This window comes from Undibacterium sp. Xuan67W (assembly GCF_049340165.1).
Taxonomy (GTDB): domain Bacteria; phylum Pseudomonadota; class Gammaproteobacteria; order Burkholderiales; family Burkholderiaceae_D; genus Undibacterium.
In genome coordinates this window covers 1-57,671 of the sequence record NZ_JBMPPN010000023.1, presented here as the reverse complement: position 1 = coordinate 57,671, position 57,671 = coordinate 1, and the positions used below count along the sequence as shown (strand labels likewise).

Genomic DNA, 57,671 nt, shown 5'->3' with positions numbered 1-57,671 from the left:
TGTAGTAACCGCGTCTCTCGGGGCCAGCCAGCTCGCCAAAATAGTTGTAATAGCCATGTGCCGATGGCATGCCGTAATCATGATTGCCGGGTGATGGCAGAGTGCGTGCTTTAAAACGTCCCCAGGTCGGGTCATAACATTGGCTGAACTCTTCGGGTTTGCCGACCGGATAGGTATTATCGCCCAGCGTCAGAGCGACGGCTTTAGGGTCATTTGCCAGACCGGCTTCGACCAGTTCGGCAGTTTTTTCAGCCATGCTTTCGGTATAAGGTTTTTTACGGCAATCGGCGATGTCGCCTGCGACATACACGGTGACGGACTTTGCTACTTGCGGTTTGGTTTTAGACGCCTGCCCGGGCTCAGATGCCAGCGCTAATGGTGTCGTCAATATCGCAGAGCATGCGATTAGCGCAGCGATAGAGGAATACAGTCTGCGCCGGAGCGCGGGAATACAGAGTCTTAACATGGAATGGTGAGTGAGTGGAGATGACACTTGCTGGAGCGGTATTTTAACCGCTTCCAGCATGTTCTATCTGACTTAGGTATGTCCTGAGATGGAGGTATCAGACAACTACAGTTTGGTATGCCTCAGGCGCAAGGCATTTGCAATGACAGAGACCGAGCTCAGGCTCATCGCCGCACTGCCTATCATGGGGCTTAATACAATCCCGAACCACGGATACAGCACGCCGGCAGCGACAGGTACACCGATGAAGTTATACGCAAACGCAAAGAATAAATTTTGCCGGATATTTTTCATCGTGTTCTGACTGAGTAGTCGCGCCTTCACGATGCCGCGCAGATCTCCTTTGACCAGGATTACTTGTGCACTGTTGATCGCGATATCGGTACCATTGCCCATCGCGATGCCAACGTCAGCTTGTGCCAAAGCGGGAGCGTCGTTGATTCCGTCTCCCGCCATGGCGACAATGCGCCCCTGTGCTTGCAGTTGCTGTACAAATTGGTGCTTGTCTGCCGGTAGTACACCTGCGTGGACTTCGTTTAAGCCAAGTTGGGTAGCTACTGCTTTCGCGGTAATTGCGTTATCGCCGGTCAGCACGATCACGCGCAGACTGGAACTTTGTAATTCCTGTATGGCTTGCAGGCTGGTCGTCTTAATGCTGTCGGCTACGCTGATCAGACCCGCAAGCTGTTGATCTATAGCGAGGAACATCACCGTATGTCCCAGCGCTTGCAACTCTCCGCAGCGTTTGTCCAGCTCGCTTGTCTGAATCTGATGATCCTGCATCAGTTGCTGGTTACCGAATAAAATTGTTTTGCCCTCCGAAAGGGCACTTACTCCCTTACCAGTCACCGAGGTAAAATTGGTAATCGGTGTACTGACGACTTGGTGTTGTTCGGCATACGTCAAAATAGCGCGGGCAAGCGGATGTTCGCTGGATTTTTCTATGGCACTGGCGAAACCGATGATTTGTTGTTCGGTGTAACCATGCGCGCAGACGATTTGTTGTAAGGCGGGCTTGCCCTCAGTCAGCGTGCCGGTTTTGTCAATGAGCAGCGTGTCGACTTTTTCTAACTGCTCCAATGCCTGGGCGTCTTTAATCAGGATTCCTTCAGTCGCGCCGCGACCTATACCGACAGTCACCGAAATCGGTGTTGCCAGACCTAGCGCGCATGGGCAGGCAATGATCAGAACCGAGACCCCCGCCATCAGCGCATTTGCCAGTGTCGGTGTCGGGCCAACGAGTGCCCAGACGACAAAAGCTAATACAGCGATCGCGATCACGCCGGGTACAAAATAGCCTGATACTTTATCTGCCAGGCTTTGTATCGGTGCGCGAGAGCGGCCTGCGTCATTCACAAGCTGGATGATTTTTGACAACAAGGTGTCGCGACCAATGCGTTCTGCGCGCATGCTAAAGCTGCCTTGCTGATTGATCGTACCAGCACTGACGTGGTCATCAATTTGTTTGGAGACGGGCAAGGCTTCGCCGGTGATCATGGATTCATCAACATTCGAGCGCCCATCGATGATCACGCCATCCACCGGAATATGCGCACCAGGCTTGACGCGTAAAAGATCCTTGAGCTGCACCTGATCAAGGGGAATCTCACTATCCTTACCTTGTGCATCAATCCGGATGGCAGTTGCCGGTGTTAGTGCGAGCAAGGATTTCAGCGCTGCATTAGTACGTGAACGCGCGCGTAATTCGAGTACCTGGCCAAGCAGGACCAGCGTAATAATGACGGCCGATGCTTCAAAATATAATGGCGCCATTCCGTTCATGAGGAATGCAGAGGGCAGACTGCCAGGGAGGAGCAGGGCAACGAGGCTAAACAGGTATGCGGTCGCTGTGCCGACACCAATCAGACTGAACATATTCAGGTGTCGTGTTTTAAACGACGCTAACGCGCGCTCAAAGAACGGCATCCCAGCCCACAGCACGACAGGCGTCGCCAAGGCAAACTGCAGCCAGTTAAATAGCGTCATGCCAAGGCGATCATGCAGCCGTATGCCCGGCACCATATCGCCCATGCTAATCAGTAAAAGTGGCACACTGAGCGCAACGCTGATTTTAAAGCGCCGCGTCATATCATCAAGCTCACTGGTATCCTCTTCCGCGCTGGCCTCCATCGGCTCCAGAGCCATACCGCATTTAGGGCAAGTGCCAGGGCCGATTTGCTGAATTTCTAGATGCATAGGGCAGGTGTAGATGGTATCTTTCGCCGCGGATTTTGGTGCCGTACGTGACGCGGGATTTAGCCATTGTCGCGGATCTTTACGGAATTTTTCCAGACAGCCTGCGCAGCAGAAATAATATGTTTGTCCGTCGAGATCGAGTTGATGCGGACTACTCTCATCCACCTGCATCCCGCAGACCGGATCAAGCTGCTTGCCCTTGCCAGAGCTTCCACCACGGCAGCATGAACCCGCAGATTCTGTCGTCATCTTGGCATCGCTTGCAGGAGTGCCTGAGTCCGCTGCTGCCTCCCTCATGACTTTAGGCGTAATGAGTTTCTTTGCTTTGACATAATTCTCTGGCGCTGCCTGGAATTTCTCGACACAGGAATGACTACAAAAATAATAGGCAATCCCTTGATAGCGAGCCGTCTTGTCCGGATTCTTTGTGACCTGCATACCGCAGACCGGATCGGTATAGTTTTTTTCTGTGATTGTTGTTGCACTTGCCGTCGTGTCGACTTTGAATGATGGTGTGCTACAGCAGGATTCCTCGGCAGACGCGTGCTGGTGATCATGTGGCTTAGTTTGATTCATCGCAAATACTCCAATAGCTATTTCAATTTATGATAGACGCTGTACTCAGGAACGGAGTCAAGGACTATATGAAAAATAATGCGCAGACGACTTACACCATAGGGCAACTGGCGCGTGCGGCGAATGTCGGTGTAGAGACCATACGCTATTACCAGCGTCGGGCTTTGTTACCTGTCCCACATACCGATACTGGTTTTCGGTCCTATCCGGTGGCATTGGCTGAACGAATCCGTTTTATTAAGCGGGCACAGGAATTAGGATTTTCTTTAGATGAAATTGCGCATTTATTGCTATTAGAAGATAGCAACGACAGAAGCGCCATACGCGACATCGCCAGCGAACGGCTAGAGCAGGTACGGGCCAAACTCCATGACTTGCATAAGATGGAACATATGCTGTCACAGCTGATAAATCAATGTGCAAGCAGTTCCGCGCAGGCCAAATGCCCGATTATCGGCGCGCTGACGACGCAAGCAATCTAAGGTTTTGTTATCGGCCTGGACCGTCCGCAGCAGGTGTCCACGGAGACGAACGAACACCGTCCGGACAATCTTCTTTTGTCGTTGAAAAAGAAAATTCCCTTGTAAATCAAAGGTTTGTATTTTTATTTCACACTGGCACGCTTAGTGCTAAATGATCACTATTCTTACCAGGGATAGTGCCATGAATATTGCAACCGCGACTCGCTCGAGTTACCACACTCACCAGGCTAACCAGGCTCAACGGCTTCCGTTGGTCAAGCGGATAATCGTGATCATCAAAACCTCGCTGACGGTTGTGTTGGGTATTCTCACCGCAGTGCTGATGAGCATAATTTTGCTGAGCTATCACAACAGTCAGGCAAGCGAAGATCAGATCGGTACCTTGCTGTGCCGTGTTGTACAAACGGTGAGTGTCAATCATGATTGTGAGCAATGTGAATGGAGCGGCACATGGGGCGCGAATATATTCAAGCTCAGTATCAACATCGAACTTGCTCAGCAATGCCGTTTCTTTTTGCATCTTGACAGCAGCCGGCTGGCACAGATCATCACGACGTCCAATCTGTCCGCGAACTCTGTTGCGGACACTGTGCGGACAGACCGGACACCGCGGACAGTGATCGTCAAAACTAAAAATCTCAGCAAATCAATGACTTAGTTGTGGCACGTTTCCTGCTGATCAATCATTAACTTTTACATACAATTCTCTATGATCCGTGATACCTCCGGCCAAGATGCCGTCATTGCCGCAACACCAGTCTGGCGCCGCAAAAAAGTTTATCTGATGACGGGGCTTGCTGTCGTGGTAATCGCATCTGTGCTGATTATAAGCGTCGCCTGGAGCGGCAGCAGCCAATCCGTCAGCGCTGCCCGTTTAAGTATTGCGACGGTCAGCAGAGGTAGTTTGGTCCGTGATGCAGCTGTCAATGGTCGTATGGTCGCCGCAAACAGTCCGACCCTGTATTCGACCGCGCCCAGCACGGTGACACTCAAAGTCAATGCTGGCGATAAAGTCAAAAAAGGAGAGATTGTCGCCGAACTCGAATCGCCGGATCTCAGCAATGAACTCAAGCGCGAGCAAGCCAGTTATGAACAGCTGGAAGCCGAAGTCGCGCGTCAGCACATCCTCGCCCGCAAGCAAAAATTACTGGCTCGCCGCGAAGCAGATCAGGCCGAGATTGAACGCATCTCCGCTGAGCGAACTTATCAGCGTATAGAAAACGCCGGCGTGATCGGTGTGGTTGCCAAGATTGATTTTTTAAAAGCGCAGGATGCATTGAAATCTGCACAAATCCGAGCCAAACATGCAGAGCAGGCAACCGGCCTGGAAAACGAAGACGTCGATCTTGCCTTGAAAACCAGGATCAGCCAATTGCAGCACCAACGACTCGTCCGCGACAACGCGCAACGCCGTGTCGATGATCTCAAACTACGTGCACCGGTAGATGGTGTGGTTGGCACGCTGTCGGTCGCCAACCGCAGCGTGGTTGCGGCGAACACGGCATTAATGACCCTGGTGGATTTATCGCAACTTGAGGTCGAGCTAGAAATACCTGAAAGCTATGTCACTGATCTGGGTTTGGGTATGACAATCGAAATGACGGTCAACGGGATAAAAGCGGTAGGTAAATTATCTGCAATGTCGCCAGAAGTTGTCAAAAATCAGGTGCTGGCAAGAGCCCGTTTTAGCGGCGAACAACCGGCTGGCTTACGACAAAGTCAGCGCGTCTCAGCTCGTTTGCTGATCGAAGAAAAACCAAACGTCCTGATCCTGCCACGTGGACCTTTTGTTGAGAGTGAAGGAGGACGTTTTGCCTATGTTGTGGAATCGGGAGTGGCCGTACGCAAACCGATCAAAATCGGAGCAACCAGTGTGACCGCCGTAGAGATTGCAGACGGTTTAAAAGTGGGCGACAAAGTTGTTATCTCTGGTACAGATACGTTCCAGAACGCTCTACGTATTTCAATCAATAATTAATCAATCACCATCGAGAGAATATCTATGTTACGCATGAATAATCTAAGCAAAGTGTATCGTACCCACCTGATAGAGACCCACGCCTTGCGTGGTTTTGAGATCCATGTCAAAGAAGGTGAGTTTGTGACCGTGACGGGACCATCTGGATCGGGTAAAACGACTTTTCTTAATATTGCAGGTTTGCTGGAGGAGTTTTCAGGCGGCGATTATTTTCTCGATGGCGTCAACGTCAAAGGCATGAACGATAACGACCGGTCGCGCTTGCGGAATGAAAAATTGGGATTCATTTTCCAGGGATTTAATCTGATTCCGGATCTGAACTTATTCGACAATGTCGACGTTCCTTTGCGCTATCGTGGCTTTAACGCAGCGGAGCGCAAGCGCAGGATAGAAGAAGCCTTAACACAGGTAGGGCTGGTATCGCGCATGAAGCATTATCCGGCCGAGTTGTCCGGTGGCCAGCAGCAACGGGTCGCGATTGCCCGCGCATTAGCCGGTAAACCCAAGTTGTTACTCGCGGATGAACCGACCGGTAATCTCGATACTCATATGGCACGCAGCGTGATGGAGTTACTCGAAGAGATCAATGCCGGTGGTACGACCATTCTGATGGTCACACATGATCCTGAACTGGCAGTAAGGGCGCAGCGTAATGTGCATATTATCGATGGACAGGTGAGTGATTTAATCCGTAAAACACCGTCCCTGCACGAGGCGACTCCTGATGCACATTCGCTTATCTCTGCCGCTGCCTGAGGACTCACTATGTTTGCTTATTATTTTTTACTCGGGCTACGTAGCCTGCGCCGCAACCCGGCGTTGACGTCCCTGATGATTCTGACTCTGGCGATAGGCGTTGCGGCCAGCATTTCCACACTGACGATTTTGCACGTGATGTCGGGTGATCCTATTCCGCACAAGAGCGATCGCTTATTTGCGCCTATTCTGGATAACGGCCCGAAGGAAGGTCATACGCCTGGTGATAACGTGAATGACCATCAACTGACGTATAAGGATGTGATTAATCTCCTCGCCAGTAAGCAGGGTGTGCGCAGAACAGGACTATATTCGATCTTAGCCAACGTCGAGCCAAGCCGCAAAGATTTGAATGTGATCGAGTTTGAAGGCCTGGCTGCGACCTCAGATATGTTTGCCATGTTTGACGTGCCTTTTAAGTTTGGACAGGGATGGCAGGTAAGTGAAGATGCTAGCGCCGCGGATGTCGTGGTTTTGAGTAACAAGACCGCCGATAAGTTGTTTGGCGCAGTCAATCCTGTCGGTCAGCGCATCCGCATGATGGGCGGTGATTACACTGTTGTTGGCGTCACTGAAAAATGGTTACCTCAGCCGCGATTTTATTATTACAACGGAAGTGATAGCGCATTCACTGACGAGGCAGAATTTATTATCCCGCTCAGTAATTCGATTCGCAGAGAGGCTACGCATGCGGGTGGCATGAGTTGCTCTTTCCCGTATGAGCCTGGCTGGCAGGGACGACTGGATTCTGAATGTACTTGGATGCATTTTTGGTTCGAATTGAAATCATCTGGGCAACGTGCGGAATTACAGAATTACCTCGATAGCTATGTCAGCGAGCAGCGCAAACTTGGTCGCTTTCAACGGCAGGAAAAAAATCGTCTGTTTAACGTGCGCGAATTTTTACAGGAAATGCAGGTCGTCGGTGACGACAGTCAACTCTCGGCGTGGCTGGCATTTGGCTTCCTGTTACTGTGCCTGGTCAATACAATAGGTCTGTTACTCGCCAAGTTTTCTGTGCGTGCCGGCGAGGTGGGTGTGCGCCGTGCACTGGGCGCATCACGTAGCGACATATTTAGCCAATTTTTGATCGAGACCAGCGTGGTCGGTTTGGTGGGGGCGGGGCTTGGCGTGATATTGGCGCTGGGGGCTTTACAACTCATTGCTCTGCAATCGAGGGCTTTGGCGATGGTGGCGCATATGGATCTTGCGATGTTGGGTCTGACCTTTTTGATGACGGTCACTGCGGCAATTCTAGCTGGCTTATTGCCGACATGGCGTGCTTGTCAGGTCACACCAGCGATGCAACTTAAATCGCAATAACTTGATCGCCCTAATCGTATCGCGATCATCGGATTGGACAAAAAATAATGAAAACACTTTTTGAAATGCGCCCCATTTTTTCGGCCTTATTACGCAATAAATTAGGACCATTTTTGGTGGCAACACAAGTTGCCTTAAGCCTCGCGATTCTGGTGAACGCCATCTATATTGTGAATCTGCGTTTAGATGCAGCTGCACGACCTAGTGGTGTCGCCAATGAGCTGGATGTGTTCAGAGTACATATTGGTAATCAGAAGTTAGGTGGGCATGAGGATCAGATGGCAATGCAAAAGCGAGAGGCCGCGACGATACGTGCGGTTCCCGGTGTCACATCGGTGGCGCGTACCAACTCGTTTCCCATCTCGTATGCTGGTAGCAATAGCAGTGTCTTTAATGATCGTAAACAGACGATCAAAACTGCCGACTCGGGTATTTACTTTACGGCAGATTCATTAGTCAAGACCTGGGGTTTGCAACTGATACAAGGGCAGGATTTTCAAGCGGGCGATTATATTGAGACAGATCCTAATACTAGCAAGGAATTTGTAAAAAAAGTGATAGTCAGCAAAGCCCTTGCGGAGAAATTGTTCCCCGATCAAACTAATTTCGTCGGCAAGGAATTTTTCTTTGGCTCGGGAGATGATGCGAAAGATGTCAGAATTATCGGTGTAGTAGAGACCTTGCAGACATCGAGTGGGCAAACAGAGCCAAGAGGTGCTTACACCACATTGATGCCCGCTCGCCTCTCGAATATCTCCTACGAAGGCTATGCCGTGCGGGCAGAGCCTGGTCAGCGCGACCGGGTAATGAAGGAGGTAGAAAACGCATTGCGCAGAGACTCGACGACGCCGATTAAAGTTACCATGAAGACGATGGAGAAGATGCGCATTGCGCGGTACCGCTCTGAAAAAGGTTTGGCGTGGATGTTGCTGACGGTGAGCGTGCTCCTGATGCTGGTGACTGCCAGCGGGATTGTCGGCATGAGTACTCTGTGGGTTGCGCAACGACGTAAGCAGATCGGTGTGCGTCGTGCCCTCGGTGCGCGCAAGGTGGATATTCTGCGTTACTTCATTACCGAAAATATCGTGATTACCAGTGGCGGAATTGTAGTCGGTATTGCACTCAGCATAGGATTGAATCAGATTCTGGTGAGTCAGTTTGAATTAAGTAAATTACCGCTTCCCTATTTATTCTTCGCACCATTTATTTTCTGGACTTTAGGATTGATTGCGACATTCGGACCAGCATCACGCGCTGCCGGTATTTCACCCGCCACAGCAACTCGCAGTGCTTAAAAAATCCATGAGCCTGATCGTATTTTTCGACTAGAATCCTTAGTTGAAAATCCGATCAGGCTCATGCTCTGTTACGCACTATTCATGCGCCTTTGCAAGGCATCAGGCTCAGAAGCCCCATGGGGATTGCGTCTTGGGCTAGGTCGTTGCAAGTTATTTTAAATAGTACTAAGAGCAGAGAATGTACGCTTCTTTTTTATCCTGTTAAATTTTTCAAGCCCACCTTCAACTGCGCACTAAAACCATGAAACTATGCCCACTGTACTGATCATTGACGATAATCCCTCCATTGCCATTGCGCTGGATGTGCTGCTGTCGCTGCATGATATTGCGACGATTAGTGCACAGTCGCCGGAGCAGGGCCTGGCAAAACTGGAGACGGCCTGCGTTGATCTGGTAATACAGGATATGAACTTCAGTACTGATACGACCTCGGGCGAAGAGGGAGTCGCCTTATTTCATCAGATCCGTCAGCGGCATGCGGATTTGCCAGTGATTTTGCTGACAGCCTGGACGCATCTGGATGTAGCAGTAGATTTGATTAAAGCCGGAGCAGCCGATTATCTGGCAAAGCCGTGGAACGATCAGCGCCTGATTGCGACGGTACAAAATTTGATCGAACTCGGGCAGGTGAATCGCGCTTTGCAGCAACGTGTGCAGCGTGAACGCAAACTGAAGCGCGAGCTGGAGCAAAAATATGATGTGCGTCAGCTGGTCTGGCAAGATCCTGCTACAGAGCGACTCCTGGAAATGGCATGTCAGGTTGCCCGCTCGGATGTGTCCGTTCTCATCACTGGACCGAACGGTGCCGGTAAGGAAAGAATTGCCGAAATTATTCAGGCAAATTCGCATGTCAAGGATGGGCCTTTTGTCGTTTTGAATTGCGGTGCCTTGCCTGCAGAATTGATTGAGGCCGAATTATTCGGTGCTGAGGCGGGGGCTTATACGGGAGCGGTCAAAGCACGCGAAGGCAAATTTGAAGCCGCTGACGGCGGTACTTTATTCCTTGATGAAATCGGTAACTTGCCGCTGGCTGGCCAGATGAAATTATTGCGCGTTCTGGAGACCGGACGTTTCGAGCGGCTGGGGTCAAATAAAGAACGTAGTGTCAAAGTCCGCGTCATCAGCGCGACCAACGCTGATCTGTCTGCGATGATCAGGAACGGGCAATTCCGTGAAGATCTGTTCTATCGCTTGAATGTGATTCAACTTAATCTGCCACCTTTGCAAGAACGGCCCGAGGATATTATTCCGCTGGCAGAACACTTCCTTGGTGAAGAGAAAAAACTGCACCTGAGTGCACGTGCGGCGTTATTGCAGCATTCCTGGCCAGGAAATGTGCGTGAGCTTAAAAATGTAATGCAAAGAGCTGCCTTGCTGGCAACGACCAGCGAAATCAAGGCCGGTGATTTGGGTTTGCCTGCGCAATCAGTACCGCGAGTCATCATCGAGGTCATCCTGGATCGCGACACGATCGAGCAGGCGCTGGATAAAGCGAATGGCGTGATCGCGCAGGCAGCGTCAGAGCTGGGACTGAGCCGTCAATCTCTGTATCGGCGCATGGACCGGCTGGGTATTAGCAAGTCCGGATAAACCAATGCCAACAGAAAAGACAGACGCAGCGGCTTCGGTATCAGCAACGACAGCCGCAACGACCAATAAACCTGCGGCGGCGGATAGATCATTCGCGATATCACTGGCTGCCCGTTTTAGCCTGGCGGCGTTCTTGCTGGTGCTGACAACGCTGGCTTTGTCGTACGGAATATCGCTGCTCTTTCCGTATGATCCGTTTAGTGTGGTGCTTGTGGTAGTGATGGTGATGTTGCCCTTGACGATTATCGTGATGCGCAGCCAGCTGCGTGCCATGCTGGCGTTGTTTCGGGCGCTTAGCGGCACGGTGATCAGTTATCAGGATGGTGATTATTCTTTTGGTCTGCATTGGGACAGACAAGACGAACTCGCCGCTCTGGTAGACGCGCATAATGCACTTGGCAATGTTTTGCGCGAGCAGCGCTTGAATTTGATTCAGCGTGAACTCCTGCTCGATACCATGGTGCAAAATACGCCGGTGGCGATGCTCCTGATTGCGGATCAGGGGCCGGTTGTGTTTGCCAATATCGCGGCACGCCAGTTGTTGTTTGAGGGTCGCAAAATCGAAGGGCATACGCTCAGCGATGTGCTCCGGCATTTGTCGCCTTCGTTACGTGAGGCGATTGACCGCGGCGGCGACGGTTTATTTACCGTCAGCAGCAAGAACCTGATTGACGGCAATCCCGATGAAGACGAAGAGGTGTATCACCTCGCGCGGCGCAATTTCAGCCTGAATGGCCGTAGTCATGAGCTGCTTTTGCTCAGGCATCTGACCACCGAATTACGCCGTCAGGAAGTACGAACCTGGAAAAAAGTTATCCGCGTGATCAGCCATGAGTTGAATAATTCACTGGCACCGGTCGCGTCGCTGGCGAACTCTGGCGGTGAATTGCTCAGGCGCGGACAGCTAGAGCGTTTGCCGGAAATTTTATCGACGATAGAAGAGCGTACCCGTCATCTGGAGAGCTTTATTCATGGTTATGCCAGTTTTGCAAAATTGCCGACACCACGAATCGAGGCGACAGCCTGGACTACATTTATCTCGCGTTTGCAATCGCAAATCGGTTTTCATCTGAGCGGTGATTTGCCAGAAGATACGGTGAGCTTTGATATCGCGCAGATGGAGCAGGCATTGTTGAATCTGTTAAAAAATGCGCATGAATCCGGGTCGGCAGCAGAGCATGTGAGCTTGTCCGTCAGGCGCATCCAGGGCGGTATACGCATTGATGTGATGGATCAAGGCAGCGGGATGAACGATGCCGTCATGGCGAATGCTCTGGTACCGTTTTACTCGACTAAACGTAGTGGCACAGGACTGGGGCTGGCGCTCGCAAGAGAAATTATCGAAGCGCACGGTGGCAGAATATTGATGCGGAACCGGCAGGAGGGCGGCGTCGTGGTGACGCTGGTATTGCCTGGCTAAAATGGCTCTTGTGATTGCTCTTGTGATTGCTCTTGTTGTGCGCCTGATCGCGCTGAAAACAGCGCTATATCATTTCGCTGATTTGATTAAAAATACGGGAGTATCTGCATAAATAGGGCATATTCCGCAGTTTTTATATGGGAATTAAAAAATACTTGGGGTGAGTATAGTAAATTATCATAAAAAAGGCAGAGGACGTAATCGTCTTCTGCCTTTGGTTTATTTACGGCATTGATCCGCAAACAGGTATGCTGGTATTACGCTGCTGCTTTTGATTCTTCCAGTGTTGGATAGTCGGTATAGCCTTTTGCCTCTCCGCCGTAGTATGTCGTGCGATCGCCTTCATTGAGCGATGCGCCTGCGGCGAAGCGGGCAACCAAGTCTGGGTTGGCGATGTAAGGACGACCAAACGCAACGGCATCTGCCAGACCGCTGGCGATCAGCGCTTCTGCTTCATCGGCGGTATAACCACCGCAGCAAATCAATGTGCCGGTGAACGCTGCGCGCAGTTGCTTGCGGAATTCTTCGGTCAATAAAGGGCCGCCTGCCCAGTCTGGTTCAGCGATATGCAAATAAGCAATGCCGCGTTGATTGAACGCTGCGGCGAGGTAGAGTGCCATTGCTTCAGCTTCAGTATCAGCAATACCATGCGCGACAAAATTTGGTGAGATACGCACGCCAACTCGATCCGCGCCGAGTTCGGCGATGGCGGCGTCAACGGCTTCCAGCGTCAGGCGGGCACGGTTTTCAATCGAGCCGCCGTAGATGTCGGTGCGTACATTGCTGTTTGTTGACATGAATTGTTGTAGCAGATAGCCGTTCGCGGCATGGACTTCGACTAGGTCGAAGCCGGCGTTTTTTGCGCGGATGCTTGCCAGACGATATTGCTCAACGATGCTGGGGATTTCTTCTAAGGCTAAAGCACGCGGCGTTTCTGTCGGAACGTTCGCCGGTGTGCCATCTTTTTGCACAACGAAGCATTGGCTATTCGCCGCGACGATGGCGGATGGTGCCACTGGCGCTGCGCCGTTTTCTTGTAGCAAAGAATGAGAAATACGACCAACATGCCAGAGTTGCAGAGAGATGCGGCCACCTTTTTCATGCACGGCATCCACAACTTGCTTCCAGCCAGCTTCTTGCGCATCAGTGTAAATACCCGGCGTCCAGGCATAGCCTTGACCCTGACGGGAAATCTGGCTCGCTTCGGTAACGATTAAACCGGCGGTTGCTCGCTGGGCATAGTATTCGACATTCAGTGCCCGCGGCACGTCGCCTGGCTGACCTGCGCGGGAGCGTGTCAGTGGTGCCATGACAACGCGATTAGTCAAATGGATGCTGCCGGTACGGACCGGAGAAAGTAGGTGCTTGAGCATGTTCGTCCTTTTAAAAATTAGACCAGTCGTCTAGTTGGTGATTCAAAAAAAGGGCAATCGCTTGCCCGTCTTGCAAAGTGCTGTCGCTTATAACTATTTAATCTGGTGGTTTCAACATCTGTTCTGTCTGTTTATACGCCAGATTCATGGCGGTCATGCTGTGACTGACCTTGGTCAGCAGAGAGGCACCTACCCACATACTGTATAAAGACTCGGCTAATTGATCGGGATCGATACTGGCAGCCAGGCTGCCATTCTGCTGAGCGACGCCTAGCGCATTGGCGATCTGTGTAGTAATGCCCGCCATACCCCGGCTCAGTGCGATACGCATAGGCTCGGATAAATCGGCCACTTCTGCTGCCAGTTTCACAGCCAGGCACATATTCTGACACTGACTGCTGGCCGCAACATTTCGCCAATGGCTGAAATAGGCGAACAAACGCTCACTGATGCTCAATGTCTCGTTAGTAAATAGTTGCTGAGTCCGCTGATGATAGGCCTCGAAGTAGCGTTCCAGCATGGCGACGCCAAAACCTTCTTTGGATTGAAAGTAGTGATAGAACGAGCCTTTTGGAACTTCTGCTTTGGTCAAAATCTCATTCAGACCAATTGCACTGAAACCGCGCCCCAATATCAGACCCTCGCCGATGGCGAGTATGCGTTCACGTGTGTCTTGATATTGATCTGGCTTATCCATGAGTGAATATTATTAGACCAGTCGTCTAGTGTCAAGTAAAAATATGTACTCATATATAGAGCTATATCCTGATCATCTTATCTTTACAGGCAATCAGAGAGCCACGGTTACAATTTCGGGACAAGTTGACCACAAGGTTCAGAGCTGTTCTGTGTGATAATATTAATTTCTTTATGGAAATTATAACGACTGGTCATGTGTGACACCCAAGTAAACAAGTTCGCTGATAATGTTTCGCTGGCTTTCACTTAACGAAAGCGCATTAGACCCGTCTGAACACGCCATCTGGAAAATAAGCGCTCTGCGCATTATTCTGGCGTCCGGGTTTTTGCTCGAAGCAATTGTCGCCATAGACAGCTCGCTGCAAGCGATCGCTGTCGGGGCATTTCACATCCTGTGGATTGTGGCGCTGTTCTATGCAGCTTTGGGTCTGGGATTATTTTATTCAGCTCGCAATGTCAGCGTGAGTGCCGGCATTCTAATTGCCACGGTGTATGGCGCCGCTTTTTCCATTATTGCATTTATCGATCAGTTTGAGATTGCCAAACTGGGCTACATTCTTATTTACACGACACCAATCATTGCCAGGTTGTTTTTCACAACCAGACTCGCTGTGGTTCTGATGACGCTGAATGTGCTGCCCTTCTTTTTCTTATTGCGTAATCAACCAATTTTCAATTTTATTGGCATCAACACGACGTTGCCTGATAGTCATACATATATACAGTCGTTGTTGTTTTTATTTTTTAATGTCTGTATTCCGCTGGCAGTATTCCGCGTGTTATATGCCTTGGACGCTTCCGCATGGCGTCACCGCAAAGCGACGACTGCACTTGAAACCAGTCATGACCAGTATCATGAAATTTTTCAAAATGCCGGCAGCGCACTGTTACTAACCGATGCACACGGCATCATTTTGCAAGCGAATAATCTCGCCAACAGTCTGCTCGGGAGAATGGTGTTGCCGAACGCCAAAGCAACGACGGATGCTGCGTTATTTGATTGGCTATCACTGGACAATAGCATTCGTCTCAAAGGTGGTAATCCCGAAGATGGCGCTAATCTGCGTATGTCGGCGTATCGCACACGGGATGGCAAACTCGTGGCGATGGAGAGTATTGCGCAGACCAAGAACGAACATTACATCGTCGCGCTGCGTGATGTGTCGAATCTTCACTCCATCCATCATGCTCTGGAGTTAAGTCAGGAACGTGAGAGTTACCTGAGCAATCACGACAAGCTCACTAGCTTGCCGGACCGCGACATGTTGCGTAAGCATCTCAAAGACGTTTTGGCCAAAGCTGATCAGGGTAAAGTCACCGCACTGGTGTCTTTTCGTTTGAATAGCATCCGCCATGCAAATCAAAAGTTGGGGATTTATGTCGGCGACATTTTGTTACGTCGCTTCGCCGAAGAACTGACGGCAGCATTGCCGCACAACAGTTTTTGTGCACGGCTGCGTAGCATCGTGTTCTCTTTTGTTGTCGATGATTTTTCGACGCCAGGTGAGATCATCAAGATGGTCGATCATGTACGTCATGCTTTGCCTAAAGAGATTGATATCGATGGCGAGAGTTTGCTGATTCAATTTTCTGCTGGGATTGCTCTGGTACGTCCGGGCGAGAGTGAGCCGGATGATCTTATACGTCGTAGCGAAGTCGCACTCGATACAGCAAGGCGCTCCAGTGATCCTGGTGCAACCCTGTTCGATGAAGAAGACGAAGCCGAAATACGGCGTAGTGTAGAAATCGAAATGGGCATCGTCAGCGGTCTCAAACAAAAAGAATTCAGGCTGGTATATCAGCCTAAAGTGACGCAGGACGGTTCTCTCGCCGGAGTGGAAGCATTGCTGCGCTGGCAATCGGCGAGCCTCGGTAATGTCAGTCCGGTGGAGTTTATTGAGATCGCCGAACGCGCTGGTCTGATCCGCGATATCAGCAACTTTGTGTTGAATACCGCATGCGCCCAAATTCGTAGCTGGCTGGATCAGTTTGGTTCCAGTCCGGTTGTCGCCGTGAATTTATCCGCATCCGATATGGCGCGCAATGACCTGCTGGCGCTAATCGATGGCATTTGTGTTGAGCATGCGGTGGAACCATCGTTTCTGGAATTTGAGATCACCGAAACCGGGTTGATCGAAAATGAAGTGCAGGCCATCCGCTACCTAGACCAACTCAAAGAACGCGGCTTCGGCATTGCAATTGATGATTTCGGTACTGGCTATTCCTCTTTATCCAAACTCAGCCATTTCCCGGCTCGCAGCGTCAAAATTGACCGTTCATTTGTCGCTCACATCGGGAATAATCAAAAGAGTGAAATGATCATCAAGGCGATCGTCTCACTCGCCGGAATTCTGTCCTGTAAGACTGTTGCTGAAGGCGTCGAGAATCTGGCACAAGAGTCCTTCCTCAGAGATATCGGTTGCGACTATTTTCAGGGCTACTTATATTATCGCCCTCTGGAAGTCGATGCCATGAGCCTGCTGATACAGAAAAATTCCGCCATTCTTGACGAAGTACTTGCCTCGTAACTGATCTGCGAATGTAGGTTTGCAACGCACTGACTCAGTCTGATCTTGCCTTACACATGGTTGGCGCTACTTCATGGATAGAGGCATATTCCTTCGTGAAATTTATTTTGCTTGATTCAACGAATTTTCCCTTGCTGGTATTTTGGGCGAATAAATTATTTTTTTGACAGAAACACCACAAAATCAGAGTAAAACACATTATTTGGATAATCTTGCTTCCAGATAATCTACAATGTTTTCTCCTCTAATTCGGTTAAAAAAAATGAACTCTCTTTTCAAGATCCTGACATGTTGTGCCATTCTTGCCGCAATGACCGGCTGCGCTTCGATTACCGGTGACAGAAGTCAGCAGGTAAGGATCGAAACCTATGACCAAAGTGGCAATCAAGTGCCGGGGGCAAGTTGTAAATTGGCGAATGATTACGGCCAGGTCAATGTTACTACGCCAGATTATGGAAACGTTCATCGTTCATCCGTTAATCTGAGAATTGAATGTGCGAAGCCTGGTTACGCCGATGCAAGTGCGATCGCAACCTCACGTGCCAATATGAATATGTACGGCAATATTATTATTGGCGGTGGTATCGGGGCATTGATTGACCATAGTAATGGTTCAGCTTATACCTATCCAAAATGGATGAATCTGGTCTTTGGGCAGAGCTTGAGTTTTGATCGTCGCAATGAAGTAGAGGGACAGCCAGTAGCGGCTTCGCAAATGAACGGACAACAATCAGGTCCAGCAGCTACGGCAAGTGCGTCTCAGGCAACGCCTGAAAAATCTGCACAAGCGCCAGCAACGACAACTGTCTCCGCCGCTACCCCGGTTATGCCAGTTGTCGCAACTCAGGCATCGGCATCTAGTACCTATAAAATCCAGACTATTGACTTCGTTACCGGTACATCATCGACGACTGTTGAAAGAATCGCGAAAGAGTATGGTTGCAACGGTGGCAAAGGTGCCGGTTTAATCACTCCGGCGGGGCCAGTGGAAATTTATCGTATGCAGTGTGAAAGCGGACAAACATTCCTCGCGAAATGTGAATTGCGTCAATGTAAAGCGATGTAATTGCTACCAAAAAATAAAAGCCGCCAGCATGAACACTGGCGGCTTTTTTATGATTTTCAGCATACGAAATTATGTTGTCTGACATGAAATAATAAGCTTGTTATTGATCGCATCGAGATGCCAGTTTACGTGTTTCGCTATGCCTGCCGTTCTATAAAGTGCCTTCTCCACAGCAGCGCTCATAACGCAATCAGCACACTATTGACGCATAAAGATTCCTCTTTAGTTCAGACAGACTAATGCCGGGGTAGCTTTTGTACTCCTGCCGAAAATAGTGTGATTCTTTGAGTGTCAATATCCACCAACATCTCCTTAGAGATGCTGCGGTTTAACATATCATTTGCATCCAATCTCACAACTCTAATCTGATTTTATCCAGCAGGAAAGAGACTTCCGTAATCCCATCGGGTCAATGTCTTTTTTCGATACAAATAAAACCGGAAATTCTCAACATTCTTTTTATTTTCACCTACACTAAAGTTGTCAGGTGCAGCAGAGCAACGATTCAGAATGGACGTTTTCTATGTTCTGCGGATGTGGAAATATCGTTTCCTTGCTCAGTCGCATAGTCGATCCATCGCTTTCAAAGGAGATCACAATGAAAATCTTTGACAACTACACAGCGCGTTATGAACGGACTCGTGAAGAAGAGTATTCGATGCAAGAGTTTTTAGAATTGTGTAAAAAAGAACCTCTTGCTTATGCCTCTGCTGCCGAACGCATGTTAGCTGCCATCGGAGAACCTGAGCTGATCGACTCACGACATGATTCCCGGCGTTCCCGGATCTTTTCAAATAAAGTCATTAAAATTTATCCGGCTTTCCGTGAGTTTTATGGCATGGAAGAAGTCATAGAACAAGTCGTTTCTTATTTTCGGCATGCGGCGCAAGGCCTTGAAGAGCGTAAGCAAATTCTTTATCTGCTGGGCCCGGTCGGTGGCGGTAAATCATCGATTGCCGAAAAACTAAAATATCTGATGGAGAAAATTCCTTTTTACTGCATCAAGGGTTCGCCGATTAACGAGTCTCCTCTGGGACTGTTTAATGAAGATGAAGACGGCACTATTCTTGAAGAAGACTTTGGTATTCCACGACGTTATTTACGGAATATTCCAAGCCCATGGGCAGTAAAAAGATTGCATGAATTTAACGGTGATATTAATCAATTCCGCATTGTCCGGCGCTATCCGTCGGTTTTGAAGCAGATCGCGATTTCTAAAACTGAACCAGGCGACGAAAATAACCAGGATATTTCTTCGCTCGTCGGTAAAGTCGATATCCGTAAGTTGGAGGACTATGCACAGGATGATCCTGATGCTTATAGCTATTCGGGGGGGCTTTGTCTCGCCAATCAAGGACTGATGGAATTTGTCGAGATGTTTAAGGCACCGATCAAAGTTCTGCATCCTTTATTGACCGCAACGCAGGAAGGGAATTTCAAAGGGACAGAAGGTTTTGGCGCGATTCCTTTTGAAGGCATTATTCTGGCGCACTCAAACGAATCGGAATGGAAGGCGTTTAAAAATAATAAAAATAACGAAGCCTTCCTCGACCGTATCTATATCGTCAAAGTACCTTATTGCCTGCGCGTTAGTGATGAGATAAAAATTTATGAAAAACTGGTCAGGACGTCGTCTCTTGATCAGGCGCCATGCGCTCCGGGAACTTTAAAAATGATGGCCCAATTCGCGGTGTTGTCGCGACTTAAAGAGCCTGAGAATTCCAGTATCTACAGCAAGATGCTGGTGTACGACGGTGAGAATCTGAAAGATACTGACCCGAAAGCCAAGTCGCGTCAGGAGTACACGGATTATGCAGGTGTGGACGAGGGGATGAACGGTTTATCCACACGTTTTGCATTCAAGATTCTGTCAAAAGTATTTAACTTTGACACGACGGAAGTGGCTGCGAATCCTGTACACCTGCTATATGTTCTGGAGCAGCAAATTGAGCGCGAACAGTTTGCGCCGGAAACTGAGCAGAAATATTTTTCTTACATCAAGGAATATCTTGCCCAGCGCTATGCAGAATTCATCGGTAAAGAAATCCAGACAGCTTATCTGGAAAGCTATTCGGAATACGGGCAAAATATTTTTGATCGCTATGTGACCTTCGCTGATTTCTGGATACAGGATCAGGAATTCCGTGATCCCGATACAGGCGAAAGTTTTGACCGTGACGCCTTGAATAACGAGTTAGAAAAAATAGAAAAACCAGCCGGCATCTCGAATCCTAAAGACTTCAGAAACGAGATTGTGAATTTCGTCCTGCGCGCCAGAGCGCAGAATGCGGGTAAAAACCCGGCCTGGACCAGTTATGAAAAACTACGCACGGTCATAGAGAAAAAAATGTTCTCCAACACGGAAGAGTTATTGCCTGTGATTTCGTTCAATGCCAAGGCAAGCGCCGACGATGCGAATAAGCATCAGGAGTTTGTGTCACGGATGGTGGCGAAGGGATATACCGCTAAACAGGTGCGTCTATTATGCGAATGGTATCTCCGTGTCCGAAAATCGTCCTGATGTCCGCCTCTTTCAGCAACAGGACATCTGGCGGAAAGGATAAATTTTCCTGACTGGTGTATTGAACCTCATTTTGCAGGAGACCATTTTGGTTCATCTGATTGATAGGCGTGTTCAAGGAAAAAATAAATCTGCTCCGAACCGCGAACGGTTTTTACGCCGCTACAAAGGACAGATTAAAGATGCCGTAGCCAGAGCAATTAAAGGACGGTCTATCACTGATTTTGAGAGCGGTGAGAACATCCGCATTCCCGTCAAGGATGTCAATGAACCGACATTTGGGCATGATCGTGGCGGTGTTTGGGAAACGGTTCAACCTGGAAATAAAGAATATCTGAAAGGTGATCAGGTTGCCCGGCCAAAAGGCGGCGCTGGGGCGGGTAAGGGGCAGGCCGGTAATAGCGATGAACTGAGTGAAGATGATTTCATTTTTCAGTTAAGTCGCGAAGAGTTCATGAATTATTTTTTTGAAGATCTGGAATTGCCGAATCTCGTCAAAACGCAACTCGCCTCTACTACTGATTTTAAAAGTCAACGCGCCGGGTATAAAACATCCGGTACCACATCGAGTTTGCATGTGTTGCGTTCGTTGCGTGGTGCGCTGGGAAGACGGATCGCCGTTGGCGGTAAGTCTGCGCGACGTCTGAAGCAAGCTGAGATGGAGATGGCGGAACTATTACGCAAATCGCCAGACCCGGATCATATGGATGAGCATATCGCCAGCTTAAAAAATGAAATTCACCACCTGCGCACACGGCTTCTGGCAATTCCCTTTATCGATCCTTTCGATCTCCGCTATAGCAATCGTGTCAAGGTGCCGAAGCCATCGACTCAGGCGGTGATGTTTTGTCTGCTGGATGTATCCGGTTCGATGGATGAAGCAAAAAAAGAAACCGCCAAGCGATTTTTCATTCTTTTATATTTATTCCTGACCAGAGCATATGAAAAAATTGATGTGATTTTTATTCGTCATCATACAGCGGCATCCGAGGTGGATGAGAATGAATTTTTCCATTCACGTGAATCGGGGGGCACGATCGTCTCATCGGCACTGAATTTGCTGACGCAGATCATACAGGAACGCTACCCTAGCGGGGACTGGAATGCCTATGTAGCGCAAGCATCTGACGGCGATAATTGGGATAACGATTCAGTGACGTGCCGTCAGTTATTAATCAACACGATTATGCCACTTGTCCAATATTATGCTTACGTAGAAATTACCGAAGGCGAGCCGCAAAATTTATGGCAAGAGTATACGCAAGTGCCGGAACATCATGCGCACTTTGCGATGCAAAAAATCCGGACGCCAGCCGATATCTATCCTGTATTCCGCGAACTGTTTAAAAAACAAACAAAGTGAGTATCGTGATGAATAGCCCGGTTACGACCTCCAGCAATCCATATCGATTACCAGAACAATCGGAATGGACATTTGAATTGATCGAACAGGCGCATGAGGAGATCCGTCGTGTCGCACAAAATTTCGGACTGGACACCTACCCGAATCAACTTGAGATCATTACGGCCGAGCAGATGATGGATGCTTATGCATCAGTCGGAATGCCGGTTTCGTATCATCACTGGTCGTTCGGCAAGCATTTTCTCTCGACTGAAAAAAGTTACCGGCGTGGGCAGATGGGACTAGCTTACGAGATTGTGATTAATTCCAATCCCTGCATCGCCTATCTGATGGAGGAAAATAGCCTGACCATGCAGGCACTGGTGATCGCACACGCTGCTTATGGCCATAATTCTTTTTTTAAAGGAAATTATTTATTCCGCACATGGACTGATGCTGACGCGATTATTGATTACATGGTTTTTGCACGTAATTATGTGACGGATTGTGAGCGACGTTATGGTATAGAAGCAGTAGAACTGCTGCTCGACTCTTGTCATGCCTTGCAAAATTATGGTGTGGATCGTTATAAGCGACCCGCTAAATTATCGCTGGCAGAAGAGCGTGAAAAACAAGAAGAACGTGAGCGCTATCTGCAATCGCAAGTGAATGATCTCTGGCGTACCTTGCCGCGTCGTGATGAAATGGTGGCTGATCAGGAAGTCGTGCGTTTCCCGACTGAACCCCAGGAAAATCTTCTGTATTTCATTGAAAAATATTCGCCTTTACTGGAACCATGGCAACGAGAAATCGTTCGTATTACACGGAAAATTTCTCAATATTTTTATCCACAGCGCCAGACTCAGGTCATGAATGAGGGTTGGGCGACCTTCTGGCATTACACGATTTTGCATCAGTTATTTGATGAGGGAATTGTTGGTGATGGTTTTATGATGGAGTTTTTGCAGAGCCATACGAATGTGGTGTACCAGCCGCCTGTGACCAGCCGTTACTTTAACGGCATTAATCCCTATGCTCTTGGGTTTGCGATGATGCGTGATGTTCGTCGTATTTGCGAACAGCCTGATGACGAGGATAGAAAATGGTTTCCCGATATTGCCGGTAGTGACTGGCAACAGACTTTGAATTTTGCGATGCGTAATTTCAAAGATGAGAGCTTCATTGCGCAATATTTGTCACCGAGACTGATACGTGAATTTCATTTTTTTTCTGTGCTTGATGATGATCATCAAGACAAACTCAGTATTTCTGCCATTCATGATGAGAGTGGCTATCAGTACCTGAGACAGCAGCTGGCAGGTCAATATAATCTTGGCAATCGTGAACCTAATATTCAGATTTGGTCTGTCGATATGCAGGGTGACCGCGCCCTGACACTTCGACATAACGAATATTTGCGCCGTCCGTTGAACAAGCAGACGGACGAGGTGTTGAAGCATGTTGCCCGCTTATGGGGTTTTGATGTGTATCTGGAAACCGTTGATCAGCACAATAACATCGTCCATACGCAGGAATGCAAATGGGAAAAACGTAGCCGTATCCGCTAGCTAGTCAACAATTTCTGATGTTGCGATAAACCACAAGGTTCCACAAAAAATAATCAACGGTACGGTACAGTGTCCGGCTATCGGATAGAATAAGTAAAATACACATGCATAGTGTGCGCCGCAGCATACTCACTTACTATGAAATGTGTGTCCGATGCTCGATGCATCTGATTTATTCGATTTTTTCCGCTTAACTATTTCGACGGAGTGTGCACGATGTACCTCGATCACCCAAAGATTTCGGCAACTCATAGCGAAACAGAACCAGACCGCCTTGATCGCTTATATCGCGTTTATGGCTATGCAATTGGTCTTGCAGATGCCGATAGAAACGTCGAATGCATCACCAAGCTAGCAAAAATCCATGATCACAAAGGGACGTTGATGGTGATCTGGCATGTTGCTCCAAGCGAAAAAGAAAAATCCTATTTTTCGCGTGCCTGGCTGAGCAAGATCGGTGACGAATCACCGCAGGTTGAGCATGCGCTGATGTTGATGGAAGCGCCCGCGCTAGTTGCCGCTGAAACCTGATTTACCTGCCTCAACTTATCGCCAAACATCCCCACCTATCACCAGATCGCTCTGGTCAGAATAAAAAAAGCGCCATTCAAACTACTTGAATGGCGCTTTTTTTATGGTGTTATTGACGACAATGTGCGTACTGAATGCCCGGTGATACGAGGACTAGGTATGTTTAAATTCAATGAAATTTCAAATCTTCTACCAGTTCTGAAATACCCGTCCAACCGATTTCAATCCCGATACAAAGTAAAATAAACGCAGATAAGCGCATCAATACGGTTGCACCGATGTCGCCTAAAAAGCGCTCCATATTCCGTGCAAAACGGTAGCACAGATAGATCACCAGAGTCGTCAGCAAGACCCCGAGAGCCGAGGCGATACCGGTGATCAGCCAGTCCACCGGTTTATGGGGCATTTGCGTGCCGAGCGTCACAGATGCAGCAATCGTTCCCGGTCCAACTGTCAGTGGAAAACTAAATGGATAAAAACTGCGGCGACGCAATTCTTCTTTACTCCAGCTGCCACCGTGGGATTCTGCGACGGAGGTGCGTAATTTATCTTGTCCCTGGTCGTTCAGTAGCTTCCAGCCCGCCATTCCGACGACGATGCCGCCCGCGACTCTGACGATAGGTAAAGAGATGCCGAAGAAATCGAGAACATAAGAGCCAATAAAGATGGCACCCATCAGCAGGAAAAAACAATTCAGGGCAATGCGTTTTGCAAGGCGGTTCGCCAGGCTTGATTCAATTGGCCCCGTCATCGACAAGAAAATCGGCGCGATCGCAATCGGGTTCAGGATAGGCAGTAGCGTGATCGGCACGACAATCAAGGCCTTGAAGAAAATAATCATCGATACGCTCATACATGCTCCGGAAAAATCTGAGGATTTGATTATAAAGTTGTATTGCTGTTTATGGCGAGTTTGCTTACGGTGAATTTATGTCTATACGGTAGTTTTTTCCGCCTTCAGCTTGTCATCCGTAAAACGAGGTTTAAAAATAGAAACTGATCTCCACAACGGCAATAGATGACCTCCCTGAAAAACTCAAACCTTATGCTGTGTGACATCACAAAGTCTTCAATATCTGCTTGTTGCTGGATCTGTAATGAGTCTGTTTTTGTGGAGTAGCAATCCGAGTAACGAGGTTTTAGCAGTTTTCACAAAGCTTTCACTAATAAAAATGCGCCTTCCAGCCCGATATTGGCTGGAAAGGCTCATAGATATTGCGGAATCCTACATTACAGTTTGTTTGGATTTACTGAAAGCTGAATTTAAAAATCAAACTTCAGTTCACCAACAACGCTGCGCTGAGTGTAGGGATGAAATGCCCAATATTTTTTATTATTAATATTGTCGATACCGATGGAGGCGCTCCATTGGCGTGCGATCTGGTAGCGTACTCGAACGTCCGCCACCAGGAAACTAGAGAAACCAAAATAGGTAAAGGCATTGGTATCACTGTTGTCTAGCGAGCTGTATTGCTTGCCGCTATACCGGACGCCCAAAGAGGTCGTTAGTTGCTCCGTCGGTTTGTAGCTAACGACGATATTCGCACGCCACTGTGGCACACGTGGCTGCCACTTACCAACGCTGGCCTGGAATTTATCATTTTTAGTAATCGTAGAGTCGGCATAAGTCAGACTAGCCGCCACGTCCAGACCTCGCGTGAAAAAATCACTTTCCTGATACGCGATTTCTAATCCGCTAGTATGGATCTCATCGACGTTTTGAATGTTGGTGATATTCGGCGTGACCAGTGTGTTCGTCTGGGAATACAGTGCATCTTTAGTTCGTTCGACAAAGGCTGTGGCACGAAGCAGACCTTTACCTTCGTTCAGCACTCGCTCAGCACTCCACTCAGTCGTCCAGGATTTTTCGGGCTTCAGATCAGGATCGTTGTTGACGATCGTCGTTGTAGAGACGGTACCTTGATAGAGTTCTGATACTGTCGGCATGCGGACAGCGCGACCGATTGAGGCTTTGTAAGTCCAGTCCTCATTCGCCTTAAAAACCAGTGCAGCTTTAGGTGAGAAAGTGGATTCACGACGTGCAGTGAAAGCGAAGGTCGAACTGGTATTTGAGATCGTGCCGTTGTCTGCATTCCATTGTTCAAAGCGCCCTCCGAGAATAGTTTTCCATTGAGGATTGATACGCCAGGCGTCTTGCGCATAGACGCTTTGCAGTGTGGTATTACCCTGAAATGCAGAAACCCGGCTACTTGCATCAGCATTGATCCAGTCGGTCGTATTTGATACCAGCGTCCGCAATTTATACGCTTCACGCTGGTAGCCAAATTCGGTGGTATGTTCTGCGTTTGGTCGCCAGATTCCTTTGAGTGCCAGAGTATTCCAGCCAGTACCCGCTCCATCGGTGATGCGCCCAGCTCCACCAGTTTCGGCGGCAGGAATCGAGACGGTAGGCGCTCTGACAATATCTTTGCTGTAGTCATACAAGCTAGCAGCAACCTCCCAGTCAAACACGCCTTTGGTGTGTGATTTCACATCGATGCCATGCGTCATATGTTCCAGCTGGTTTTTGCTATTGGACATATCTGTTGCAGACAACGTATATTTTTTTCCGTTAATATTAATATCGCCGCTATAAACAGGGTTGCCCGAGACATCTCGCAGATAACTCTCAACGCCACTATTCATATTGTTGCGCCAGTAGCCAAACGTATAGCTGGCGATGATTGCGGGTGTGATCTCATAGGCCAGTTTGATCTTGGCATGATCTTGAATCGTGTGGTACTGGCCTGTCGCACCGAGTATCCACCAATCCTGGTTTTGAGGATTTTTGTCAGCAATTGCCCCCGTCACAACTTTGCCTGCTGTGCTATTTATACCAGCTGACAATAATTTATTGGCGAAGGCGATGGGGTGACCTTCGCTGTCCAGCTGATTGACATTCAGCCACCAGGATAGCTCTCCCTGTTTGCTCCCCAGCGTGGCACTCAGTTGTTTTCCGCTATAGGTTTTGTCTGTCCCGTAGATATTGAAGTTCTCTGTGAAGCCGATGACTTTGGCATGTGCTTCAAATTGTTTCGGCATGCGCGTTACATAATCAACTACAGCCCCGGCCGAGTTACCGGGGTAAGCCGCAGAGAAGGGGCCGTATAGTACGTCAACACGCTCAATTTCTTCTGGTGTGACTAGGCCCCAGCGCGGGGTAAAGCTGGCACCGTTGCCGAGTAAGTTGGATAACAACACACCATCGGCGTACACCAGTGAACGTGCGCTGTTACCCGTGCCTGACGCCCGGGTTGCCAGTACTGCGTGATTGTAGTCGCCGACATAACGTTTGCGTACCAGCAGACTTGGCAGGTATTTAAGAGCGTCTTCGGCATCGATCGCATTGATGGTTTGTTCCATCGTCTTGGCATTAATCCCTTCTATCGTTGTCGGGATTTCAGTCGGCAATGAAGAAGGGCGACCACCGGTGATGACGACGCGTTCCGTCAGGCCGTTGTCGGCGGTCAGCATTTCCGCGGCGAAGCTGCTCGCACACATAAACGGCAGTGTTGCAGCCACTGCAGCGCTCATTGTGCGGATAGCAGAGACAGAAGAAACGGCATATACCGCAGAAAAAGCAGGCAGGGCAAAGCGCGTGCTGCCAGCACGCGAACATTGAATAGAGGTCATGGTTCAGGCTTTAAAAAAGCAAACTACAAATAAATTTAGCGCACCGGAGGCGAACGCAAGGCATCGCGATTCAGGTGTGAATTTAGGGGTAACTGAGGTGTAACTTAATCAGGACTAAGCGACGAATTAACTCAGAGTGGGTGCAGACGGTGTTAAGGCCGGCGGGCCACGGGCGGGAAGAGGAGCGGAGACAATCGCAGCCAGACGTGCTGCGGGTATAGAACGCAAGGCATAGGACAGCGCATGCGTCGGTTGTATGGCATCTTGTTGCGGCAGAACCGGCGTGATACCGGTCGCCAGACAGAAAGAGCAATCAAGCAGGTGCTTCATGTTATCACCGCTTTTACTGCTTTTTGGCGCATCTTTATTTTGCTGACTGATCAGTTTATATCCGGTGCTGGTGCAAATCAGGCTCATCGCCTGTGGATTGACCACCGGTGCCGCAATCGCAACGCCCAAAGCCGCCGCGTACAAAAATAGTACGAGGGCAACGAGTTTGCGGGAAATGCGTCGTAGTGTCATGGGGCGCGACTATAGCACAAGTGCGTCGCCAAAATCATCCTTAGCAAGCCCATGAAAGTGTCTGAAGCGCTCTGTCACTGGCGGGGAGGCGAGGCATTACACACCAGAACCTAGGCAAAATCAGAGCAATTAGAGATCTTCCGCTGTATTTGAAACAAAAATTTGAAACAAAATACAACGGACAGCTTTTTTCAGCGCAGATAGAATGCGTGGCATAAGTTCATCTTCAGGTAATAAAGCTGAGGTAGTAAAAACGGCGGATTGCTTATCCTTGTTTTTATCCTTGTTTTTTATCTTTGTTTTTTATCCTTGCGTATCACTTGTTAGTAAGTAATCGACCATGGACATTTTCTCCAATTTTCCGGTTTAGCAAAAAAGGATTTTTTTATGCATAAGCACACCCCATTGCGCTCGGTTTTTTCTGCCAGTCTTTCAATCGGTTTTTCGCTCAGTCTGTCGGCAAGCTTGCTGCTTACGACGATGCACGCCGCCAGCGCGGCTACGGCTACAGATGAAAAATCCGCCAGAACGGTCGCGATCAAGGCTGGCAAGTTAGTCGATGTAGAGACCGCACAGGTGCTGACGGATCAGGTCATTATCGTCAAGGGTGAGCATATTATTGCGGTCGGATCTAGTCAGGCGACAGCCATCCCGGCAGGCGCGCAGATCATCGATTTATCCAAGGCAACGGTTTTGCCCGGTTTGATTGACGCGCATACCCACCTTACAGGAAATCCGCATGAGCATGGTTATACCGGCATCGGTACCTCGAATATTCGTGCTGCGCTGTATGGCGTCCGTGCGGCGCGCGATACCTTGAATGCGGGCTTCACCGCAGTACGCAATGTTGGTGCTGATGGCTATGGTGATGTGGCTTTGCGGGATGCGATCAATGATGGTGATATCGTCGGTCCCCGCATGCTGGTCTCTGGCTATGCCATCGGTATTATGGGCGGTCATTGCGACAATAATTTGTTGCCAGCCGAGTACAACGACGTCGGCAAAGGCGTGGCAGATGGTCCCTGGGCGGCCCGTGCCAAAGTCCGCGAAATGGCAAAATTTGGTGCCGATCTGATCAAAATCTGTGCAACCGGTGGTGTTTTGTCCAAAGGTGATGCCGCAGGCGCACAGCAATACACCTTGGAAGAAATGCAGGCTATTGTTTCCGAAGCGCACAAGCTGGGGCGCAAGGTTGCAGCGCATGCACATGGCGCCAGCGGGATTAACGATGCCTTGCGTGCTGGCGTCGATTCTATCGAACATGCCAGTTTGATTGATGCCGAGGGCATGCGTCTTGCTAAAGAAAAGGGTACCTGGCTGGTAATGGACATCTATAACGACGACTATATTCTCGGTGAAGGTGAAAAAGCCGGTTTCTTGCCAGAGTCGCTGGCAAAGGAAAAAGAAATTGGTCAATTGCAACGTGATAACTTCCGTAAAGCATTTGAATACGGCGACAGGATGGCATTTGGTTCGGATGCCGGTGTGTATCCGCATGGCGATAACGCAAAACAATTTTTTTATATGGTCAAATACGGCATGAGTCCGATGCAGGCGATTCAGGCAGCAACGATTAATGCCGCCGATTTATTAGGCTGGAAAAAAACGATAGGCAGTATAAAAGCCGGAAAGTTTGCAGATATCATTGCGGTTTTTGGTGATCCTCTGCGCGATGTCACAACCTTGACGAAGGTCGAGTTCGTGATGAAGGGCGGCGATACGATTAAAGTACCTGCAGCCAAATAATCTTGCAGCCAGTAGCTTATAGCGGCGGATAAAACCGGACGCAGGTAGCAAAACAGCCGCCATCATCGGCGTGTGCACAGACATTCCCTATTTATAAAAAAGGATATTCTTTTGAGACAGCAGACATTCGGGCAGCAACTGATACGCACCAAGCCAGTTGACAGCAGTAAAGAAGGAGAGGAGCGTAATAGCAGTGGTCTGCATCGCTCGTTAGGTTTGTTTTCGCTGACGATGATCGGCGTCGGTGCGACCATCGGTACCGGTATTTTTTTCACGATGGTTGAGGCCGTACCTAAGGCTGGTCCGTCGGTAATCCTATCGTTCTTGCTGGCTGCGTTAACGGCGGGTTTAACTGCATTGTGTTATGCCGAATTGTCTTCGCGGATTCCGGCATCAGGCTCGTCGTATTCGTATGCGTATGCAACGGTCGGTGAGTTTGCTGCCTACATTGTTGCCGCCTGTCTGTTACTCGAATATGGACTGGCCGCCAGTGCAACGGCAGTGGGCTGGTCTGCTTATCTGAACAACTTTTTAAGCAATGCCGTCGGCTGGCAAATCCCGGAGATGCTGCGCTCGCCAATGATTGTTGCCGGTGTCAAAGGCGTAGAAATACATTCAGGGCAGATCAATTTGCCGCCGATTATTCTGGTGATCGTCTGCGGTTTCTTGCTGTTACGTGGTACTAAAGAGTCCGCTACCGTCAATGCCGTCATGGTGATGATCAAACTGGTCATCCTGAGTTTTTTTGCGTTTATCGCTTTCTCCGGTTTTAATCCAGAGCATTTCACACCTTTCTTCAATCAGGACAATAGCAAAGGCCTTGCCGGTATGGCTGGTGTGACTGCAGCTGCAGGCACGGTGTTTTTCTCCTTTATTGGACTCGATACCGTGGCAACTGCGGGTGAGGAAGTAAAAAATCCTAAGCGCAATGTGCCGTTGGCGATTCTTTCCGCGCTGGTGATCGTGACAGTGTTTTATATGCTGGTCGCGGTCGCGGCACTTGGCGCACAACCTGCCAGCATGTTTGAAGGTCAGGAAGCAGGGTTGTCAGTGATTTTACAAAACGTCACTGGTAAAGCGTGGCCTGCACTGATTTTGTCGGCTGGTGCGGTGATTTCTGTATTTAGCGTGACCCTGGTGACGATTTATGGTCAGACCCGTATCTTGTATGCGATTAGTAAAGACGGTTTGATTTCGCCGTCATTCCAGAAGGTCAGCGTCCGTACCCAAACCCCTGTCAGTAACACCATTATTGTTTGTATGATTGTTGGTGTTGTCGCCGGACTGGTCGATGCTACCTTCTTATGGGATATGGTTAGTATGGGAACGCTGGTCGCCTTTATGGTGGTATCCGTTGCCGTGCCGGTGATGCGTCGCAAAGGTATCGGCGCTGACAGCGATGGTTTTCGCGTGCCATTTGGCCCTTATCTGCTGCCGGGCTTAAGCGTGTTAGCCTGCTTGTATATTGTCAAGGATTTACCGCCTACTACCTACTGGGTGTTTTGTATCTGGATGACGGTTGCGGTAGCGATTTATTTCCTTTACGGCATGCGCCACTCTCGACTGCATGCTGGTGCAGGTAAGCAAAGCGAAAAATAATTTTGCAAAAATCCTAGGGCTCTTGCAATCCAAGAGCCCTAGCTATATCTGATGGCAGTATTTTTATTATTAATAAGGGAAAAAGATGAATCATCTATTTGCTCGGATTTTATTGCCCGTGAGCGTCGCAATATTGCTGGCTGGGACAGGTGTTGCCGCCCATGCCGAAGTGATCGGCAGCGTAGATACTGCGTTCATTCTAATTGGTCCGGATCATAAGATCGTTGTCGAGGCTTACGATGATCCCAAGGTCGCCGGTGTGACATGCTATGTATCACGTGCCAAGACGGGTGGGATAAAAGGAGCGATTGGTCTGGCGGTTGATAAGTCGGAAGCGTCAATCGCGTGCCGTCAGGTCGGGCCTATCAGTTTTCCGAAACCTTTAGCGCAGCAGGAAGAAGTCTTTAATGAGCGTCTTTCTATCTTGTTCAAGAAATTACGTATCGTCAGAGTAGTTGATGTCAAACGTAATGCATTGGTGTATCTGACCTACTCTGATCGTCTGATTGACGGCTCGCCGCAAAATAGTGTGACAGCGGTGCCGGTGGATAGAGCGACAACAATTCCGCTGAAATAACGATCAGTTTTCTGGTTGCGCTGAGGGCGTTCTATTTATTTGGGGGCGCCTTCTTCGCCGCGCTCACCGGCTTGTACGGCAGGCTTTTTAGTGTGCTCCGTGGTGCGTTTATTTTGCTCTTTGTGTTGATAACAAACATCCTGAAAAATCTTCAAACGCCCCGTAACTTGGTGTCGCGGGCCGGGAGTCCCCGCATAAGTCCGGCAGTTTTTCTGGCGTCACAGAGCGTCGTGGCAACTGATCTTTCAACATAAAATTAGCCGCTTCCGGCTGTAAAAACAGACTGCGTGCCGGATGGTATCCAAGATACAGCAGCGCAATTGAGGTCTCTTTATTATCCTTGCTGCGTAATAATCCCTGATCTCTGCTGCGGATAGCTCCATCCACCAGATTGCCTTCTATATCCGCACTGCTCTCAGGAAATCGTACGGTTATTCCTGCGGTGTCGAGCAATGTGTTGTGAGTCACCACGCTGGCCGCAGCACGATTCAGATAAATGCCGTCATCGGAACATGAGGCAATCAGATTTGACTGAATAATGCTCTTATCCTGTTCGGTGATACATCGTCCGTCCCGACAATACTCTTTGCCTGTGCCTCCGCCACCCAGCGATAGCCCGACTCGCTGCCCGGACGTGCCTTGCAATAAGTGCTCGCAAAAGACGATATTCTGTTCAAATTTATTTGCCGCACCTGCACCTTTGGCAAACGCGCCATAGCTGATTCTGTCACCCTGATCCTTAATAAAATCCGAGATCATATTACGCCGTATAACCCAGTGACTCGCTGCGACCAGATCAATCAAGGTTACCGGGTTGCTAGTTTTTCTGGGGCTGGTATTACTTAATGTATTGGCTTCAATTAGGCCAAAATCTGGCATGCGGCCATCGCTGCCGTTGATTTTAAAATGCGCATTGAAATCAGAGATCGTATTGTTCAGCGAGACAAAATATCTGGCACCACCGGTCACATGAAAAGCATGCTCGCAGTTTTCGTGATACTGACAGACGCCCCGGATAGACAGATTTTCAAAGGTCCAGTAAGGAGCAGAAACTTGAAAACCTTCACCAAGATTAAATTCCAGGAATACTGTTCCGGCCTGTATTGCCCGTACCGTGATTCTGTTGCTAGCGGTACCCGGCCGGTTAGCGATTAACGGCGTACCCACAACATAGTAAGTACCAGGCATCATTGTGATGACGTCACCGGGATTGGCTTTGGCCAGGGCAGTCACTAGCTGTGCGCCCGATGTGACTAAAATTCCCGATTCTGCAGGTATCGCATGAGGAACGGACTCAAGCCCGGCTTGAGGCAATGGATTTGCCTGAGCGCCTATGGTGGTGTGGAGCGCCTGATGCGGCAAGGCTATGCCACGATCCAATTGCATCAGCGTCTTGCCTGCTAATTCACCTGCTTTGACGATGAAGGGATTGTGATCCGATGTTCTGCGTTCGACATATGGAGACAACGCCCGAGGCGCCACCCCTGCTTGTTGTAGGTAATACAGCACTGCACAGCCCGCTAGTAGCATCAGGACGATCAAAATAAGCAAATACAGCAGGTAGGGACGGATGTTGATGCGCATAAGATGTTCAGATTTTTTAAAAATTCTCAGAGCTATTAATAGATCCTGATTATTGACTCTGATTATTGATCCTGATTGTCAGTGATCAATATGAATCAGATTCAGTTGAACCCAGCCTCAACTCGATACCAGAGCAAGCCCAGCCATTCATACAAAGCATAGTGCGAGCGACGCATATTCTCTGCTGAGGTAAACAGATTCCATGGTGCACACTCGGTGTCCGCCAAAAACATTGTCGGTGCCGGTACGACTTCTAAACCGCTACGCTCAAACGCCATACGCGCTCTTCGCATGTGCATCGCATCGGTCACGAGCAGCACGCGTTTAACGCTGGATTGTTTGAGAATACGTGCTGAATAATAGGCATTTTCTTCTGTATTCCGCGCATTGTTTTCTACCCATTTCACCGGAATGAGAAAGTCCTGCTCCAGCGCCCGCTTCATCCCAACGGCGAGCGTTTCGGTATTCCCGCTGGATTGCCCTAATCCGCCTGTCACCAGTATCGGCAAGCCCGTAGCGCGGTAGAGATGGGCGCCATATCGGATACGTGCCAGCGCAATGTAGTCAGGGATGTCCTGATGATGGTATTCGGGGCTGCTCTCTATCCTACCGGCCGTTAAAATAACAATGGCCTCTGCATGAGTATTTTTATCGGAGGTCAGCGCTTGCTCCAGTGACTCCAATGGCCGCACCAATAACCATGAGCCAATTCCTGTGCTGATAAAGAATAGCAAAAAAATAGAACTGATACGCAAAGTGAGGCCTGTACGCGGACGCCATTTTCTGATCAGCATGCCTGTCAGATAAATTAAGAAAAGGCTAAGCGGTGGTAATACAAAGATTTTTGCGAAAGTCGCCAGCATTGCGCTCGTGTGCATAAGGCCTTCGGTGACGGTGTTGAACAAACTGCAATATATACAAAGTGTGCAAATTGTCACTGAGATTTGATTTTAATTACAAGAAAAAATACACTCGTTTCAGTTAAATGAGTTTTAGAGTGTGTAATCGCCTCAAATAATGCCTTATGGAAATGAATGCGCCTTAAAATAAGAGATTGCGTGACCAATTTGAAAAAATTAATGAACACATCCATTGCACCGGGCAAAACGACGGAACAGTCGGTAGATGCTTTGCTGAAGACGATACGTATTCCGCCGCGCCCAAGTTTGCTGGCAGACGTGCAGCAGGAGATGGCATCCCAGGACCCTAGTCCACGGCGTCTGGCGAAAATTATCGCCAATGATGTCGCCTTGGCCGGTTCATTGATGAAATTGACCAACTCGTCCTTTTTTGGCTTACGATTAAAAGCGACATCGGTCGATCATGCAGTAGATTTGCTGGGATTAAGTCAATGTGGCTTGCTGATGACGGGGATCATTGCGCGTCAGGCTGTTGTGGTGCAAGGACGGTCGCTGGTGAAGTTCTGGGATTTCTCAAGCAAGCGGGCACAGGCGATGGCATATCTGGCCAGTCGTATTCGCGTTTGTCCTGCGGATGTCGCGCATACCTTCGGTTTGTTTTGTGATATCGGTGTACCTTTAATGCTGGAACGTTTTCCGGATTATTCAATGACGCTGGCCTCGGCGAATAAGGAATTCGTCAAGCGTTTTACCGATGTCGAAGACGAAAGACATGCGTGTAACCATGCTGCTATTGGTACACTGATGGCACGTACCTGGGGTTTGCCTGAGCATGTGTCGACAGGGATTTTATTGCATCACGATTATGCGGTACTGGAAGATATTTCCACGCCAGAAATCGTTCGCTCCCTGATTGCCTTAGCTTTGGTGTCGGAATACGGTATTCAGAAATATCATGGACAAGAGTTGTCCGCTGAATGGGAAAAAGGCGGCGAGCTGGCATGCGGGTTTTTAGGTCTGGCGATGGATGAAGCCGCCGACAAATTCGATGAACTGCACGAAATATTTAACACCGCTGCCTGAGTATTGTTCGGTACTGATCCATCGCTAAACGTTCACGATCACGATCAGAGCGTCAGGCTTGCATCTGATAACCGTTCGCAACCATCATATCTTATGGTCGTCCACCAAGCAGCCGTGCTGGCAACATCACAATTGCACGCAATAATTCAAATACACCCTCGACCGCAATGCCCAGTAATCTGAACGGCAGGCAAAGCAACCACACCAGCGGATAGAGCACTAGAGCGAGCAATGCCAATGGCCAGCACACGATCAATAAAATAATCCAGAGTAATAAGCCCATCATCATTTTTCCTGGTAAAGCTAATTAAGCTAAGAGTTGATGTAAGAGACTGCTGATCATGACGATGGCGATGCTAGCGATGACGACGCCATCCATATTTGCGCTGAGTTTCATACTATTTCCTTTCGGAGTCGGTTGATGTGACTGTACTGTAGCCACACGACCTTATGATCTCCAGCTGCTTGCGACGAAATGCAAAAACTCAGGTGTAATCGATCTGTTTTAGGGGATGGGTGGCGCCTGATTTCCGCCTCTGCTTAGTCAATTATTTACTTGATCACTTAGCTCCCCTGGATACGCGCAGTCGTAACGTCAAAGTGCTACGGACTTTGCGTCAATACATCAAGGAGGGCTGCCGACCCGGCATCAGGATTGCCATCGAACAGGCTGGGGCGATATCGTGTCTGGAACGCGATCATCACATTGCGTGTTGCCTGATCCCATACACCGGTTTGCGGTACTGCATAGCCATGCTGTGCCAGTTTTTGCTGGAACCAGATGACATCCGGTAATTGCTGTTCAAATGCGGTTTGCCGCAGCTTTACTTGCTGGATGTCTGGCCAGTTGACGAGGCCGGCATCGGCAAGCTTTTTCCATGGGAATAAAGGACCGGGATCAGGTTTGCGCTGTGGTGCTATCTCGCTGTGGCCGAGGATATTCTCTGCTTGAATCTGATGGCGTTTTACGATGTCTTTGAGTAAAACAACCAGCGTATCGATTTGATGAGCTGGATAGGGGGGATAGATGCGTCCTGATGGCGTGTCCTGGTAGCCAAGATTCACGATTTCTATACCGATAGAATTTGCGTTTAAGTGGGGAAAGGCTTTCCAGCTACTGGCGCCTGCGTGATAAGCAAGACGGTTTTCATCAACCAAGCGATAGACCATGCCCGGACTATCATCGCCGATCAGATAATGGCTACTGACGGCTTGTTCGCTGAGCACTTTGAGCGATAAGTCCATATCGAGTGCAGTGTAATGCAGGATGACAAATTTCACCCGACTTTCCTGGCTTTTTGCGGATTTGCTTGTATTTATGTTGTTCAGATCAAATGCGGCTGCATCAGACGCTCCGCTCATCCTGCCAGATGGAATGCTGGTGCACGCCGTTACCGCAATACCGATTGCCAGCGCTGTCAGGATCGACCAGATACGCTGTTGCGGATCTTGCACACAGGCAGGCAAATGCATAAAAATGCTCTAGGCTTTCATGACGGGCGATACCGAAGGGAACGTGATCAAAATCTCGGTACCTTTATTAAGTTCGCTGGACACGGTAATCGTGCCGCCGAGAATTCTGACCACGATGCCGTATACGATGTTCATTCCCAAGCCAGTACCTCCATTCCCCATTTTTGTCGTGAAAAAGGGATCGAATATTTGTTTCCGGACGTCTTCATCCATGCCCGCACCGTCATCGCTGACAATGAGTTGTACATCTTCAGCATTGAGACGCCTTACCTTGACCAGAATGAGGCCAGCGCTGTCATCGGCGAAGGCATGCAGCGCCGCATTCATAATCAGATTATTCAGCACCTGACCGTAGGGCCCCGGAAAACTATCGCAGAGAAGATCGGGTTCGGCCTGCAGATGCACTGTGCATCCGGTTTTGCGTATGGCAGGATTCAGCATTGTGAGAATTTCGCTGCTGACGTTACCAAGGTTAAATTGCCTGCGCTGTTCGCTGGTCTGATCGACGGCAACTTGTTTGAAATCACCGACAATACGCGCTGCCCGTTCTAGGTTGCTAAAGAAAATATCGAATCCAAGCTGTGAGTGATTCAGCACTTTGGATAAGGTACTGCGGCGAATATTGCCAGAGTCGACTTCTGTGCGTAACTCTTTCAAGTCACCATTGATTGTGGATGCGACCAATAAGGCATTGCCTATCGGCGTATTTAATTCGTGAGCGACACCGGCAACCACGCGACCAAGCGAAGCAAGTTTTTCAGTTTGTATCATATCTTGCTGGGCACGGTTTAGCGTTTGCAGAGTCTCTTCCAGGGAGCGGGTGCGCTCTTCGACTCTTTGTTCCAGGTGTTCGTTCATGTCTTTGAGTTCGGCATTGCGCTGCTCTACTTTACTAAACAGGTCTAGCAGCGATTTTCGCGTTTCTTCTAGGCTTTGCGCGAGTATGCCCAATTCATCGTTGCGTATCGCTTGAATCGGTATTTCGAGTTTGCCCTGTGCCAGATTCTGTGAGGCCTCAACCAGCTGATCCATTGGGCAGACAAAACGTCTATGCATGACGATTAGGATAAAAAGCAGGGAGCCGACGATGATGAGTAACCCGGCACGACCATACCGTATGGTCACAGCTTTGAGTTTTTGGCGGTAGCCCGCTGTCGTCATACTGATTGTCAATTGACCCAGCTTGACGCCGTCCCGCACGATGTCTTGTTTCAGTGTGAGAGATTTTTCGTCCTGAAAATCATTTCGTGTCTTAGATGCAAAAGGGGAACCTGCACCTTCTACGACTTTGATGCTGGTAATGTCGGGATTGACAAACGCCGCTTCGATGATGGAATCGGCTTGTTGCGGTACGAATTGCCACAAAGATTCGCGTAGTGCCAGAGAGGTCAGGGTAGTCAGTCGCTTCAGTTCCACCTGCAAATTCACCGTATGCTCCTGCTCGATACGGGTGGCTTCCTCCAGATAGACCAGTGCTGATGCAAGGGCGATTCCGACCGCAACGGTAATGGCAATGACTGCTCGCAGAGGCAGCGCTGATTTAATACCATGGTCGCTCGGTCTCGGATTCATGAATCGTAACGGGGGCTCCGTAGGGACTGCGCAGTACGATAGGATGACGTCTTCTGATATCAAGAATACTACAGAATGGCTTACAGATGCCAAAGTTGCAAAGTAAATTCAACCGCGATGAGGCGGCTTGATCAAGGATGTCAATGCATGCCAACCCATGTAATAGATGCGGCAGTAACACATAAAAAGTACCTGGCATAATAATGGAGCTGCGCCGCAGTTGTTCGGATACCGCGTCGATACGGGATATGCCTTAGGGCTAGATTGCTTATTTCAGATTACTCATTTCAGCTGGTTTAATCAGACCAAAAAACGGATCAATCACCACCCATACGGGTGCCAGCCTGATATCCACTTTCTCCTGCTTTCCTTTATCCAGTAAAAACTGCATCGAATTCTCAATATTGTCGAAAGGACGAGGACCTGCTTGCAGGGGTTGATCAAGTGGCAGGAAAAAATTATCCCAGTGAATCGGTATCACGCGCCGTGCTCCGACCCTGGCGACGACTTCTTTCCAATAGGTTTCCTGAAATTCCTTGGGCTGAGTGCCCAGAGTCCCTATCCCCAGAAAAACCACATCCGCATGCTGTCCCTGCAATGCGTCTTTCTCAAATCCTGCTGAACTATGTATCAGCATCGATTTACCCTCATGCGTGATCAGAACAGAAAAACTTTGTCCTTCTTTATATGCTTTGCTCTTACTGGCGGAACTAACGGGGCATCGATTGTACCGCCGGTAAAGCCGGTGGGGGCATGTTGTGAGCGGATGAATTTTAATTGGAAACGGCCAAAATTCAGGCTCTCCGCATCATGCACGACTTTGATCATCTGTTCTTTGATGCCCCAGCCGCGCCCGACATTGGCGGTGGATTCAGATCCGACTAAGACTGCATTGGTACGTCGGGCAACTTCAGGTGCATCCATTGCGTGATCGTAATGGGAGTGGGCGACGATGACGGCTGCAAGTTGCTTAATTCCGGCATGCTGCAATGATCGCTGAATGATCTCAGGATCGGGTGTAATTTTTCCGGTAAATACCGCTTTTGCATCAGGGCGCGAGAAAAATCCATCTGTCAGTATCGCCGTTTCACCATCGTCGAGCAACAAGGTTGATACACCCAGAAATGTTACGCGCAATTGAGCTTGCCGGTCAGATGCTAGTGCCGGAGGTATCCACAGGTAGGCGTAGGGTGTCAGGCTCGGCGGATTTTTTATCTGGTAGTACAGCCAGCCGCCAGCCGCTGCAAGAATCAGAGCAATGCCCAGCAATGCATAAGTAAAAAAGCGTTTCAACACTGGCCTGCCTTTCTTGGAATACAGCTGAGTTGCGTATGCAAAAGGGAGTGTCAAAGACACTAGTAAAAAATTGCCATCACCGCAATCAGACGATTATTGTTTGCTGCATGGTTTGCTATATTGCTCGCTATATTATCGGCCGGACTGAGTATGCGCCAGCAACCAGGTTTTAAAGGCGAGCAAAGGGCCGAGTGCCGCATTCTCTTCCGGATACACCAGATAATACGCCGCTGATCGCGGCAGACTTAATGCCAGCGGGATGGTCAATGTGCCGGCATCCAGCTCTGCCTGCACCATGAAACGCGGTATCAGTGCTACTCCCATGCCTGCGGCTGCCGCGCTGATCAGCATCGTGAATAACTCATAACGTGCTCCCTTAACCGCTGATACATCATTGCTGTGGTCATGCAGATCAAACCAGCGGCGCCAGTCATCCAGGCGTGTCATCAGATGCAGCAAGGGCATACGACTGATGTCATCTATGCTCAGTTTTTTCGACTTACCCTGATGGCGAGCGAGAAAAGCAGGGCTGCATACCGGCGTCGTATCGTCTTCGCCGATTAAAAAATCACCTTTTGTGCCGGGCCAGGGCGCTTCACCCGAATGTATCGCGGCATGGAATGGCGATTCGGTGAATATGAATGTATCGGTGCAGGTGCTCAGATTGACCGTGATGTCAGGTCGTAAGGTATGAAACTCTGCCAGCCGGGGGATCAGCCACTGTGCCGCAAAGGTCGGAACCACCGCGAGCTCCAGGGTGCCGGAGCCGTCCTGTGTACCCATCAACTCCAGCGTGTCGCGTTCGATACGGCTCAGATGTGTCCGAATTTTTTCAGCATAATTTCGTCCGGCTGGCGTCGGAGTGATGCGTTGTTTGACACGTGCAAACAAGGCTAACCCCAGCCACTCTTCGAGGCTGGCGATTTGTTTGCAGACCGCGCTTTGGGTCAGTGCCAGCTCATCGGCGGCACGGGTGAAGCTTTGCAGGCGAGCCGCCGCCTCAAAGATCATCAGGGCATGCAGACTGGGGATTTTTTTTCTCATTATTCCATTTCCTCACTAACTTGTGATTTTAACTCGTTTGTTGTTAGTCCGGGTTTGCCGCAGAATACGTTCACTTAACTTAATAAAATTAAGATGAAAACCAATATCGATACCCTGATTTCCATTTGTGCTGGTGATGCAAAGTCTCATGAGTTAATGAATTTATTGCATATATCACCTAAATTTAGCGTATGGGAAGAGGGACGTGTCAGTCGTGCCGAGCTGGCTCAGACGCTGAATATGATGTTATTTGACGGTATTTTGCGGCGCGTGCCCAGCGGCAAGGACTACACCAGCGAGGTCACCGCCCGAGGCGGCAAGGTGATGCTCGATCACGGTGCTCTGCGTACGGTGCGCTGGTTTGGTATTGGTGACCTGCCGCCCGGAGAAGCTGCCTTGACCCGCATTCTGAAACCTCTAGGTTATCGGTTACAGGGCAAATATCCGCTTGATCGTTTGAGCATGACTGGTCGCTCGTATGCACATATGGATGATCCGGAAAACATCTCGCAATTTTTTGTCAGTGAATTGCATCCGGAACGTTTCAGTCGGGAATTTCAAGAGGCGGTCACCCGAGTATTAGGTGACTCGGTTGATCCGCTGACACCGGGTGCCGTCAGTTTGCTCAACGAACTCGATCGCGACGGTAATCTCAGCATGCAACAGGCGGCCGAGCTATTGTCCGTGATGATCAATTGTTTTGACCGCCAGCATGGCATCCCTGCCTTGTCCGATTACGATATTCTCAAAAGTGAATCGGCTGAGATGGCCTGGATTGCAACCGAAGGTAATGTATTCAACCATGCGACTGACCGCGTCGCGGATGTGTTTCAGACAGCGGAGGAGCAGCGGCAACTTGGCCGCCCGATTAAGCCTCAGGTTGAGGTTTCTGGATCCGGACGTGTGCGTCAGACCGCATTTAAAGCGGCGACCGTCCTGCGAGAATTTCGCACTGATACCGGTGGCGTGATCACGCGTGAGGTGCCTGGCTCGTTTTATGAATTCATCACACGGGATCAGATGACGGATACCAATGGAGTCCAGCAACTGGATCTGAGTTTTGATACCGGGAATGCCCAGGGTATTTTTAAGATGACCGCCAATGCCTGACGATATGCATAGCTCCGCTGATCCGGCTATAAGCATTGCTGAGTGCAGTACTGAATTCATTACCGAATTGATTGCCGAATTGATTGCCGAACTCCGCAACATGCTGGGTCACTCCGCAGTGATCAGTGATGTCGCTGACTGCGCCCGTTACGTTACCGGCGCGCGGTATGGCGCTGGGCGTGCGCTGGCAGTCGTGCGTCCGGCAACTACTGCGCAGGTCGCACAATTAACGCAGTATTGCGCCAGGTATCAGATCAAACTCGTAGTGCAGGGCGCCAATACCGGACTGGTCGCTGCCAGTACGCCAGATGCCAGCGGTCATTTTCTCGTACTTAGTACCGAGCGCTTGAATCGCCATATTCAGATCGATGTCATCAACCGGTCTGTGGAGGTCGATGCCGGAGTAACTCTGCATGACCTGAATCAAGCGCTACAGGTACACGGACTATGCTTCCCGATTGATCTCGGTGCGAATCCCAGTATCGGCGGTATGATCGCCGCCAATACCGGCGGAGCGCGCTTGATCAAGTACGGTGATGTGCGGGCTAATCTGCTTGGTCTGGAGGCCGTGTTACTTCACCCCGCCGGTACCATACTCGATCTGCGTGCCGCCTTGCGAAAAAATAATACCGGTCCCGATCTCAAACAATTATTGGTCGGTACCAGCGGTGCCTATGGAATCATTACCCGCGCTGTCCTGCAAGTACATCGCTTGCCACAGCAAACTGCTACCGCCCTGGTAGTGCCGCGCGATCAGGCGGCGGTATTAGAGCTGTTGCAAATACTTGAACAGGATTGTGGCGAATTCCTCAGCGCCTTTGAAGGTATCTCAGGTCAGGCGATGGCATCCGTATTGCGACATATTCCGGCGATCACGAATCCGTTTTCGCCTGAAGCTGTGCCTGATTATTGCATTCTGATCGAACTCGACAGCACGATGTCACCGCATAAATCGGGATTGCATCTCGAGGTTTTGTTGAACCAGATACTGGAAGCCCATTTTGGTGACGTCATCACGAATGCGGTTGTGGGACGGGGCAAAGATCTCTGGCGGATTCGCCATGCGATCAGCGAATCGTTACGTGGCGAAGGCAAAATCATCGCCTTTGATATCTCTATGCCACGTTCATCGCTGATCGCTTTTCGCCAGCGGGCAATCGAGTTGGTGGAGGCACATTATCCGCAATTACAGATCATGGATTTTGGTCATTGGGCCGATGGCGGCAGTCATTTTAATCTGGTCTGGCCTCACGCAGCGAGCCTTGCTTATGACGCTGCAATCGTCAATACCTTACGAGCCGCGATTTACGATATGGTGGTTCATAAGTATCAGGGCAGCTTCAGCGCAGAGCATGGTGTCGGCCCCTATAATCAGACCTACTATCACCGCTACACATCCGATGCTGCCCAGCAGTTGGCGGGAGACATCCAGAACATGCTGGACCCCGCACACTTGTTTGGCCTGACCTGGTTTGGCAAGGCAAAAGTGGGATCGAATGATGAAACGAAAACAGAAATGAAGACCTGATAAGTTACCAGGACTTGTGCAAAAACTAAAACCACTCATCACAGAGACTTAGAGACAAAGCAGGAGTAATCGGTTCAGCGGAATATCGATATCAAACCGAATCCGTAAGCAGAATGCGCCTGCTGGCACAAAATGCCTCGGGAAGCCGCATGTAGTATGCGGCTTCCATTTATATGTGGATAGGTGGTTTGTCGTTTTTCGTAAGTCCTGGTTGCTTGTTTTTGCCTCCACAAAGCTAGTCATGTCTTCCTGGTGGAAGCGACCTGCTTCAAACTGAGCCAAATGCAGTCAATTGAAAAATTGCTGAGTGGTGCCAGAGCGTTTAGACTAAGGCGATCTAACGTAACATGATGTTATTAGACCATGTGACTTTGCGCATTTCTTTTGTCTGGATCCCTTCATGCCATATCGGTTTTCGCATTTACTGCAACATCGCTGCGAGCAAATTCTGCCGTTACTGGTGCTCTTCATTAGTCTGATTGATCCTGCGGGTATGTCGGTAGCGATGGCTTCTGCACCACTACCTTCCGCCACCGCATCCTCACTGAGAACCTTACGGGTTTTATTGACCAATCCAGAAGCGGCACTTGATCCCGCGGCTGCCTCGGATCTACAGTCAGTCAGTATCAATGAAAATATTTTCGACACGATGCTGGAGTACGACTATCTAGCCAGACCGCTCAGACTCAGACCGAACACACTTGCTGCGATGCCTGAGATCAGTGATGACGGAAAAAGTTACCTGCTGCGTCTGCAGCCAGGGATTTATTTTGCTGATGATCCGGCGTTCAAGGGACAAAAGCGTGAACTGATTGCTCAGGATTATGTGTACAGCATCAAACGCCTGTACGACCCGGCGATCAAATCGCCATGGCTGTTTTTGTTTGAGCACAAACTGTTGGGTGATGACAAACTTCTGCGCAGAAAAGATACGCCAGTCAAGTTCAATATCGATACTGAGATCGAAGGTTTGCAGGTGCTTGACCGTTACACACTGAGGATAAAACTCGTCGCACCAGATCATCAGCTGTTATTTCAGCTAGCGACTCCGGCAACCGCCGCTGTGGCGCGTGAAGTCATCGATACCTACAGCAATCAGGTCGGCAATCATCCCGTGGGTACAGGGCCATTCAGAATGGGAGCATGGCAGCGCAGCTATCGTATTGAATTACTGGCGAATCCCACGTACCGCAAAGTCATTTTCTCCTCAACATCAACAGCACCAGAAGACGTTCAGATAGCAGCGGCTTTACGAGGTCAGCGTTTGCCGCGTGTCGATCGTATCGAAATCAAAATTGTCGAGGAGCACCAGTCGCGGGTACTCGGTTTTCTCAACAAAGAATTTGATTATCTCGAACAGGTGCCACCACCATTGTCCGACATGGTGCTGAACCAGCTACAACAAAAAACTGAGCTAAAGCCCGAACTGAAACCTGAACTGAGCCAGCGCGGCATTCAATTATCTTTATTCACACCGCTGCAAACTTATTACATGTGGATGAATATGGATGATCCGGTGATCGGCGGTTATACGCCGGAAAAGATCGCCTTGCGTCGTGCGATTGCGTTGAGTTACAACAGCAAGGAAGATATTGCTGTATCAGAAAAAGGCCTGGCCTTGCCTGCGCAATCGCCGCTGCCACCCAATGTGCTCGGCTACGACGCGCAGTATCACAGTCCGGTCAGGCATGACATCGGGCTCGCCAATGCCTTGCTCGATAAATTCTCTTATCAGCGTGGTGCCGATGGTTACCGACGTCTGCCGGACGGTCAGCCGCTGTTACTCACCATGCATAATCTGGCATCCACGACGGGCCGTTTACGCGATGAAAACTGGCGCAGAAATCTGGAATCAATCGGAATCAGGATTAACTTCGTCAGCGACAAACATACCGAAATCATCAAGGCAGCACGACTCGGTAAAGTGCAGATGACCGAAGCCAACTGGATCGCCGATTTTCCTGATGGATCGAATTTCTATCAATTGTTGTACGGTCCCAATCGTGGACGGGCAAACTATGCCCGCTTTAATCTGCCTGCTTTTAATCAACTGTATGAACGTTCACTGTCGATGCCAGAATCGCCGGAGAAACAAAAAATTTATCGGGACATGGCACAACTGGTGCACGGTTATGCACCTTGGGTGATACGGATTCACCCACTGTCCGCCGACATCTGGCAACCCTGGTTAAAAAACTATAAGCGGCATCCGGTAAGCTTCACGAATTGGCGTTATCTCGATGTGGGGGCACATTAACTCAGTGTGTTGATATATGTGATCGTCATACAAATGATGAGGAAAGAAAATAGTTGTTGAATGAGTTTCAGAAGATCGGCACCAATCAACACGCATGTTGATGCGTCTCGCGGCGCGTCAGGGTGAACGAGCGTTGTGGGATGCCCATAGATTGTGCGACATCAGGGGTGAGATTGTCTGTTGACAAAAAACGTATATCATTAAGCCTCACCGCTGAGACGAAAAACTTAATAGAAGATTTTTTAATGAAGGTCACATCAATCGCTCATACCTGCCCGGTATTATCACAATACGAATATAGCCATTTTTTCGCGTAATTTATCCAGACAGATTTGCCTGCTGGCGTGGGTCTCTATTCTGTCTGCATACATGAGTACGCCAACTGCCAGCAGAGTCAATCGCATTCAAATTGTCGCATCCCTAGACGCGAATCAACTGACCGCAACGGCAGTCGATATTGTTTTCGTCTATGACAAAAATGTTGAGGCTCTGATGCCGAAATCCAGTACGCAGTGGTTCGACACCAAGGCAGCGCTGATGGCCGGATTGGCGACAGCAATCAAGGTTGTCTCACTACAGATCCCGCCTTCGACCAATGTGAATGTGACGATTTTACTTGGCTTGGGTAATGTTGTTTACCAGGATTGGTAGATTTTGATTGCTGGATTTTAGAAAATTAAATGAGAGTTTCTAAAACTCCTTTAGTCGGTATTTCATGGAAGTGCTTACTTCTGTCTTTTCTCCGTGTCTCCGTGGTGAGAGGTCTTGATTTTGTGTCAGTCCTATAGATAAGATTTTTCAATATGAAGGTTTTTAGTAGATCCCGAATGATAATGCGCAGCATTGATGAGGTTCCTGGCGTGAAACGCCTTTGAAAGCCGCATGGATATTGCGGATTCTGTTTTTAAAACGCTCTTTTTAATTTCCTTAACCCGGACAAATTGGGGGCACGTGCGTTTTATCGCGGGGTATAAACCGTCCGCTCTCCTTCAGCACCAAACCGGTTAATAAGGCTCACCACAAGCTGATCAGCGTTGCCTGATTGTCCTTCCTGCTCAAGCGAGATCGTTGTCTGCGTGATCGCTTGCACTGAAAATACCCATGCCGTACCAAAGCGGCGCCAGATGGCGATCTGATGCGCGTTGTCCGCCGAAGTTATTGCTACCTGAATTTGTTGATCGTTGAGCGTGCTTAAATGCGGAGCCGATGGCGGAGTACTGCTTGACCATGTCATTGCCGGTATTAAGGTGGAGCTGGCATAAGACTGTTCACGTAACTGGTCGCGGATGCCGCCGCGATTTTTGAGCAGAGCCGTGATGCTGAAATGCAGGTGGCCTGGTACATTACCGTCACCCGCATTTTGTCTGATTACGTTGATCTGCTGAAGAATTTCTTCTGCTTGCCAAGGCTTATCGCCGTTATCCACACGATTAGTGTAAAGGCCCGGCCAGATGTGGCGGTGCTGCGGGTTTTGCTGTCGCCAATAGGTGAGCAGACTTGTGAACGATTGCTGACTCTGTTGAATTGGCCAGTAGAGTTGCGGTGCCAGATAGTCGAGCCAGCCGCGTTCCAGCCATAGTTCAACGTCGGCATAGAGTTTGTCGTATTGGCTGAAGCCTCTAATGCCTTGCGGTAGTTTGTCGTGCTTGCCTATGCCAAACGGGCTGATGCCGAAGCGTAGCCAAGGTTTTTCCTGGTGGATATTGTGGTGTATCTGTTCGACGAGTCGGTTGACGTTTTCACGGCGCCAATCGGTTTTGGCGACTTTGCCGCCAGTGCCGGCATTGTTGAGATAACTGCGCCAGGAATGTTGATCAGGAAAATCGATTTCTATTTTTGCCGCATTTTTGACTGGATAAGGATAAAAATAATCGTCGATATGTACGCCATCAATATCGTAGCGATGGACGACGTCTTGAATCACCGCCAGCGTGTGTTGCATCGATGCTGGCTCACCGGGATCCATCCACAGCATGTCGCCATAACTTTTGACCAGCTCGGGATGTGTACGTGAAATGTGGCTGCTGGCAAGACGGGATTTATTGGCGTTGCTCTTTGCCCGATAGGGGTTGAACCAGGCATGCAGCTCCAGTCCGCGTTGATGTGCCTGCGTTATCCAAAATTGTAGAGGATCGTAAAATGGTACCGGTGCCTTGCCCTGTTCGCCTGTGAGGTAATCAGACCAGGGTTCTAACTCCGATGGATAGATAGCGTCGGCACTTGGACGGACTTGCAGCACAATCGCATTGAGCTGCATCGCCTTGGCGCTGTTAAGGATATGGATAATCTCCGCTTGCTGCTGAAGGACGCTGAGATTTTTTTGACTGGGCCAGTCTACATTGCCTATCGTGGCGATCCAGGCAGCACGGAATTCTCTTGGTGCTGTCGGTGCTACTGTCTTTGCTGTCTTTGGTAGTCCGATCGATAGCGCTGGCTTGGCTTCGCTGGGTGCGGCAGCCGGTGTTGGCTGAATTGCCTGGTTGCCACAGGCGCCTAGCATGCTCAGGCACACCGTCGTCAGGATTCGTACCGCTTTTTTGCTGAAGAGAATACTACGTTGTTGCGAATGTGGGGTCATGCCAGAACTGCCGTGATGAAACAAAGCTAGGATGCTACTGCATTCTCCGTCAATCAACCAGCGTTGTCTGTGCGGGTTGATCAGGGTTTGTCCATGATCCGGCTTTAAGGTGTTGTCGTCGGCGCGATGTTGGTTTGATTGGTTTGATTGGTTTGTCCGGTAGCGACCCAGTAGATCAGTTCGTCGAGTGCGGGTCTGGCCTTGCCAGCATCGCTGTGATTCACCATGGCGACGACGATCCAGTTTTGATTTTGTACATCGCGTACATAGCCGGCGATTGCGGTCGCATCTTTTAGGGTGCCGGTTTTGATTCTTGCTCGGCCTTCCAGCGGAGTATCCTTGAGCCGCTTGCGCATGGTTCCGTCTATCGCGACGATTGGCAGGCTGGTGGCAAATTCTGCATACCAGTTACTGCTCACACCAAGTTTTAATAACTGTGCCATTTGCAACGCGCTGATACGCTCAGTGCGTGATAATCCGGATCCATTGTCCAAAATCAGATTATCGGGATTGATGCCGCGTCTTGACAGCCATGATCGGATGCGAGCCTCGGCTGCCTGCGCACTGGTCAGATAATTTTTTGTATCAGAAAATTCTGCACCGAGGCTGAGATAGACACTGCGCGCCATTGAATTATCTGAGCGCTTGTTGATGGGCTTAATGATATCGGCTAGCGTATCAGATTGTCTCTCGAACAGGACGCTGGCGCTTAACGGTGTTTTACCTTCTTTGACGTTACCGTTCCAGACGCCGTCCATCTCTTGCCAAAGCTGGCGTATGAGATGTTCTATATAAAGATTGCGATCAAGGATGTTCAGCGACATTGATAACTTGCAGCGCTGCGGTACATGCCCGCTAAGAGTGATTGTGGTCTGGTGTTTGCTATTGGTCTCGATCACCGGGAGACGCGATTTGCTATCCCATTCGCTGCACGATCTGTCGTCAAAATTTAGCTCGTTTTTGATCTGTACTTTGGCCATTGGCGGTGTGGTCTGTACTTTGATACTGCCGCCGTTGGTATCAATATCAAAAGTCAGGATATTGCTATTAACCATTAGCGCATCTGGAATCACGTTGTAGTAAGTACTCGGTGTGTCATCAAACGGCAAGGTGCCGAGGTCAGGTCGGACCGGCGAAAAATAGGTGCGGTCAAGCACGATATCGCCATTGATTTTACGGATGCCTTGATTACGTAGTCCTCGTAACATCAGACTGATTTTGTCCCAGCTGATGTCTGGTGCCCCGCCACCGCGCAGATAGAGGTCACCATTCAAGGTCTCTTTTTTTAGTGTGGCGTCACTTAAGAACTGCGTCTTCCAGCGGAAGGTCGGCCCCAGCTCCTCCAGCGCAATGAGTGTAGTGAGCAGCTTCATCGTGGAGGCGGGATTCATGGGCGTTGTCGCGCCAATTGCAAGTGTTGGCGTGTTGCTCTCGGCCGGTAATACCATCACGCTGATTGCGCTGCTGGGAATACCAGCCTTCGTCAATGCAGCTTCCACCGAGGGCGGTAAGCTAGTCTGACTAAGCGCTGCTGATGCCGACAAGCTCAATATACTCATCAAACACATCGAGATCAGTAACTTGCTTTTTCCTTGCAAACCTGATGCCGATAAAACCGATGCGAACATGCTGTGACTCCGTGATGTACAAACACGGACATTGTAGTGCAAACGTGCGGCGCTGATTGTTGTCTTGTCTGCTTATCTGGCAGAGACATGTGAGCATGTTCCGTGCACAAAAAAATGCCAGATCATCAGACCTGGCGTAATGCAGAGTTCGTTTAACGTATGCTTACCAATGCGCCATTGACGCCTTGGTGATCCATTATTGGATTAACTGATCGTGATCTTCACGCTCTTAGAGTTGGTTTTTCCATTCGCATCGATAATTTTCAATACGGCTTCGTAGGTGCCCGCTTTGACGTAGGTATGTTTTGTCGTTGCGTTGACTACATTGGGTGTGCTGGTGACTGCGGCTGAACCGTCACCAAAACTCCAGGTGTAAGACCAGATTTTTAAAGTTGCTGTTTCTGTCTTGCTCGCATCAAAGCTGACCGTGAACGGTCCCTTGCCCACTGTTGCGGAGGTAGTCAGGACGATAGATGCTGGCGCATTAATCGCGATCGGTACCGTACCAGTGATACTGTATTGACCGAGGCTGCCGTAGTTGCTGTAACCGGTTTGCAGCGGAGAACCTTTACCCGCACCGGATACGCTCAGATAGTAAGTGCCAGATGTTGTAAGTGTGGCGGTAAGTGTCGTTGCCAGCGTGGCAGCGTCGTTTGAGGTGGCGAGAATTTTGCCCGCTGCATCGAATAATTGTAGTGAGATATCGAGATTGCCACCGAGAGCGGCTGTTGCTGCTTTCAATGTAATCGTGCCCGCACCTGCATTAAAGCTGAACATATCTACATCACCGGGAACTTCAATAATGCCGCTGGCGCTGACATTATTAAAGCCGTTGGCTATGGTGCTGCTCATTGCATCGGCGGATGCGATCGTGCCGCCATGATCATCGACGCGGGGACTCAGGCCTTGTTTGAGCATGATGGCGTAGGCATCTTGTTTATTATTGGCGCCAGTAAATTCACCCTTGGCCCATTGGGTCAGATTTTTGTAATAACCGACACCCATGATCGGAGCCCAGCCTGTTTCTCCATCGCCCTGACCTCCATAGTATTCGGTCGAGGTGCTGCCTTGATGCAGTAAGCCCAGAGTGTGACCAAGCTCGTGTGAGATGCATTCGGCGATGGGTTTTTCGCTGTTCGCCAGGTTATTCGGGAAACAAAAAGCCGGTGAGGCATTTGGATTATAGGTACTGAAAGCATTGATGTATGCATAGCCGCCTGCGGTATTTGTTTGCGGCGTAATCAGAATCATCACGCCGATTTTTCCGGTGACGACACCTGGTGCTTCTGTTGTGATATCGACGTCGAAAGGTGCATAGTCTTCAGCAACACGCAGCCAGACTTTTTGTATCAGGAGGCGTTCAGCATCACTGAATGTCGCCGGCGCCTTATCCAGATCAAATGCAGGATTTTTGCCAAAACCCGTAAAGTTCAGATATAGGAGACGAGTCGAATTCGTTTTGGTATGAAGCTTAAATGTTTGATCCAGAGGGAAGAGCGATGTGCTTGCTGTCGTGCTTGTGGTAGTCGATGTCGTGGTCGCGTTCATCACATCACCGGCAGCCGCAACGCCGCTATCGATGTGTAATAAGCGGCCTTTTTTATCGATATGCACGGTGCTATCGGATAATAATAATTGTTTAAGACCATCTGAACTCATGCCATACCACTGCGCGACCGCATCGAGGTTACTAGCCAGTAACGTGATTGCACGCTGCCCTGAGGAGAGTCCGTCGAGGTTGATACGCGCGAACGGCGAATTCTCGGTTGTTCCTTCGGCGCTAGATGGCACGAAGTCATTCGGCATGTCAATCTGTGCGGTCACTGCATTGTTTGCTAATGCAGTGTTCATAGCAGAGTTGATCGCCGGAACTCTTTCAGCAAGTTGCGCTGTTGCCGGTGTCGTTGCCACAGCAGTATTTGCCTGCGCCAATTGCAGAGGATTGCTACCCCATGCTGTTGCCGGAGTCCCGGCCGTTACCCTATGCGTTGGATGTTGTGAACTAGTTGCGCTGGCTAGCGGAGTCTTGTCGTCGGTACCCAGGCTGACACTGGCATAGGCGCCAAGTCCTCCGAGACCGACAATGACAGCAAGCGCTAAAATTTTGCGCGAGGCAGAATTGCCTTTTGTGGAGTTTTTCATTTTGATCCCTTTGTTAAGTATTTAAACAAAGGGCATACGCTGACAATAAAGTGATGCCATGGATGACTGTTGCATCGATGAATGGGACACTTTGTTGGCGACCCCGCTACCATGATCTGTGACAGACCTTAGGCCGGAAGTTTTGCGTCCTTACTTTTCAATAAGTTTGCCCTAGGCCTTACTTTAGCCTTTGGGCGCGGTAAGTCAATTTAAATTAACTAATTTCGTCAAATTATCTTCATCTAAGTAACTGATAAATAAGAGAAAAAGTTAATTTGATAAGTAAAAAGAGTGTTTTGGCAACGAAATAGGAGGATTATACTTAGTCTGCTGTTTCACCAGCTTGTATGATGCAATCAAAAATTGCCACAATAGTGAATCTAATCAGATACTTATTTGTAGCAACTCTTTTAACTTCCTCATGCCTTATGCACAGACATCACTAATCGAATTCGCTATAATTCCGGCTCACTTTGACTGAATCATTCTTATGACACTTCTCGCGCATCAATTGGAACTCCTTGCTCCGGCCAAAACTATTGAGATTGGACGTGAGGCGATCTTGCATGGCGCAGATGCGGTGTACATCGGCGGACCGTCTTTTGGTGCCCGCCATAATGCAAGTAATGAGATTGGTGAGATCGAGCAACTGGTGGAGTACGCCCATCGTTTTCATGCGCGGATATTTGTAACGATGAACACGATTTTGCATGACTCAGAACTAGAGCCTGCGCGCAAATTAATCCATCAGCTGTATGACATTGGTGTGGATGCACTGATCGTACAGGACATGGCCATGCTGGAACTGGATTTGCCGCCGATCCAATTACATGCAAGCACCCAATGTGATATCCGCAGTGTTGCCAAGGCAAAATTTCTCGGCGATTCGGGCTTCTCTCAATTGGTATTAGCGCGTGAGTTGACGATAGAACAGATTAAAGCCATCAAGGCGGAAGTCGATACGCCGCTTGAGTATTTTGTTCATGGCGCCTTATGTGTTGCCTACTCGGGGCAGTGCTATATCTCGCATGCGCACAATGGACGTAGCGCAAACCGCGGCGATTGCTCTCAGGCTTGCCGCTTGCCTTACACCCTGACGGACGGTGAGGGTAGAGTTGTCGCGTACGACAAACATTTGCTGTCGATGAAAGACAATGATCAGAGCAGTAATCTCGAAGCCTTGATTGATGCGGGTATTCGCTCCCTCAAAATCGAAGGCCGTTACAAAGACATGGGTTATGTCAAAAACATCACGGCGCATTACCGTTTGCTATTAGACGAAATAATGTCCCGCCGCACTGCATTTTCACGCGCTTCCAGCGGACATAGCCAGATCGCTTTTACACCGAATGTTGATAAAACATTTCATCGCGGTCACACAGATTATTTTGCCAACGGCAGGCTCGATAATATCGGTGCTTTTGATTCACCCAAATATATTGGTCTGCATTTAGGTTATGTCACTCAGATGGGGCCGACCTGGTTTGATCTGGATGCTAGCGATCCGCTGGCGAATGGCGATGGGTTGAATTACATGCATAAGCGTGAAGTCGCTGGCATACAAGCAAACACCGTTGAAAAAATTGGTACTACCTGGCGTGTTCATCCTAACGAGCCAATGTCTGATTTACTTGGTTTAAAAGTAGGTGTGGCGATTAATCGCAATCGCGACCATCACTGGGAATCTGCATTGACTAAGAAATCCGCCGACCGCAAACTTGGTTTGTGGATGACGTTAAAAGATCATGAGCGCGGCCTCAGTCTGGAGTTATTCGATGCTGATGGAGTGAGTAGCGCCGCGCATGTTGAACTCACACTCGAGTCAGCACAGCAAGCCGATAAAGCAGAAGCCGCGCTGCGTGACAACCTCGGCAAACTCGGCAATACCATGTTTTATGCAGAAGCGATTGAGTTGCAATTGCGCGAACCGTGGTTTGTACCAAGCTCCGTCATCAATGCCTTGCGTCGCGATGCGGTAACTCAGCACGAAATCGCTCGTCTGGCGAGCTGGCAACGACCATTGCGTAAAGCTGCGGCAGAGCCGCCAGCACAATATCCCGAAGCCTCACTGTCGTATCTTGCCAATGTTTACAACCACAAGGCTAGATCATTTTATGAGAAGCATGGCGTCAAACTTATTGAGGCCGCATACGAATCGCATGAGGAGGATGGCGAAGTCTCCTTAATGATTACCAAACATTGTCTGCGCTTCTCGTTTAATCTTTGTCCTAAACAAGCCAAAGGTGTACAGGGAGTGCAAGGTCAGGTCAAAGCAGAACCAATGACACTCATGAACGGTAATGAAAAGTTGACGCTCAGGTTCGATTGCAAACCATGCGAAATGCATGTGGTCGGCAAGATGAAGAAAAATATTCTCCAGTCAGCACCTCCATCGAGTGTGCCTTATAGTCCCTTGGTATTTCATAAGAGCAGACCAGCAACCCAGCCTGGGTAATTGTCTGGGTTCGGTATAGCTTTTTAGCGGTTTCACTCAGGATAAACATCGCACTATAATAAAGGCATGCCAAAGCGAGGATGCCATGATGCCGATTACGCCTGAGCAGTTGCAAGAACTCACACTTGAAGTCGAGCGGGAAGATCCTATCGACTTTGCCGACCTCCCTATAGAAGAGCATGTACTGCGCGCACTGGTCGCCGATCATTTATGCGATATGGCGCAGAGTCTGGAGAGTTTTAGCGAGCAAGACCGTCACCTGACTTTGCTCGCAGTCTCTGCCAAACTAGTACTGGAAAATCTGGTGCTCCACATCCAGTTATTACGCCAGCATGATGTGCCGCTCAGTAGTAGCGCCGATGCGCTATTACAGCGATTGCGCAATCAGAAGTGATCATCATTGCTGGTCACTTTTGATGGCTGCCGCCGATATTAGTATGGACACTGGCATCTACCGCAGATGTCTGATCTGCGGTAGATACATCACAGCTTAGCCCGCAGCCCGAAGATCCGTCCGCGTGCCAACCTGCGTAATTATTTCAATGCTTTAATCAATGCTTCGAACTGAGTTCGCAAGGATTTATCATGCGGAATAATTGCAGGAATAGGGCGCTCAATCTTGAGTAACTGATACACCGCCATTTGTGCTGCTCGTACCGAATATTCAACCGTGAAGACGACATCATCGGGAATCTCAACAAACTGACTGATAAAGGCAAGATTCTTTGATTCCTTCGGCACGGGCAGTGGCCGGTCAGCATATTGTCTTGGCATGAACATGCTCGTGATATACGGCATGTAGCATGGGATGCAATTTGCATTGTTGACTGTCTCCAGATCAAATCTCAGATGACCGCACAGCTCGCGCAGGATTTCTTCGCCATTGCAGTCTGCCATTGGTTTTGCCACAAAATCACCAATACGATCTGGAAATAATGCGTAGCCCCAAAATACCTGAACGTCCTCAGGCTGGTTCGCAAAATGGGGCTGATGCGCCAGTACAATCGACATCAGCCAGTTCGAGTCTTTGAACGTGACCAGGCCGCCTGTGCCTGGCTCATTGCCGCTAAATTGCTGCATTTTGTTGAAGAATGCAGGATCTTTTAGTGTGACAGTAAAGGACTCCCAGCTTGATTCTGCAATGCTGCTATTGAAGGCCGCGGGATTGCCAAATTCGGGGCGTCCCTCTGCTAATTTTTCCCATAGTTTCCAGCCACCACTGTCGAGCTTGCTGAGTTTTTTTGGCGCAGTCTCCATTGACCCTATGCTAGAGGCATCGGTCATTGAACCATTTTGGAAAAATACCAGATCATCCTCATCCACCGTCACGACCTTATTGATCGCCTGTTGCTGATAGTGGATAGCAGTCACAACAAACTGCTCGTTCACTATTTGATGATCGAGATCGTAGACTTTACTATCCATGCAGAACTGCACGCCCTGATCAATCAGCCATGCGTGGAGCGGACGGACAAACGAATCGTATTGGTTATAGATCGTGCGCTTGACGCCACCGAGAGTTTCAATCCGAGAAAACTCCAGCATAAAACGATGCAGATACCGTTTAAATTCTACCGCGCTATGCCAGGGCTGAAATGCAAACGTCGTTGCCCACATATACCAGAACTCGGTCTCAAAAAATGTCGGAGACAAATGATCCGTGATGCAACTTGCGCCTAAACTCGCCTCGTCTGCATTACTTAGCTTCAGTAGTTCTAGTCGATCCTGCATAGAGAAACCCATTGAACTTACCGACACCTTCGCACGACGGCGATCAACCAGCCGCGCCATCGAATTCGCTTTATGCTTTTCATTAAATGCCAGCGTTTCGTCGAATACCGATTGTTCTTTTTTAATCAAAGAAGGAATCGATTTAAACAGATCCCAAGTGCATTCGTAATTATCGGTCGTTAGCATGCGTCCGCCACGCAGCGAGTAACCGCGCTCTGCATTGCCAGCACCGTCTAGGCTACCACCCATTAATGGTGATGCCTCAAAGATGACGATGTCTTCGCCAGCAATCTTGCCATCACGAATCATAAATGCAGCTGCCGCCATAGAACCGATACCACCGCCTAATAAATAGGCCTTTTTATTTTTCTTAGTCATAGTCACTCTTCAGTCAATGTGTGCTTGAACATCTCACGCCAGAATGGTGTGGGCATGTTGGTATAAGCATCACATTGTTTTGAGCTATGCGGGATGATCTGTATCAATGATTTGGTTTGGATGGGTACCAGATTGGCTCAATTTGAATTAACGCTCGTCACTTTATTGAGGCATATTTTCAGAAAAAAATCGCATCTTGTGAGTGTGATTATTTCAAATATGAATAACGTATTGAATGGGCAATATGTTTATTCTATATTGGTAACTGGTTACACATTTGCACATACTGATACAGCAATTAATTTTTAAATCATTACACTCAAGTAATTGTTTTTTATTAGGTGCTTACATGTCCAAATCTAGCAATTGCTCTTCAAAAAAGAGGCTTGCGTCGAAATTACCAATTGTCGGGAATGTTGTAGAGCAGCTATACAACCCACACAGTACGATTCTCCATGCCTTGGCATTGCCCAACACGCCTCTTGCAAGAGCTGCCATAGGCGATGAGCGAATTATCAAAGAGGAGCCGAATTTAGTTATATGTATCAGTAATTATTTTATTCGATACCTCATTCCTCAGTCTGACGCCATTTCTCCAAATGAGCATGATGAGTCACAATTCAAAGGTAACGACGACTTCGCCGTATCCGTTTTAGCTTTGAGGGTTACACAGCAAAATATGCATGTAATTGACAATGTCTATGTTGACGAAGCGTATCGTCGCCAAGGACTAGCAACACGACTGATTCAACGTGCCTATGAAGACTTCCCCGATTTGTTTCTAGACGGACGATTCACCAGTACAGGATTACTTTTTTTCGGCGCGAAGCACAGAAAGAAATAGGATTAAAATGCAGCGAATATTTGAGTCGCAGAATTTCCAAAAATGGGAAGTGTAATTTGTCGTTACATACTGTTAAGCATCTATTGCCGCGCAAATCTATATCCAGGGTTACGCTAGGCAATTGCCGTTCTATCTGTCTGATTGCCGCTATTTTTATTTTGTAACCGTGATGGAAAAGGGTACCGCAACGATACTCTGGTAATCCCCCCATTTTTAGCGCGAGCTATGAGTAGAGGCTATGCGGCAAGTGCGAGTTTCTGTTTCGGGGTGATGCCGCCGATGCCCGTGTTGGGCCGGTCGTGATTGTAAGTCCATAAC

44 protein-coding genes and 1 riboswitch (1 of these 45 running past the window's edge) are annotated in these 57,671 nt (G+C 49.1%); of the genes, 25 read left to right on the top strand and 19 right to left on the bottom strand.

The window, feature by feature from the left end; all coding sequences use genetic code 11:
- On the bottom strand, positions 1-466 hold the start of the coding sequence (locus ACO0LE_RS17295) for a metallophosphoesterase family protein (RefSeq protein WP_422961589.1). Its footprint begins 494 nt before the window's first position; 466 of the gene's 960 nt are visible here — the first part of the coding sequence; it begins with the start codon at positions 464-466; its stop codon lies off the left edge, out of view.
- Positions 467-571: 105 nt separating this feature from the next.
- On the bottom strand, positions 572-3,238 hold the full coding sequence (locus tag ACO0LE_RS17290) for a heavy metal translocating P-type ATPase (protein WP_422961588.1): 2,667 nt from the start codon (positions 3,236-3,238) through the stop codon (positions 572-574).
- Between the two features lie 68 nt (positions 3,239-3,306).
- Here ACO0LE_RS17290 and ACO0LE_RS17285 point away from each other — a divergent pair, with 68 nt between their 5' ends.
- The 8 genes from ACO0LE_RS17285 to ACO0LE_RS17250 all read left to right on the top strand — a co-directional run bounded on the left by ACO0LE_RS17285 (position 3,307) and on the right by ACO0LE_RS17250 (position 12,085).
- Positions 3,307-3,720, top strand: a complete 414-nt coding sequence (locus ACO0LE_RS17285; protein WP_422961587.1) for a MerR family transcriptional regulator — start codon at positions 3,307-3,309, stop codon at positions 3,718-3,720.
- 181 nt (positions 3,721-3,901) lie between these two features.
- Positions 3,902-4,378, top strand: coding sequence for a hypothetical protein (locus ACO0LE_RS17280; RefSeq protein ID WP_422961586.1), 477 nt, complete (start codon positions 3,902-3,904; stop codon positions 4,376-4,378).
- Between the two features lie 51 nt (positions 4,379-4,429).
- Positions 4,430-5,698 (top strand): efflux RND transporter periplasmic adaptor subunit, encoded by a 1,269-nt coding sequence (locus tag ACO0LE_RS17275; RefSeq protein WP_422961585.1) that lies wholly within the window; start codon positions 4,430-4,432, stop codon positions 5,696-5,698.
- A gap of 24 nt (positions 5,699-5,722) precedes the next feature.
- A complete protein-coding gene (locus ACO0LE_RS17270) occupies positions 5,723-6,454 on the top strand; it encodes an ABC transporter ATP-binding protein (RefSeq protein WP_422961584.1) in 732 nt (243 codons plus the stop codon).
- Positions 6,455-6,463: 9 nt separating this feature from the next.
- Positions 6,464-7,777 carry an ABC transporter permease gene (locus tag ACO0LE_RS17265; RefSeq protein ID WP_422961583.1) on the top strand — a complete coding sequence of 438 codons (1,314 nt, stop codon included), beginning with the start codon at positions 6,464-6,466 and terminating at the stop codon, positions 7,775-7,777.
- Between the two features lie 47 nt (positions 7,778-7,824).
- Complete coding sequence (locus ACO0LE_RS17260; RefSeq protein WP_422961582.1) at positions 7,825-9,072, top strand: ABC transporter permease; 1,248 nt, start codon at positions 7,825-7,827, stop codon at positions 9,070-9,072.
- A gap of 252 nt (positions 9,073-9,324) precedes the next feature.
- Positions 9,325-10,665 carry a sigma-54-dependent transcriptional regulator gene (locus ACO0LE_RS17255; RefSeq protein WP_422961581.1) on the top strand — a complete coding sequence of 447 codons (1,341 nt, stop codon included), beginning with the start codon at positions 9,325-9,327 and terminating at the stop codon, positions 10,663-10,665.
- Positions 10,666-10,669: 4 nt separating this feature from the next.
- The gene (locus ACO0LE_RS17250; protein WP_422961580.1) at positions 10,670-12,085 is read left to right on the top strand and encodes a sensor histidine kinase; all 1,416 of its coding nucleotides are present in this window, start codon (positions 10,670-10,672) and stop codon (positions 12,083-12,085) included.
- A 257-nt stretch (positions 12,086-12,342) separates the two neighbouring features.
- Here the strand turns inward: ACO0LE_RS17250 and ACO0LE_RS17245 are convergent, their stop codons facing one another.
- Complete coding sequence (locus ACO0LE_RS17245; protein ID WP_422961579.1) at positions 12,343-13,458, bottom strand: alkene reductase; 1,116 nt, start codon at positions 13,456-13,458, stop codon at positions 12,343-12,345.
- A 97-nt stretch (positions 13,459-13,555) separates the two neighbouring features.
- The gene (locus ACO0LE_RS17240) at positions 13,556-14,155 is read right to left on the bottom strand and encodes a TetR/AcrR family transcriptional regulator (protein ID WP_422961578.1); all 600 of its coding nucleotides are present in this window, start codon (positions 14,153-14,155) and stop codon (positions 13,556-13,558) included.
- A gap of 229 nt (positions 14,156-14,384) precedes the next feature.
- On the opposite strand from ACO0LE_RS17240, the gene ACO0LE_RS17235 reads away from it, so the two are divergent.
- The 6 genes from ACO0LE_RS17235 to ACO0LE_RS17210 all read left to right on the top strand — a co-directional run bounded on the left by ACO0LE_RS17235 (position 14,385) and on the right by ACO0LE_RS17210 (position 23,713).
- A complete protein-coding gene (locus tag ACO0LE_RS17235) occupies positions 14,385-16,685 on the top strand; it encodes a putative bifunctional diguanylate cyclase/phosphodiesterase (RefSeq protein ID WP_422961577.1) in 2,301 nt (766 codons plus the stop codon).
- Positions 16,686-16,947: 262 nt separating this feature from the next.
- Complete coding sequence (locus ACO0LE_RS17230; protein WP_422961576.1) at positions 16,948-17,751, top strand: hypothetical protein; 804 nt, start codon at positions 16,948-16,950, stop codon at positions 17,749-17,751.
- Between the two features lie 598 nt (positions 17,752-18,349).
- The gene (locus ACO0LE_RS17225) at positions 18,350-20,272 is read left to right on the top strand and encodes a PrkA family serine protein kinase (RefSeq protein WP_422961575.1); all 1,923 of its coding nucleotides are present in this window, start codon (positions 18,350-18,352) and stop codon (positions 20,270-20,272) included.
- Positions 20,273-20,360: 88 nt separating this feature from the next.
- Positions 20,361-21,635 carry a YeaH/YhbH family protein gene (locus ACO0LE_RS17220; protein ID WP_422961574.1) on the top strand — a complete coding sequence of 425 codons (1,275 nt, stop codon included), beginning with the start codon at positions 20,361-20,363 and terminating at the stop codon, positions 21,633-21,635.
- A gap of 8 nt (positions 21,636-21,643) precedes the next feature.
- A complete protein-coding gene (locus ACO0LE_RS17215) occupies positions 21,644-23,182 on the top strand; it encodes a SpoVR family protein (RefSeq protein ID WP_422961573.1) in 1,539 nt (512 codons plus the stop codon).
- 216 nt (positions 23,183-23,398) lie between these two features.
- Positions 23,399-23,713, top strand: coding sequence for a hypothetical protein (locus ACO0LE_RS17210; protein WP_422961572.1), 315 nt, complete (start codon positions 23,399-23,401; stop codon positions 23,711-23,713).
- A 169-nt stretch (positions 23,714-23,882) separates the two neighbouring features.
- Here ACO0LE_RS17210 and ACO0LE_RS17205 read toward each other — a convergent pair whose 3' ends face one another.
- The 3 genes from ACO0LE_RS17205 to ACO0LE_RS17195 all read right to left on the bottom strand — a co-directional run bounded on the left by ACO0LE_RS17205 (position 23,883) and on the right by ACO0LE_RS17195 (position 27,868).
- Positions 23,883-24,566 (bottom strand): MarC family protein, encoded by a 684-nt coding sequence (locus tag ACO0LE_RS17205; RefSeq protein WP_422961571.1) that lies wholly within the window; start codon positions 24,564-24,566, stop codon positions 23,883-23,885.
- 410 nt (positions 24,567-24,976) lie between these two features.
- Entirely contained in the window at positions 24,977-27,346 is a 2,370-nt protein-coding gene (locus ACO0LE_RS17200) for a TonB-dependent receptor (RefSeq protein WP_422961570.1), read from the bottom strand.
- Between the two features lie 126 nt (positions 27,347-27,472).
- On the bottom strand, positions 27,473-27,868 hold the full coding sequence (locus ACO0LE_RS17195) for a DUF2946 family protein (RefSeq protein ID WP_422961569.1): 396 nt from the start codon (positions 27,866-27,868) through the stop codon (positions 27,473-27,475).
- A gap of 387 nt (positions 27,869-28,255) precedes the next feature.
- Here ACO0LE_RS17195 and ACO0LE_RS17190 point away from each other — a divergent pair, with 387 nt between their 5' ends.
- From ACO0LE_RS17190 to ACO0LE_RS17180, 3 genes are all read left to right on the top strand, one after another.
- On the top strand, positions 28,256-29,614 hold the full coding sequence (locus tag ACO0LE_RS17190) for an amidohydrolase family protein (protein ID WP_422961568.1): 1,359 nt from the start codon (positions 28,256-28,258) through the stop codon (positions 29,612-29,614).
- Between the two features lie 111 nt (positions 29,615-29,725).
- The gene (locus ACO0LE_RS17185) at positions 29,726-31,213 is read left to right on the top strand and encodes an APC family permease (protein ID WP_422961567.1); all 1,488 of its coding nucleotides are present in this window, start codon (positions 29,726-29,728) and stop codon (positions 31,211-31,213) included.
- Positions 31,214-31,298: 85 nt separating this feature from the next.
- Positions 31,299-31,790: a CreA family protein gene (locus ACO0LE_RS17180; RefSeq protein WP_422961566.1), complete on the top strand. Its 492-nt coding sequence runs from the start codon at positions 31,299-31,301 to the stop codon at positions 31,788-31,790.
- Between the two features lie 108 nt (positions 31,791-31,898).
- Here the strand turns inward: ACO0LE_RS17180 and ACO0LE_RS17175 are convergent, their stop codons facing one another.
- Together ACO0LE_RS17175 and ACO0LE_RS17170 are read right to left on the bottom strand one after the other, a co-directional pair.
- Entirely contained in the window at positions 31,899-33,374 is a 1,476-nt protein-coding gene (locus ACO0LE_RS17175; RefSeq protein ID WP_422961564.1) for a right-handed parallel beta-helix repeat-containing protein, read from the bottom strand.
- A 101-nt stretch (positions 33,375-33,475) separates the two neighbouring features.
- On the bottom strand, positions 33,476-34,252 hold the full coding sequence (locus ACO0LE_RS17170; protein ID WP_422961563.1) for a YdcF family protein: 777 nt from the start codon (positions 34,250-34,252) through the stop codon (positions 33,476-33,478).
- Positions 34,253-34,453: 201 nt separating this feature from the next.
- On the opposite strand from ACO0LE_RS17170, the gene ACO0LE_RS17165 reads away from it, so the two are divergent.
- The gene (locus tag ACO0LE_RS17165) at positions 34,454-35,317 is read left to right on the top strand and encodes an HDOD domain-containing protein (RefSeq protein WP_422961562.1); all 864 of its coding nucleotides are present in this window, start codon (positions 34,454-34,456) and stop codon (positions 35,315-35,317) included.
- A gap of 91 nt (positions 35,318-35,408) precedes the next feature.
- On the opposite strand, the gene ACO0LE_RS17160 is transcribed toward ACO0LE_RS17165, so the two are convergent.
- The 6 genes from ACO0LE_RS17160 to ACO0LE_RS17135 all read right to left on the bottom strand — a co-directional run bounded on the left by ACO0LE_RS17160 (position 35,409) and on the right by ACO0LE_RS17135 (position 40,702).
- The gene (locus ACO0LE_RS17160) at positions 35,409-35,603 is read right to left on the bottom strand and encodes a hypothetical protein (RefSeq protein WP_422961561.1); all 195 of its coding nucleotides are present in this window, start codon (positions 35,601-35,603) and stop codon (positions 35,409-35,411) included.
- A 317-nt stretch (positions 35,604-35,920) separates the two neighbouring features.
- Positions 35,921-36,790, bottom strand: coding sequence for an N-acetylmuramoyl-L-alanine amidase (locus ACO0LE_RS17155; protein ID WP_422961560.1), 870 nt, complete (start codon positions 36,788-36,790; stop codon positions 35,921-35,923).
- Between the two features lie 9 nt (positions 36,791-36,799).
- A complete protein-coding gene (locus tag ACO0LE_RS17150; protein WP_422961559.1) occupies positions 36,800-38,362 on the bottom strand; it encodes an ATP-binding protein in 1,563 nt (520 codons plus the stop codon).
- 268 nt (positions 38,363-38,630) lie between these two features.
- A complete protein-coding gene (locus ACO0LE_RS17145) occupies positions 38,631-38,999 on the bottom strand; it encodes a hypothetical protein (RefSeq protein ID WP_422961558.1) in 369 nt (122 codons plus the stop codon).
- Between the two features lie 20 nt (positions 39,000-39,019).
- The gene (locus ACO0LE_RS17140; protein ID WP_422961557.1) at positions 39,020-39,658 is read right to left on the bottom strand and encodes an MBL fold metallo-hydrolase; all 639 of its coding nucleotides are present in this window, start codon (positions 39,656-39,658) and stop codon (positions 39,020-39,022) included.
- A gap of 132 nt (positions 39,659-39,790) precedes the next feature.
- Positions 39,791-40,702 (bottom strand): LysR substrate-binding domain-containing protein, encoded by a 912-nt coding sequence (locus ACO0LE_RS17135; protein WP_422961556.1) that lies wholly within the window; start codon positions 40,700-40,702, stop codon positions 39,791-39,793.
- Between the two features lie 93 nt (positions 40,703-40,795).
- Between ACO0LE_RS17135 and ACO0LE_RS17130 the strand changes: the two genes are divergently transcribed.
- From ACO0LE_RS17130 to ACO0LE_RS17115, 4 genes are all read left to right on the top strand, one after another.
- The gene (locus tag ACO0LE_RS17130; protein ID WP_422961555.1) at positions 40,796-41,812 is read left to right on the top strand and encodes a DUF1338 domain-containing protein; all 1,017 of its coding nucleotides are present in this window, start codon (positions 40,796-40,798) and stop codon (positions 41,810-41,812) included.
- On the top strand, positions 41,805-43,340 hold the full coding sequence (locus ACO0LE_RS17125; RefSeq protein WP_422961554.1) for an FAD-binding oxidoreductase: 1,536 nt from the start codon (positions 41,805-41,807) through the stop codon (positions 43,338-43,340). Before ACO0LE_RS17130 ends, ACO0LE_RS17125 begins: the two co-directional genes overlap by 8 nt.
- Before the next feature lie 400 nt (positions 43,341-43,740).
- Positions 43,741-45,597 (top strand): ABC transporter substrate-binding protein, encoded by a 1,857-nt coding sequence (locus ACO0LE_RS17120; protein ID WP_422961553.1) that lies wholly within the window; start codon positions 43,741-43,743, stop codon positions 45,595-45,597.
- A gap of 369 nt (positions 45,598-45,966) precedes the next feature.
- Entirely contained in the window at positions 45,967-46,248 is a 282-nt protein-coding gene (locus ACO0LE_RS17115; protein ID WP_422961552.1) for a hypothetical protein, read from the top strand.
- A gap of 307 nt (positions 46,249-46,555) precedes the next feature.
- Here ACO0LE_RS17115 and ACO0LE_RS17110 read toward each other — a convergent pair whose 3' ends face one another.
- From ACO0LE_RS17110 to ACO0LE_RS17100, 3 genes are all read right to left on the bottom strand, one after another.
- The gene (locus ACO0LE_RS17110; RefSeq protein WP_422961551.1) at positions 46,556-48,175 is read right to left on the bottom strand and encodes a glycoside hydrolase family 10 protein; all 1,620 of its coding nucleotides are present in this window, start codon (positions 48,173-48,175) and stop codon (positions 46,556-46,558) included.
- 104 nt (positions 48,176-48,279) lie between these two features.
- On the bottom strand, positions 48,280-49,803 hold the full coding sequence (gene dacB, locus ACO0LE_RS17105; protein WP_422961550.1) for a D-alanyl-D-alanine carboxypeptidase/D-alanyl-D-alanine endopeptidase: 1,524 nt from the start codon (positions 49,801-49,803) through the stop codon (positions 48,280-48,282).
- Between the two features lie 204 nt (positions 49,804-50,007).
- Complete coding sequence (locus ACO0LE_RS17100; protein WP_422961549.1) at positions 50,008-51,945, bottom strand: PKD domain-containing protein; 1,938 nt, start codon at positions 51,943-51,945, stop codon at positions 50,008-50,010.
- A gap of 93 nt (positions 51,946-52,038) precedes the next feature.
- Positions 52,039-52,126: riboswitch (cyclic di-GMP riboswitch) on the bottom strand.
- Between the two features lie 309 nt (positions 52,127-52,435).
- On the opposite strand from ACO0LE_RS17100, the gene ACO0LE_RS17095 reads away from it, so the two are divergent.
- Positions 52,436-54,400 carry a peptidase U32 family protein gene (locus ACO0LE_RS17095; RefSeq protein ID WP_422961548.1) on the top strand — a complete coding sequence of 655 codons (1,965 nt, stop codon included), beginning with the start codon at positions 52,436-52,438 and terminating at the stop codon, positions 54,398-54,400.
- Positions 54,401-54,488: 88 nt separating this feature from the next.
- Positions 54,489-54,794 (top strand): hypothetical protein, encoded by a 306-nt coding sequence (locus tag ACO0LE_RS17090; protein WP_422961547.1) that lies wholly within the window; start codon positions 54,489-54,491, stop codon positions 54,792-54,794.
- A gap of 140 nt (positions 54,795-54,934) precedes the next feature.
- Here ACO0LE_RS17090 and ACO0LE_RS17085 read toward each other — a convergent pair whose 3' ends face one another.
- Positions 54,935-56,509 (bottom strand): oleate hydratase, encoded by a 1,575-nt coding sequence (locus ACO0LE_RS17085; protein ID WP_422961546.1) that lies wholly within the window; start codon positions 56,507-56,509, stop codon positions 54,935-54,937.
- Positions 56,510-56,858: 349 nt separating this feature from the next.
- Between ACO0LE_RS17085 and ACO0LE_RS17080 the strand changes: the two genes are divergently transcribed.
- Positions 56,859-57,353 carry a GNAT family N-acetyltransferase gene (locus ACO0LE_RS17080; RefSeq protein WP_422961545.1) on the top strand — a complete coding sequence of 165 codons (495 nt, stop codon included), beginning with the start codon at positions 56,859-56,861 and terminating at the stop codon, positions 57,351-57,353.
- Positions 57,354-57,671: the final 318 nt, after the last annotated feature.

What these genes read in the sequence shown, in the direction of transcription:
- ACO0LE_RS17290 (WP_422961588.1), bottom strand. Translation starts at nt 3,238, where the DNA reads ATGAATCAAACTAAGCCACATGATCACCAGCACGCGTCTGCCGAGGAA.
- ACO0LE_RS17285 (WP_422961587.1), top strand. Translation starts at nt 3,307, where the DNA reads ATGAAAAATAATGCGCAGACGACTTACACCATAGGGCAACTGGCGCGT.
- ACO0LE_RS17280 (WP_422961586.1), top strand. Translation starts at nt 3,902, where the DNA reads ATGAATATTGCAACCGCGACTCGCTCGAGTTACCACACTCACCAGGCT.
- ACO0LE_RS17275 (WP_422961585.1), top strand. Translation starts at nt 4,430, where the DNA reads ATGATCCGTGATACCTCCGGCCAAGATGCCGTCATTGCCGCAACACCA.
- ACO0LE_RS17270 (WP_422961584.1), top strand. Translation starts at nt 5,723, where the DNA reads ATGTTACGCATGAATAATCTAAGCAAAGTGTATCGTACCCACCTGATA.
- ACO0LE_RS17265 (WP_422961583.1), top strand. Translation starts at nt 6,464, where the DNA reads ATGTTTGCTTATTATTTTTTACTCGGGCTACGTAGCCTGCGCCGCAAC.
- ACO0LE_RS17260 (WP_422961582.1), top strand. Translation starts at nt 7,825, where the DNA reads ATGAAAACACTTTTTGAAATGCGCCCCATTTTTTCGGCCTTATTACGC.
- ACO0LE_RS17255 (WP_422961581.1), top strand. Translation starts at nt 9,325, where the DNA reads ATGCCCACTGTACTGATCATTGACGATAATCCCTCCATTGCCATTGCG.
- ACO0LE_RS17250 (WP_422961580.1), top strand. Translation starts at nt 10,670, where the DNA reads ATGCCAACAGAAAAGACAGACGCAGCGGCTTCGGTATCAGCAACGACA.
- ACO0LE_RS17245 (WP_422961579.1), bottom strand. Translation starts at nt 13,458, where the DNA reads ATGCTCAAGCACCTACTTTCTCCGGTCCGTACCGGCAGCATCCATTTG.
- ACO0LE_RS17240 (WP_422961578.1), bottom strand. Translation starts at nt 14,155, where the DNA reads ATGGATAAGCCAGATCAATATCAAGACACACGTGAACGCATACTCGCC.
- ACO0LE_RS17235 (WP_422961577.1), top strand. Translation starts at nt 14,385, where the DNA reads ATGTTTCGCTGGCTTTCACTTAACGAAAGCGCATTAGACCCGTCTGAA.
- ACO0LE_RS17230 (WP_422961576.1), top strand. Translation starts at nt 16,948, where the DNA reads ATGAACTCTCTTTTCAAGATCCTGACATGTTGTGCCATTCTTGCCGCA.
- ACO0LE_RS17225 (WP_422961575.1), top strand. Translation starts at nt 18,350, where the DNA reads ATGAAAATCTTTGACAACTACACAGCGCGTTATGAACGGACTCGTGAA.
- ACO0LE_RS17215 (WP_422961573.1), top strand. Translation starts at nt 21,644, where the DNA reads ATGAATAGCCCGGTTACGACCTCCAGCAATCCATATCGATTACCAGAA.
- ACO0LE_RS17210 (WP_422961572.1), top strand. Translation starts at nt 23,399, where the DNA reads ATGTACCTCGATCACCCAAAGATTTCGGCAACTCATAGCGAAACAGAA.
- ACO0LE_RS17205 (WP_422961571.1), bottom strand. Translation starts at nt 24,566, where the DNA reads ATGAGCGTATCGATGATTATTTTCTTCAAGGCCTTGATTGTCGTGCCG.
- ACO0LE_RS17200 (WP_422961570.1), bottom strand. Translation starts at nt 27,346, where the DNA reads ATGACCTCTATTCAATGTTCGCGTGCTGGCAGCACGCGCTTTGCCCTG.
- ACO0LE_RS17195 (WP_422961569.1), bottom strand. Translation starts at nt 27,868, where the DNA reads ATGACACTACGACGCATTTCCCGCAAACTCGTTGCCCTCGTACTATTT.
- ACO0LE_RS17190 (WP_422961568.1), top strand. Translation starts at nt 28,256, where the DNA reads ATGCATAAGCACACCCCATTGCGCTCGGTTTTTTCTGCCAGTCTTTCA.
- ACO0LE_RS17180 (WP_422961566.1), top strand. Translation starts at nt 31,299, where the DNA reads ATGAATCATCTATTTGCTCGGATTTTATTGCCCGTGAGCGTCGCAATA.
- ACO0LE_RS17175 (WP_422961564.1), bottom strand. Translation starts at nt 33,374, where the DNA reads ATGCGCATCAACATCCGTCCCTACCTGCTGTATTTGCTTATTTTGATC.
- ACO0LE_RS17170 (WP_422961563.1), bottom strand. Translation starts at nt 34,252, where the DNA reads ATGCACACGAGCGCAATGCTGGCGACTTTCGCAAAAATCTTTGTATTA.
- ACO0LE_RS17165 (WP_422961562.1), top strand. Translation starts at nt 34,454, where the DNA reads ATGAACACATCCATTGCACCGGGCAAAACGACGGAACAGTCGGTAGAT.
- ACO0LE_RS17160 (WP_422961561.1), bottom strand. Translation starts at nt 35,603, where the DNA reads ATGATGGGCTTATTACTCTGGATTATTTTATTGATCGTGTGCTGGCCA.
- ACO0LE_RS17155 (WP_422961560.1), bottom strand. Translation starts at nt 36,790, where the DNA reads ATGCATTTGCCTGCCTGTGTGCAAGATCCGCAACAGCGTATCTGGTCG.
- ACO0LE_RS17150 (WP_422961559.1), bottom strand. Translation starts at nt 38,362, where the DNA reads ATGAATCCGAGACCGAGCGACCATGGTATTAAATCAGCGCTGCCTCTG.
- ACO0LE_RS17145 (WP_422961558.1), bottom strand. Translation starts at nt 38,999, where the DNA reads ATGCTGATACATAGTTCAGCAGGATTTGAGAAAGACGCATTGCAGGGA.
- ACO0LE_RS17135 (WP_422961556.1), bottom strand. Translation starts at nt 40,702, where the DNA reads ATGAGAAAAAAAATCCCCAGTCTGCATGCCCTGATGATCTTTGAGGCG.
- ACO0LE_RS17130 (WP_422961555.1), top strand. Translation starts at nt 40,796, where the DNA reads ATGAAAACCAATATCGATACCCTGATTTCCATTTGTGCTGGTGATGCA.
- ACO0LE_RS17125 (WP_422961554.1), top strand. Translation starts at nt 41,805, where the DNA reads ATGCCTGACGATATGCATAGCTCCGCTGATCCGGCTATAAGCATTGCT.
- ACO0LE_RS17120 (WP_422961553.1), top strand. Translation starts at nt 43,741, where the DNA reads ATGCCATATCGGTTTTCGCATTTACTGCAACATCGCTGCGAGCAAATT.
- ACO0LE_RS17115 (WP_422961552.1), top strand. Translation starts at nt 45,967, where the DNA reads ATGAGTACGCCAACTGCCAGCAGAGTCAATCGCATTCAAATTGTCGCA.
- ACO0LE_RS17110 (WP_422961551.1), bottom strand. Translation starts at nt 48,175, where the DNA reads ATGACCCCACATTCGCAACAACGTAGTATTCTCTTCAGCAAAAAAGCG.
- dacB (WP_422961550.1), bottom strand. Translation starts at nt 49,803, where the DNA reads ATGTTCGCATCGGTTTTATCGGCATCAGGTTTGCAAGGAAAAAGCAAG.
- ACO0LE_RS17100 (WP_422961549.1), bottom strand. Translation starts at nt 51,945, where the DNA reads ATGAAAAACTCCACAAAAGGCAATTCTGCCTCGCGCAAAATTTTAGCG.
- ACO0LE_RS17095 (WP_422961548.1), top strand. Translation starts at nt 52,436, where the DNA reads ATGACACTTCTCGCGCATCAATTGGAACTCCTTGCTCCGGCCAAAACT.
- ACO0LE_RS17090 (WP_422961547.1), top strand. Translation starts at nt 54,489, where the DNA reads ATGCCGATTACGCCTGAGCAGTTGCAAGAACTCACACTTGAAGTCGAG.
- ACO0LE_RS17085 (WP_422961546.1), bottom strand. Translation starts at nt 56,509, where the DNA reads ATGACTAAGAAAAATAAAAAGGCCTATTTATTAGGCGGTGGTATCGGT.
- ACO0LE_RS17080 (WP_422961545.1), top strand. Translation starts at nt 56,859, where the DNA reads ATGTCCAAATCTAGCAATTGCTCTTCAAAAAAGAGGCTTGCGTCGAAA.